Genomic DNA, 45,224 nt, shown 5'->3' with positions numbered 1-45,224 from the left:
GCCTCATCGGCCGCTGCCGCGTACGTCGGTGCCGCTGCTCGCGGGGGCGGTGCAGCCCGCGGCGGTGTTCCAGGGCGCGTCGGTGGTGTCCGTGCCGCTGCGGTGCCTGGTACCGCCGTAGCCCTGGACGCAGGGCAGCGGCGAGAAGAAGGTGACGGCCATGCCGAGGTGGGCGCCCTGCCCGTCGATCGCGGTCGCTCCGGCGGTGACCACGCGCGGGAGCTGCACCAGCAGCTCCTGGACGCCGCGCTGCCGGGTGACCGCGACGTCGGCCGTGGTGAGCATGTTGCCCAGGACCACGCCCAGGTCGGGGCCGACCTGCTGGACCAGCTGGTCGACCTGGGTGGCGGCCAGCGGCGCCGTCGCGATCAGGCGGCGCAGGTCGCCGTCGGAGGCGGCCAGCTGCGCGGCCAACTGCCGGGCGCCGGTGGCGAACTGACGGAGCGCCCCGGCCTCGTCCGACTGGGTGCGCAGCACCGTGGCGCCGTCGCCGATCAGTGCCGTCGTCGCGGGCAGGGCCTGCGTGGCCGCGCCGGTGAACCGGCTGCCGTCGTCCAGCAGCACCTGGAGGTTCTGGCCCTGCCCGGCGAAGGCGTCGCCCAGTTCGGTGACGACGGTGCGCAGCGAGGCGAGCGGCACGGAGGCGGCCAGCGCGTCGACGCTGCCCAGCACGTCCGTCACCGGCCGCGGCACGGTGGCGGCGCTCGCCGGGACCTGGTCGCCGTCGGCGAGGTAGGGGCCCTGGTCGGTGGTCGGCTGCAGGTCCACGTACTCCTCGCCCACCGCGGACAGGTCGGCGACGACGGCCTTGAGGTCCTTGGGGATGCGCGGGCCGCCGTCGCGCAGCCGCAGCTCGGCCTGGACGCCGTCGCCGCCGAGCCGGATCGCTCCCACCCGGCCCACCGAGACGCCCCGGTAGGTGACGTCCGCGTTCGGGAACAGGCCGCCGGTCTCGGGCAGGTCGAGGGTGACGGTGTAGGAGCCGTCCACGCCCAGCCACCGCCCGGCATCCGCGTAGCGCACCCCGAGAAAGCCGAGGACCAGGACGGACAGGGCCACGAAGGCGGAGTTCTTGAGCAGCACCGCACGACGCATCAGCGCTTCCCTCCCGTCGGACGCTGGAGTTGGGACTGGAGCTGGGGCTGGACCAGGGGGACGACGGGCTGCGGGTAGATGCTGTCCTGGGGCAGCAGCGCCGGGATGACCTGGGTGGCGGGCGCGGCGGCCAGGGTCAGGTAGGTGTTGAGGTAGTCGCCCTTCACACCGTTGAGCACCTGGTCGGTGAACGGGTAGGTGAGCAGCACCTGAAGGGACTGCGGCAGCGCCCTCCCGGCGTCGGCGAGGCGCCGCAGGGAGGGCGCCAGCGCCCGCAGGTCGGCCACCATGTCGGCCTGGGAGCGGTTGACCGTGTCCACCGCCACCGTGGACAGGGTGTCCAGCGCCTGAAGCATGGTGACGAGTCGGCCGCGCTGCTGGTCCAGCACCTTCAGGCCGGGGCTGAGCCGGTCCAGGGCGTCGCCGAGCTGCTGGTCGCGCTGGGCCAGGGTGACCGAGAGCCGGTTGACGCCGTCCAGAGCCGCCGTCAGGTCGGCCCGGTGCCCGTCGAGTTGGCCGACCAGGGTGCGCATCCGGCCCAGCAGGTCGCGCACCTCCGGCTCGTTGCCCGCCAGCGCCTCGTTGAGCTCGGTGCTGATGGTCTTCAGCTGCTGCATGCCGCCGCCGTTGAGCAGCAGGCTAAGCGAGCCGAAGACCTCCTCCACCTCGGCGGAGCGGTTGGTACGGGACAGCGGGATGACGTCGTGGTCGGCCAGGACGCCGGTGGCGGACCGCCCGGCGGGCGGCCCGGACAGGGCGACGTACTTCTCGCCGAGCAGGCTCGACTGCTGCAGCGAGGCGTAGGCGTCCGCGGGCAGGCGCACCGACCCGTTGATCTCCATGGTCACGACGGCGTTCCAACTTCCGTCCCCGGTCAGGGAGATGTCGGTGACCCGGCCCACCGCCACATCGTCGACCCGCACGGCGGCCTGCGGGACGAGGCTGAGCACGTCCGCGAACTGTGCCGTGACCTGGTACGGATGGCTGCCGAGGTCCGCGCCGCCGGGCAGCGGCACGTCCTGCAGACCGGCGTAGCCGGAGGAGCAGCCGGCCGCGCCGAGGGCGGTGGCCAGCAGCAGGCAGCAGCTGTGCAGCAGGCGGCGGGTCATCGGCCTCCTCCCGCCAGGCCGAAGGGCACGGGCAGACTGAGCTCGTTGAGGTCGGCGCGACCGCTGATGGCGCCGGTGGCCGGGTTGTAGGCGGCCAGCAGGTTGTCCGCGGCGAGCGGCGCGGTGTCCAGCAGCTCGCCCAGGGACGCGCGCCGGTTCGCCAGGGTCTGCGTGATCGGCAGCAACTGGGCGACAGCGGAGGAGAGTTGGGCCCGGTTGTCGCGGACGAAGTCCTCGACCTGGGCGAGGGCGGTGGCCAACTGGGCGAGGGCGTCGGCCAGGTCCTGCCGGTCGGCGGCGAGGAAGCCGGAGACGGTCGCCAGGCGTTCGGTGGCCGAGCGCACCTGGGTGTCGTGCTGCTTGAGCATGCCGGTGAACGACTGCAACTGGCCGAGCGTGGCGAAGAGCTGGCTGCTGCTGCCGTTGAGGGTCCGGGCGGCCGCGCCGAACTGGGCGATCGAGTCGCCGATCGCGGAGCCGTTGCCCCGGAGGTTCGCGGCCCCGGTGTCCAGTAGCGCGGACAGGGCGCCGTCGGCGTTGGCGCCCTGCGGGCCGAGGGCCTGGGCGAGCTTGCCGAGGGAGGCGTAGAGCTGGTCGATCTCGACTGGGACGGCGGTGCGGGCCTGCGGGATGGTGCCGTGGTCCGGCATCACGGGGCCACCGGTCCAGGCGGGGGTGAGCTGCACGTAGCGGTCCGCGACCAGGCTGGGCGCCACCAGCACGGCGGACGCGTCGGCGGGGACCCTGATCCCCTGATCCACCGTCATGGTGACCGCGACCCGGGTGCCCTGCGGCCGCACCGAGTCCACCGAGCCGACCTTGACGCCGAGGACGCGCAGGTCGGACCCGGCGTAGAGGCCGACCGTGCGGTCGAAGTACGCGGTGATCCGGGTGCCGTGGCCGCCGAAGGGGGACAGGCCGGTACTGCTGCCGCAGCTCACCGCGACCAGCACGGCGGTCCCCAGCGCGGCCAGGGCGCGGGAGGGTCTCACTGCGCACCTCCGAGGCACTTCGTCGGGGACTTGGCCCCGGGCAGGTAGTTCGCCGGGATCACCCCGCACAGGTAGGAGTCGAACCAGCGGCCGTTGCCGAGGGTGTCGTTGACCTGCCGGTAGTAGGGGCCCGCCAGGGCGAGGACCTTGTCCAGCTGCTTCTGGTTCGCGTCCAGCACGGAGGTCACCCGGCCCAGGGCCTGCAGGGTGGGGCCCAGCTGCCGCTGGTCGTCGGCGACCAGACCGCTGAGCTGGACGGAGAGCTGGACGGTGCCGGTGAGCAGGGCGTGGATCGCGTCGCGGCGCCGTTGCACCTCGCCCAGCAGCAGGTCGCCGTCGTCGATCAGGGCGGCCAGCCTGCTGTTCTGCTGCTGGACGGTGGCGGTCAGGCTGTCGCTCGCGGACAGCAGTTTCGCCAGGGCGGCGTCGCGGCTGGAGACCGTCTTGGACAGGGCGGCGAGGCCGGTGGCCGCCTGCCGCACCGAGGGCGGGGTGTCCCTGAAGGCGTCCGAGAGCGCCTGGAAGGACTGCGCCAGCTGCGCAGAGTCGACCGAACCCAGCGTCCGGCCCAGGCCGTTGAGGGCCTGCGTGACGTCGAACGGGGCGGTGGTGCGGCTGCGCGGGATGGTCCGGCGCGGGTCCTGGGCGACGGTGCCGCGCGGGTCGAGGGCGAGGAACTTCGCCCCGAGCAGGGTGCGGATGCCGATGGAGGCGGTGGTGGCGTCGCCGACCCAGGCGTGCTGCACCCGGAAGCCGACCTTGACCTGGGCGCCGTCCAGGGTGACCGAGTCCACCTGGCCGACCCTGACGCCCGCGACGCGGACCTCGTCGCCCGAGCGCAGCCCGGCCGCCTCGCTGAAGTAGGCGCTGTAGGAGGTGCCCTGATCCCCGATCAGCGGCAGCGCGTCGGCGTTGTACCCGGCGATGGCCACCGCCGCGCACAGCGCCAGGCCGACGACGCCGACCGCGGCCTGGTTGCGGCGGCGCAGCGGGGTGAACAGCGGTGGTCTCACGAGCGGCACCTCGCCTCGGTGATCGCGATGCCGGTGGGGGCGGGGCTGCCGTCCGAGGTGGCGACCCCGGTGACGGTGGCCTGGCACAGGTAGAGGTTGAGCCAGGAGCCGTAGGACACGGCGCGGCCCACCGCGGTCATCTTCTGCGGCGTCTTCTGCAGGAAGTTCGTCAGGGCCGGGGTGTCCGCGCCGAGGTTCGCCGACAGCCGGCCCAGCTGGGCGATGTCGTCCTTGAGCGGTTCGCGGCCCTGCTGGAGCAGTCCGGAGGTGGACCGGGTCAGCTGCGCCAGGGAACTGACGGCCTGTCCGATCGGCTCGCGGTCGGCGGCGAAGCCGCTCACCAGCGACTGCAGGGTGGCCACCAGGTCGGTGAAACCCGCCTGGTGGGAGTTGACGGTCTGCAGCACCTGGCTGAGGTTGTCGATGACCGATCCCACCACCTGGTCCTTGGCGGCCAGGGTGGTCGTCAGCTCGCCGAGGTCGTGCACCAGCCCGGTGACGGTGCCGCCCTCGCCCTGGAGCACCTGCACGATCTCCTGGGCGAGCCGGTTGGTCTGGTCCGGGTCCAGTCCCTGGAGCAGCGGCTGGAAGCCGTTGAACAGCCGGGTCAGGTCGAGCGCGGGCTGGGTGCGGTCGACCGGGATGGTGCCGCCGACGGGCAGTCTCTCGTCCACGGGGCCCACGCCGCGGCCGAGGGAGAGGTAGCGCTGGCCCACCATGTTCAGGTATTTCACGGAGGCCGTGGCCGAGGCGGGGAGCGGCTGGTCGCGCAGCACCGAGAAGTGGACGAGCGCCTGGTCGCGGTCCACGACGCGGACACTGTCCACCTCGCCGACGCGGACCCCGGCGATGCGGACGCTCTCCCCGGCCCGCAGCCCGGTGACGTCGGTGAAGCGGGCGTTGTAGCCGACGGTGTCGCCGACGCCGGTGTCCGCGACGGCGAAGGCGAGGGCGGTGGTGGACACGGCGGTGACGGCGATGAAGGCGACCGACTTGAGGACCGGTCCGGTCAGGCTGCGGCGCTTCACCGGAGGTCCACCCCCGCTCCCCGGTACAGCGGCCCGGCCAGCAGGCTGCTCCAGTCGGGCAGTTGGGCGCTGCTGCTGCCGTCCGCCAGCAGTTCGTTGACCAGGGCGTTCTCCTGCGGGGTGTTGGGGTGGCCGGTGTAGGGGGTGGTCGGGCAGCTGGGGCCGCCGCCGGCGGTGAAGCGCGGCGTGTCCGTCCCCGGCCGGTAGCCGCCCCGGGAGGGCTCGGTGGTCACCCGCACGTGCAGCCCGGGGAGGTCCGTGCCCTTGCCGAGCGCCTTGTCCATGACCGGCACGAAGTCGGCCAGGGCCCGGAGCGTGCACGGGAATTCGGGGGAGTAGCGGGCCAGCACGCCGAGCGTGCCCCGGCTGTCCGCGGCGAGCCGGATGACCGTGCCCCGGTTGCGCTGCAGGAAGGCGGTGGTGTCCTCGGCGGTGGTGCTCGCCTCGCCGTAGAGCGCGGCGAGTTGGCTCTGCTGCTGGGCGACGGTGGAGCTGGTGACGGTCAGGTCGGTCAGCGCCTGGAGCACGTCGGGTGCGGCGTCCGCATAGGCGTCGCTCACCTGGACCAGGTCGTGCAGGTCCTGGTTCAGCTGCGGCAGGGAGGGGTTGAGCCGCTTCAGGTAGGTGTCCAACTGCACGAGGGTGCGGCCGAGTTGCCGCCCGCGGCCGCTGAGCGCGGTGGCGACGGCGTTGAGGGTGGCGGACAGCTCGGCCGGGCGGACGTCGTCCAGCAGCGGCAGCAGGTGGTCGAGGACCTGCTCCAGTTCGACGGCGTTCTGCGAACGGTCCTGCGGGATCACCGCGTCGGCCCGCAGCGCGGCTCCTGAGCCGCCGTGCGGCACCAGGGCGACGTAGCGCTGGCCGAACAGGGTGGTCGGCAGCAGTTGCGCGTCCACGTCGGCCGGGATCCGCCCCAGCGTGGCGCGGTTCATGGCCAGGGTCAGCACGGCGCGGTCGCCGTCGGAGTGGATGGCCGACACCCGGCCGACGACCACGCCGTGCAGCTTGACGTCCGCTCCCGGATTCATCTGGTTGCCGACGCTGTCCGTCTGCACGGTCACCGTGGCGTCGTCGCTGAAGTCCTTGTCGTAGACGGCGACGGCGAGCCAGGCCAGCAGCACCGGCACCAGGACGAAGGCGACCCCGGCCGTGCGGCGGCCCGCTGTCCGGCTGCGGGCGCTCATCCGGCCACCCGTACGGTCGTGGTGGCGCCCCAGAGGGCGAGCGAGAGGAAGAAGTCGGTGAGGCTGATCACGACGATGGCGTTGCGGACCGAGCGGCCCACGGCCACGCCCACCCCGGCCGGGCCGCCCTTGGCGTGGAAGCCGTAGTAGCAGTGGGCGAGGATCACCACGACCGAGAAGACCAGCACCTTGAAGGCGGAGAGAAGCACGTCCTGCGGGGCCAGGAAGAGGTTGAAGTAGTGGTCGTAGACGCCCGGCGACTGGCCCTTGACCGAGACGGTGACGAAGCGGGAGGCGAGGTAGGACGAGAGCAGCCCGACACCGTAGAGCGGGACGATGGCGACGACGCCGGCGATGATCCGCGTCGTCACCAGGTAGGGGACACTGCGCACGCCCATGCCCTCCAGGGCGTCCACCTCCTCGTTGATGCGCATGGCGCCGAGCTGCGCGGTGAAGCCCGCGCCGACCGTCGCGGACAGCGCCAACCCGGCCACCAGCGGGGCGATTTCGCGGGTGTTGAAGTAGGCGGAGACGAAGCCGGTGAACGCCGTCGTGCCCAGCTCGTTCATCGCGGCGTAGCCCTGCAGCCCCACCACGGTGCCGGTGGCCAGCGTCATGCCGATCATCACGCCGACGGTGCCGCCGATGACGCCGAGCCCGCCGCTGCCGAAGACCACCTCGGACAGCAGGCGCAGCACCTCGCGCAGGTAGCGGCGGAGCGTGCGCGGGATCCACAGCAGCGCCCCCGCCTGGAAGACGAGGTGGTCGCCGCTCTCGTCGAGCCACCGCAGCGGTCCCTGACGTTCCGTCACGGCCACGGCGTCACGCTCCCTTCTGCGGGACGAGTTGCAGGTAGACGGCGGTCAGCACGACATTGACCAGGAACAGCAGCAGGAAGGTGACGACCACCGACTGGTTCACCGCGTCGCCCACGCCCTTCGGGCCGCCCTTGGGGCTGAGCCCCCGGTGCGCGGCCACCAGCCCCGCCAGGAAGCCGAAGAGCAGCGCCTTGACCTCGCTGATGTAGAGGTCCGGCAGTTGGGCGAGCGCCGAGAAGCTGGACAGGTACGCGCCCGGAGTGCCGTGCTGCAGCATGACGTTGAAGAAGTAGCCGCCCAGTGTGCCGACCACCGACACCAGGCCGTTCAGCAGGACGCTGACCGCTGTCACCGCGAGGACCCGGGGGACGACGAGGCGCTGGACGGGCGAGACGCCCATGACGGCCATGGCGTCCAGCTCCTCGCGGATCTTCCGCGCACCCAGGTCCGCGCAGATCGCCGAGCCGCCGGCCCCGGCGATCAGCAGCGCCACGATGAGCGGGCTGGCCTGCTGGACCACCGCCAGCACGCTGGCGCCGCCGGTGTACGACTGGGCCCCCAACTGGCCTGCCAGTGACCCGACCTGCAGGGCGATGACGGCACCGAAGGGGATCGACACGAGCGCCGCCGGCAGGATGGTCACACTGGCGACGAACCAGAACTGCTCGACCAGCTCCCGCCACTGGAACGGGCGGCGGAGGGTGTCGCGGACGGTGGCCGCCCCGAGCGAGAAGAAGCCGCCGGCGCCCTCGAAGGTCCGGACGACCGGCTTCAGCAGCGAGGTGCTCACGCGACCACCCGCTGCCGGTGCCGTTCCAGTGCCGCGCGGGGCGGCAGGCCGGGGGAGGGCTGCAGCTGCGGCGGGACCGTGGTGGGCGGCGGGGGCAGCAGCTCCCGCTCGGCGTCCAGCTCCGCCTGGTCCTTCTCCTCGGCCATGCCGATGGGCCCGTGCCGCAGGCCGCCGAGGAACTGGCGCACCACCGGGAGGTCCGAGGTGAGCAGCCGCTCGCGGGGCCCGAAGGCGACCAGCTCGCGGCGGAACAGCATGCCGAGGTTGTCCGGGACGGTGGTGGCGATGTCCAGGTTGTGGGTGACGATCAGCATGGTCGCGTCGATCTGCGCGTTGAGGTCGATGAGCAGTTGCGAGATGAAGGAGGTGCGCACCGGGTCGAGGCCGGAGTCGGGCTCGTCGCAGAGGATGATCTGCGGGTCCAGGACGAGGGCGCGGGCCAGTCCGGCGCGCTTGCGCATGCCCCCGGAGATCTCGCCCGGCAGTTTGCCCTCGGAGCCGAGCAGACCCACCAGCTCCATCCGCTCCATGACGATCCGTCGGATCTCGCCCTCCTTCTTGCGGGTGTGCTCGCGCAGCGGGAAGGCGATGTTGTCGAAGAGGTTCATCGAGCCGAACAGCGCGCCGTCCTGGAACATGACGCCGAACAGCTTCCGGGCCTCGTAGATCTCGTGCTCCCGGCCGCCCACCATGTCCACGCCGTTGACCAGGACCCGGCCGCGCTCCGGGCGCAGCAGTCCGATCACCGACTTGAGGAAGACGGTCTTGCCCGTGCCCGAGGGGCCGAGCATGACGCTGACCTCCCCGGCCGGGAGGGTGAGGCTGACGTCCTCCCAGACGGTCTGGCGGCCGAAGGACTTGGTGAGCCCCTCGACGGTCACTTCGATTCCCATGTCACTTCCCGGGGGCGAGGGTGGGGGAGTAGCCCGGCGGCTTGCGGACGGGCAGGGCGGGGACGGGCAGCGGGTAGCAGAACTCGGGGTCCGGGACGTTGCACATGCCGCCCTGGTTGAGGTTGAGCGCGTTGCCCGGCCCGGACACGCTCGCGTCGAGCAGCGCGTCCACGTCCTCGCCGGCGCGGCTGCGGCAGCCGGTGAACTCCGGGATCACCAGGTCGTCCTGGGTGATCGGGCCGCCCGTGGTGAGGTTGTAGTTGGTGTTCGGGTCGTAGCCCTCGGGCAGCTGCGAGCGGTCGTACGCCCTGAGGCGCAGCTGGAGCGGACGCACGGTACGGCAGTCGGGGCCGACGTCGAGCGGGGTGCCGTTGATCCTGACGTCGCTCAACCGCAGGAACTGCCTGCCGGTGATGGTGTAGGTGCTCATCCGGGAGACGCGGGTGTCCTGGACCATGACCATGGTGAGCGGCCCGTCCGGGGTGAGGTGCATGGTGGCGGTCACCGGCACGAACCCGAAGGTGGTGAAGGTGCTGCGGATCGGCGGCAGCGTCATGTTCCCGATCAGGTCCTGCTGGATGTACCAGTCGAAGGAGAGCCCGTCCGGCGAGGACCAGAACTGGAAGGCCGAGCGGATCGGCGCGAAGTCGGCCCGCACGCCTGTCGCGGGGTTCCCCAGCAGGGCGGCCTGCCCCAGCTTGCCGACGTCCGAGTAGCCGACGACCTTGGCGCACTGGGTGCCGTTCGAGTCCACCAGCGGCGGGTCGCTCGGTCCGGGGATCACCATCGCCCCGTCCGGCAGCGGCGAGTACATGCGGGTGTCGATGACGCCCGTGGGCGTGGGGCAGGGGAACACCGGCGTGGGCGTCGGGCTCGGCGAGTCGGTCGGCTGGTCGGTGGGCGTGTCGGTGGGGGTGTCGGTGGGGGTGGCCGTGGGCTGGTCGGTCGGACCGTCCGTCGGGCCGTCGGCCGGGCTTTCGGCTGGGCTGTCCGTCGGCGCGGCACCAGGGCTGCCGCTCCCGCTGTCGCCGCCGCTCGGGGCCGCACTCCCGTCCGCCGTGAAGACGATCGAGCCGAGCGGATCGGGCGTGCCCGCGGGCGTGCACGACAGGTCCAGGGCCGCGCCCAGATGGACCGCCAGCGCTCCGGGCGTCAGCGTCAGCGTGCCCGGATTGCCGCTCGACAGGGACGGCACCGAACCGGTGAAGGTGAGCGGCACGTCACCGTCGGCCGACACCTCCACGGGCGTCAACGTGATGCCGGGCCAGGGCAGTTGCATGGCGACCGGGTCCGCTCCGCCCGCCGTCACGGTGAGGTCGGCGCTGCCCTCCAGGCGGGTGGCCTCCGCGGGGAGCGCGCCGCGCGGCAGCGTGGTCTCCGCGGTCAGCATTCCCGGCTGCACGTCCTGGCCCGCGGTCGCCGTGGTCGGCAGGTCCTGGATCAGGGTGACCGTCAGCTTCGTGGTGCCGGGGCCGCCCTGCCGGGTGCAGTCGTAGTCGGCGGTGACCCGCCCGGTGCGCATGTCGGCCCCCGCCGGACCGCCGACGAGGACCGGGGTGACCACGCCCGCCAGGACGACCACGGCGGTCAGCACCGGTGCCGGGCGCAGACGGCGGACCGTGCGCATGTAAGCCCCCCCTTCGACAGGTCCCGTCCCGTGGCGCAGGACAGTACGAGCAAGTAGCAATCATGGACAAGGAGTTGAGCGTCAGTGCGAGCCCGGACGAGAGGCTCCCCCCGGTTCTTGTCATCGGATGACAAGAACCGGGAGGAGCGGTTGTCATGAAGTGCGTGTCACGGCGAGGTGATCGTCAGCGCGGGGCTGACCGTGTAGACGCCGTTGTAGGTGGCCGCGTCGTTGTTGGCGATCAGGCCGAGGCAGCCGACGACGTTGTAGGCGTGCAGGTTGCCGCCGCTGATGGTGAGTTGGTGGGTGGTGTTGTTGTACGACCCGTTGAGCGTGGCGGTGCTGCCGGCGGTCGCGCCCTGGAAGTCGGCCGAGCACAGCGTGCCGGAGATGTGGGCCTTGACCCCGGTCAGCGTGCCGGTGGTGACCGGGGCGCTGTAGGAGACGGCGTTGAACGCCCACGGCAGACCCTGCGGGGTGACCGTGAAGGTGATGCCGGCCGGCCCGGTGCAGTTGGTCCAGGACACCGAGGACAGCGAGGCGATGCCGGTGCCGGACAGCCCCGTGCCGTTGGCGGCGGTGCCCGAGGCCGCGGACGAGGTGCAGGTCAGCTTGGCGCCCGAGCGGCTGTCCGTCAGGGTGGGGCTGGACGCGCTGCCGGTGAAGCTGGTCCCGCCGCTGACGGTCCAGGTGCCGGCGGCCGACGCGGTGGTGACGCCGACGCCGAGGGCGCAGCCCACGGCGGTGGCGAGGACGGCGGTGGACTTGGAGATCTTGCGCATGGTGCGGCTCTCCCTTGCTCGTTCCGGTCCGGGCGGACCGGGTTGGCGGGCGGGACGTTACGCATGGGTAACCGGGGCGGGCAATGACTTCCGCCGGTCGTCGGCGAACTCGTCTTTTCGACACGCCATTCCTTGTCGCCCAACGAGCAAGCAGCGCAGGCAAGTTGTCGAAAAGTGAGCAATCGGCCGGAAGGTCCGGTGCGGTTACCGGACAGTCGCCGCAATTCCTGTCCGCGTGCTGTGCACATCGCCGCGAGCTGGTCTATGTTGCACGGACCACCACACCTGTACGCACGCGTCCGATCGGGGCAGGGACACCCCGAAGGGGGGCCGCATGGCGGAGCCCAGGCAGGCGGCAGCCAGGCGCAGAGCGGCGCTCGGCGCGATCCCGCGCGAGCTCGCCGCCGTGATGCGCCCGGAACTGCCCAGCCTCTTACGGGAGATGGCGGCGGAGATCGCCGGAGCCATCCCCGAGTACGGCGCATTCATCAACGGCCCGGAGGCACACGTGATCCGGCTGGGCATCGAGCAGAACATCGCCGCCTTCGTCGACCAGATCGCGATGCCCAACAGCGCCACCGAACTGCGCGACGAGATCTGCCGCCGCTTCGGCCGCTTCGAGGCCTACCAGGGCCGCAGCCTCGACGCCCTCCAGGACGCCTACCGCATCGGCTGCCAGGTGGCGCTGCGCCGGGCGGTGGTCGTCGGCCGCCGGTACCGGCTCTCGGCATCGGTGCTGATGGCCTTCGCGGACGCGCTCTTCGCCTACATGGGCGAGATCGCCGAACTGTCCCGCGAGGGCTATCTGCAGGCGATGGCGGAACTGGGCGAGGAACCGGACGGCCGCCGACGCCGGCTGCTGCAACGACTGCTCTCCGGAGCGGGTCTCGCCGACGGCTCCCTGGCCGAACTGGCCGAGCAGGTGGGCTGGCCGCTCCCGGAGACCGTCACGCCGGTCGCCGTCCACCCCGACAGCCGCCCGGAACGGGCGGCGCTCGGCCGCAGCGTCCTCGCGGACCTGAGCGACCCCGAGCCCCACCTGCTCGTCCCCGGCCCGTTCGCCGGACCGGAGGAGGCCCTGCTGACGCAGGCCCTCGCGGACTGCAAGGCGGCCGTCGGCCCCACGGTCCCCCTCGCGGAGGCCGGCGACTCGCTGCGCTGGGCGCGCCACACACTGACCCTGACGGACGCTCCGCTCAGCTACGCCGACGACCACCTGCTGACCCTGTGGCTGCTCGCGGACCAGGCCCTGGCCCGCCAGTTCGCCCGCAGGTACCTGGGCGCGCTGGAGTCCTACACCCCCACGCAGCGCCGGCGGCTGCTGGAGACCCTGCACGTCTGGCTGGCCAGCCGCGGGACCGCGGCGGAACTCGCCGCCCAACTCGGCGTCCACCCGCAGACCTTCCGCTACCGGATGCGGGTCCTGGAACGCGTCTTCGGCAAGCAGCTCACCGACCCCGACCAACGCTTCGCCACGGAAGTCACCCTTCGGGCCCTCGCCCTCCAGGACCGCTGAGCGCCCCTGCGGGGGCCGAGGTCAGTGGGAGAGTTCTTCCACGAGGACCGGGACGTGACTGTGCGTCAGGTCCTTGTTCGCCGTCACCAGGGTCACCGGCCCCTTGGCGACCTCCTCCCGCAGATGGGCCAGCGCCTCCTGCGCGGCGGGAGCCGCCAGCTCCCCCCGGTACCGGTCCGCGAACTCCTCACGTCGCGCGTCCTTGTCCGCGTGGTACCAGCGGCGCAGTTCATTCGACGGAGTGAGGTCCTTGGGCCATTCGTCCACCTCCGCCCGCTCCTTCGTCAGGCCGCGCGGCCACAGGCGGTCCACCAGGACCCGCAGGCCGTCCGCCGCCTCCGGCGGGTCATAGACGCGGCGGACGCGGGGCTGCTGACGGCCCATCAGGCGCGGGACCGTCCGCCGCCGCGGGCCGCCCACAGCGACGCGCCGACGGCGACCAGCGCCACGGCGAAGCCGAGCTGCAGGGCATGCCGGATCCAGTCGACCCCGCTCGTGTGGCGCACGCCCAGCCAGCCCGCGACGCCGTTGCCGAGCCAGGCGCCGCCCATGCCGAGCAGGATGCTCAGCCACCAGGGGATCGCCTGCCTGCCGGGCAGGATCGCCCGCGCCAGCAGGCCGAGCACGAAACCGACGATGACGATCCAGACGATCTGGAACATGCGCGCCGTCCTCCTCGGGAAGCGAAGTCCGTGAACTCATCCTGGTCCAGGTCAGTGCGGCCCGCTCGACCAGTTGGCGATGGCGCGGTCCAGGCCGGTGAGGAACAGCTCCACGCCCACCGCCGCCAGCAGCAGGCCGAGCAGCCGGGACCCCATCTCGAGCGTCGTCGTGTGCACCCGGCGCAGCAGGCCCGTCGTGGCCACCATGCAGATGGCGTCGATCACCGCGACGGCCACGAAGGAGGCGACGACGCTGCTGCGCCAGCCCCAGCCCTCCTTGGTCATCGACTCCACCAGTACCGCCGTCACCGCCAGCGGGCTGACCACGTACGGCAGCAGCAGTTCCCGGAAGCCGGAGATGAGCGGGTGCATCCCGTCCGCCGCCTCCGGACTGTCCGCGCCCACGTGGATGCCGAGGACCAGGCCGACCGCGTACAGGAAGAAGATGATGCCGCCGGCCAGCTCCAGCGACTCCGCGCTGATGTGGAAGAAGTCCGTCACGTAGGGCGCGGTCCACGCGCACAGCGCGCCCAGCAGCGCGGACGCCGCGGACGCGAGCAGGGCGACCCGGCGCGCCTCCAACGTGGTGCGCTCGCGGGCCACATGGGCGAACGTCAGCATCACCTTGGGCGGCCCGACCACGGCGAAGAAGGTGACGAAGGTGCTGGTGACGTTGAGCGGCCCGGTGATCGAGGACATGACCTGATGATCCCTCAGCCCCCTCCGGCTCAGTGCAGCGGCACGATGTCCGGGGCGCCCAGCCGGGCGGCGTCCGCCGTGGCGTCGTCGGGCTGCTGCTGCGCCTCCCGCTCCGCCTCCACCCGCTTGCGGTAGTGCTCGATCTCGTTGGCCTGCTGCTGGGCGTCCCAGGCGAGTTCACGGGCCATCAGCGCCGCGGTGATCTCCGCGGCGGCCACGCCGCGGTCCCAGGACTCGATGGAGGCGCGGGTGCGCCGGGTCAGCACGTCGTCCAGGTGCCGCGCGCCCTCGTGGGTGACGGCGTAGACGACCTCGGCGCGCAGGTAGTCGTCCGAGCCGGGCAGCGGCTCGGCGAGCGACGGGTCGGCGGCGACCAGGTCCAGCACCTCGGAGATCAGCGAGCCGTAGCGGTGCAGCAGGTGCTCGATGCGGACCACGTGCAGGCCCGAGGACTGCGCCAGCCGGTGCCGCGCGTTCCACAGCGCCTGGTAGCCGTCCGCCCCCAGCAGCGGCACGTCCTGGGTGACCGAGGGTCCGACCACGACGCCCTCCAGGGTCCGGACGGCCTCGTCGACGGCGTCCTTCGCCATCACCCGGTAGGTGGTGTACTTGCCGCCCGCGATCACCACCAGGCCCGGCACCGGATGGCCCACCAGGTGCTCGCGGGAGAGCTTGCTGGTCTCCGCCGCGTCCCCGGCCAGCAGCGGGCGCAGACCGGCGTAGACGCCCTCGACGTCGTCCCGGGTCAGCGGGGTGGCCAGCACCGCGTTGACGTGCTCCAGCAGGTAGTCGATGTCGCTGGAGGACACCGCCGGATGGTTCTTGTCCAGGTCCCAGTCGGTGTCGGTGGTGCCGATGACCCAGTGCCGTCCCCAGGGGATGACGAACAGCACGCTCTTCTCGGTGCGCAGGATCAGCCCCGACCTGGCGTTGACCCGGTCCCGGGGCACCAGCACGTGCACCCCCTTGGAGGCGCGGACGTGGAACTGGCCGCGGGTGCCCGCGAGCGCCTGGGTGTCGTCCGTCCACACCCCCGTCGCGTTGATGACCTGCTTGGCGTGCACCTCGAAGCGGCGGCCGGTCTCCAGGTCCTCCACCCGGGCGCCGGTCACCCGTTCGCCCTGGCGCAGGAAGCCCACCACCCGCGCCCGGTTGGCCACCTGGGCGCCGTAGGCGGCGGCGGTCCGCACGACGGTCATGGTGTGCCGGGCGTCGTCCACCTGCGCGTCGTAGTACTGCACGGCCCCCACCAGCGCGTCCTCCCGCAACGCCGGGACCTGGCGCAGCGCCTGACGCCGGGTCAGGTGCCGGTGCCGCGGCAGCCCGCGCGAGGTGCCGGAGGTCAGCCCCAGCGTGTCGTAGAGCAGCACGCCGGCGCCGACGTAGGGGCGCTCCCAGCCCCGGTGGGTGAGCGGGTAGAGGAACGGCACCGGGCGGACCAGGTGCGGCGCCAGCCGCTGGATCAGCAGCCCGCGTTCGCGCAGCGCCTCCTGCACCAGGCGGAAGTCCAGCATCTCCAGGTAGCGCAGGCCGCCGTGGATCAGCTTGCTGGACCGCGAGGAGGTGCCCGAGGCCCAGTCCCTGCTCTCGACCAGGCCCACCGTCAGGCCGCGGGTCACCGCGTCCAGCGCGCAGCCCGCGCCCACCACGCCGCCGCCCACCACCAGCACGTCCAGCTCCCGGCCCGAGCCCAGGGCCGTCAACGCCGCCTCACGGGCCGAAGGTGACAGAGCGACAGGTTTCACGGCGCACTCCTCGCGATCGCGGTCGTGGTCCAGCATGACCCAGCATCAAGCAGGGATGCGGGACGGGCACTTCGGGGAAGATGCTGGAGTCCGTACGCGCTTGAACCTGAGCACCATCCGTCCCGGGCGAGACAGGAGCCGACCTCCGATGCGCATCCACCTGACCGACACCAACTCCAGCAAGGTCAACGCCGCCATCATCGAGGCCCGCCGGGCGGCGGGCGCGTCGGCCGTCGGGATGGTGCTCACCCTGGTGATCGTCACCGACGAGGGCGGCGCCTACGACGCGCACCGGGCCGCCAGCGAGGCCTCCATGGAGCACCCCTGCCGGATCGTCACCGTGGTCCGGCGCCCCGGCCGCTCCCCGCGCGCCCGGGCCGAGGCCCGGCTCGACGCCGAGGTGATCGTAGGTGCGGAGACCGGCTCGGGCGAGTCGGTGGTGCTGCGGCTGCACGGGGAACTGGCCGGGAAGGCCGAGTCGGTGGTGCTGCCGCTGCTGCTGCCGGACGCGCCGGTCGTCGTGTGGTGGCCCGACGAGGCCCCGGACGACCCGGCCGGCGACCCACTGGGCAAGCTGGCGCAGCGCAGGATCACCGACTCCTACAACGCGGCCGACCCGCTCGCCTTCCTCGCCGTCCACGCCGAGAGCTACGCCCCCGGCGACACCGACCTGGCCTGGACCCGGCTCACCCTGTGGCGGTCGCTGCTGTCCGCCGCGCTCGACCAGTCGCGCGCCACCGTGACCGGTGCCACCGTCGAGTGCGAGCGCGACAACGCGAGCGCGGAGCTGCTGGCCAGCTGGCTCGGGCAGCGCCTCGGCGTCCCGGTCAGCCGGGTCACCACGGAGGGCCCGCTGATCACCCGGGTCAGCCTGGCCACCGAGAACGGCGACATCAGCATCGACCGGCCCGAGGGCCCGGTCGCCAACTTCGCCATGCCCGGCCAGACCGACCGTGTCGTCGCGCTGAAGATCCGGCCCACCTCGGAGCTGATCGCCGAGGAACTGCGCCGGCTCGACCCGGACACCGCCTACGCCGAGGCGCTGCGTGGCACCCGGCTGATTCCGGCGCGCGCCGCCGGGTAAGCGCTGCTGTCAGGGGTACGGGCAGCAGCATGAGCATCGCTACCGTGAACCCCGCCACCGGCGAGACCGTACGCACCTTCGAGGAGCTCGGCCCCGAGGAGCTCGACCGCCGCCTGGAGCTGGCCCGCCTTGCCCACCTCTCCTACCGCTTCACCGGCTTCGCCGAGCGTCGGCGCCTGCTGCATCGCGCGGCCGACCTGCTGGAGGAGGACCTGGACGAGATCTCACGGACCGTCACCCTGGAGATGGGCAAGCCGGTCAGCCAGGCGCGGGCCGAGGCCGCCAAGTGCGTCCGCTCCATGCGCTGGTACGCCGACCGGGCCGAGGGCCTGCTGGCCGACGAGTACCCGGACGAGGCCGACGTGAAGGACAGCGGCGCCTCCCGCGCATACGTCCGCTACCGGCCGCTCGGCCCGGTGCTCGCCGTGATGCCGTGGAACTTCCCGCTGTGGCAGGTGATCCGCTTCGCCGCGCCCGCGCTGATGGCGGGGAACACCGGCCTGCTGAAGCACGCCTCCAACGTTCCGCAGACCGCCCTCTACCTGGAGTCGCTGTTCCAGCGCGCGGGTTACCCCGAGGGCTGCTTCCAGACGCTGCTCATCGGCTCCCGCGCGGTCGAGGGCGTGCTGCGCGACCCGCGGGTCGCCGCCGCCACCCTCACCGGCAGCGAGCCGGCCGGCCGGTCGGTGGCGTCCATCGCGGGTGACGAGATCAAGAAGACGGTCCTCGAACTCGGCGGCAGCGACCCGTTCCTGGTGCTGCCCTCCGCGGACGTCGCCGAGGCCGCCCGGGTCGCGGTGACCGCGAGGGTGCAGAACAACGGCCAGTCGTGCATCGCCGCCAAGCGGTTCATCGTCCACGAGGCCGTGTACGAGGAGTTCACCGCCGCGTTCGTGCAGCGGATGCGCGCGCTCAGGGTCGGCGACCCGATGGACGAGGACACCCAGGTCGGCCCGCTCAGCAGTGAGAGCGGCCGCGCCGACCTGGAGTCCCTGGTCGAGGACGCCCTCGCCCGCGGCGCGGACCTGCTCTGCGGCGGCCACCGGCCGGAGGGCCTGGGCGGCGGCTGGTTCTACGAGCCCACGGTGCTCGCCGGGATCACGCCGGAGATGCGCATCCACCAGGAGGAGACCTTCGGACCGGTCGCCACCCTGTACCGGGTGCCCGACCTGGACTCGGCGCTGGCGATGGCGAACGACTCGCCCTTCGGGCTCAGCTCCAACGTGTGGACCCAGGACCCGGAGGAGACCGAGCGCTGTGTCGCCGAACTCGAGGCCGGGGCCGTGTACTTCAACGGCATGACCGCCTCGCACGCCGCCTTCCCCTTCGGCGGCGTCAAGCGCAGCGGCTACGGGCGCGAGCTCTCCGGCCACGGCATCCGCGAGTTCTGCAACATCACCACGGTGTGGTCGGCCTGAGCCCCCCGAGCCCAGGCCGCGACGGGCTCAGTGCTCGCCCCAACCACCGTGGTAGACCGTCTCCTTGAGCGGGCGCCGGGCACGGGCCGCCGTCTCCCGGGCGTGCAGCTCCGGGGGCAGGCGGTCCGCCGGGGCGAGGCGGCCGACGGCGACGACCGTGAGCGGCAGGAAGCCCTCCGGGACGCCGAACGCCGCCCGCACCCGCTCCGGGTGGAAGCCGCCCATCTGGTGCACGTGCAGGCCCTCGGCGTGGGCCTGCGCCGACAGGTGCGCCACCGCCTGGCCCAGGTCGTAGGCCGCGGAGGGGTTGGCCCGGCCGTCCTCCAGGCGCTCCTCGACCACGGCGCCGATCAGCGCCGAGGCGTCGCCCGCCCACTCCTGATTGGCCGTCATCAGCGCCTCGAACAGCCCCTTGAACGTCGCGTCGCCCCGGTGTCCGACCAGGAACCGCCAGGGCTGCACGTTGCGCGCCGACGGCGCCCAGCGCGCCGCCTCCAGCAGCGCGGTCTCCTGAGCCTGCGTCAGCCGGTGCTCCGGATCGAAGGACCGGGGACTCCAGCGCTCGGCGAGCAGCGGATGCAGCGGGGCGGCGGTGACGGCCTGACGACTCATGCCGCCACCCTGCCAGCCGCCCCCGACCTGCGGCAACGCCCTCCGACGAACCGTCACACCACCGCAGCGGGACGACACACGGCCGTCATGTCACGGGACCCGGCCGACCCCCGGCCAGTCCAGCGCCAGCTGCTCCCGCCGCGGCAGCTTCGCCACCACCAGGTCGTAGGAGTCCTCCACCAGCTCCCGGACCAGGTCGTCCGGCAGCGTGCCGTCCAGGCTGACCGTGTTCCAGTGCCGCTTGTCCATGTGCCAACCGGGCACGATCGCCGGATACGCCTTGCGCAACTCCACCGCCCGGTCGGGCTCGCACTTCAGGTTCACCTGCAACCGCCCCGGATCCAGCGCGCTGAGCGCGAACATCTTCCCCCCGACCTTGAACACCGCCGTGTCCGGCCCGAACGGAAACGTCTCCTCGGCCCCGTTGAACTCCAGGCACAGCGCACGCAGCTCCTCAGGTGTCATGACGGCAGCATGCCAGCTCCCTGGTCGGCTCGGGACGCCCGCGCCTCGATGCCGGTGAGGAGGTACGCGAGGCCGAGGGAGAAGCCGCGGTCGTCGAGGTCGGTCGGGGCGGTGTCGCCGGCAGTCGCCGCGCCGAGGGCGGTGGCCAGGGAGGGGAACCGGGGGGCGTACTCGGCCGGGGGGCGGGTGAAGCCGGCGGTGAAGGTCTCCAGGGCGGAGCCGAGGACCAGGTAGTCCAGGACCGCGGCCACCTCGGCGGCGTGCTCCGGGGCGAGGCCCGCGCGGGCGAGCAGGGCGAGGACGGCGTCGTAGCCGGCCAGCGCGCGCTCCGCGGCGACGCGGCGGCGGGCGAGGAGGGCGATCGTGTTGGGGTGGCGGAGGAAGACCGCCCGGTAGCCGTGGGCGTAGGCGGTGAGCCCGCGGCTCCAGTCGGAGTCCTCCAGTGGGGCCAGGTCGATCTCGTCGTTCACCAACTCCGAGAGCAGGTCCAGGAGTTGGTCCTTGCCCTGGACGTGCCCGTAGAGCGAGGCCGCCTTCACCCCGAGGCGTTCGGCCAGGGCGCGCATGGTCAGCCCCTCCGGCCCGTGCTCGTCGACGAGGGCCAGCGCCGCCGCGCCGATCCGCTCGCGGCTCAGCAGTGCCTGTCCCCTGGCTGGTCGGCCCACGATCCGAACTCCCCTCTTCCGCTGCCGGTGGTCAGCGGCTATGGTCCCACCCATCGCGTCAGCCTAACAAAGTTAGTTTTCTTCTCCGGGAGGCCGCCCATGTCCGACAGCGAACGACTCGCCGCGCTCGGCTACCGCCAGGAGCTACGCCGCAGCCTCAGCATCCTCGGCAACATCTCCATGGGCTTCGCCGTCGTCTCCCCGGTCGTCGGCCTCTACGCCGCGGCGCAGGTCGGCATGAGCGTGGCCGGGGGCGCGTGGATCTGGGCGCTGCCCGTCTGCCTGCTCGGCCAGAGCCTGGTCGTCGCCGTCTACTCGGAGCTGGCCTCGCAGTGGCCGCTGGCGGGCGGGGCCTACCAGTGGAGCAGACGCCTGGCCGGGCCGAGGACGGCCTGGCTGAGCGGCTGGGTCTGGCAGTTCGCCGTGATGTTCGGCAACACCACCGTCGCCTACCTCGCCGCGCCCTGGGCCTTCGCGCTCTTCGGCGCGGTCCCGACGCCGAGTCGACTCGTCCTCACCGCCGTCGGGTTCATGCTGCTCTGCACCCTGGTCAACGCCTACGGCATCAACCTGCTGCGCTGGTTCGTCAGTCTCGGCATCGCCGCGGAGGCGGTCGCCTCCGTCCTGGTCGGGCTGTCGCTGCTGCTGGTGTTCCGCAAGCACGGCTTCTCGCTCGTGTTCGACACCCTGGGAGCCCCGCACGCTCTCGGCATCGGCACCGGGTCGGCGCTGCTGGCCGTGCTCGCCGTCGGCGGCTGGGCGTTCATCGGCTTCGACGCCTGCGTGTCCACCGCCGAGGAGACCAGGGACGCCGGACGCCAGGTGCCGCGCGCGATGTGGTGGGCGCTGCTCAGTGTCGGCCTGGTGGTGATCCTCAACGCCGTCTCCGTGGAACTGGCCCACCCCAGCCCCGCTGACGTCGTGTCGGGCAAGGATCTGGACCCGGTGACCACCGCCGTCGTCTCCGGCTTCGGCGGCTGGGCGGAGAAGCCCTTCGTGCTCGTGGTGCTGGTGAGTTTCACCGCCTGCCTGATGGCCTCGCAGGGCGGAGCCGCCCGCGGGCTCTACTCGCTCGCGCGCGACGGCGTCTTCCCGTTCTCCCGGCAGGTGCGCAAGGTCAATCGGCACCAGGCGCCGATCGGCGGGCTGGTCGCGGCCACCCTGGTCAGCTGCGCCGCGCTGCCGCTGGGCCTGAGCACGGCCGCCATGGGCAGCCTGATCACCTTCGGCAGCGCGGCCACCTTCGTGCCGTTCTTCCTGCTCTGCGCCATCGCGCTGACCGCCCGGCTGCGCGGCCGCTGGCAGCCCGCCGGCGAGATCCGGTACGGCCGCTGGGGGACGGCGCTGAACCTGCTGGCCGTGCTGTGGACCGGCTTCGAGGTCGTCGACATCTGCTGGCCCAGAGCCGTCCTCGCGCCGCCGGGTGCGCCCTGGTACCAGGTGTGGGGTGCGGTCCTCGGCGTCGGCGCCGTCGCCGCCACGGGCGTCGCCTACCTGTTGGCGCGCCGGCCGCACTCCCGGCTGGCCGAGCCGGTCACGGACGGTCCGGCAGCGGCGGGAGCGGGAGCGGCAGCCCCGGCAGGCCGTCCAGGCTGACCGCGACGTGTTCCTTCTTGTGGAAGTAGGCGTCCAGCGACTCGTCCGTCTCCCGCTCGAAGCGCGAGCCGTGCAGCGGGCGGTCCCCGTCGTAGGTCATGAACGGGACGGCGTAGCCGCAGGTGTCACGGATGTGATGGGCCGTCACCACGATGACCGCCCGCAGCCCGTGCCGGGTCGGGTCGATGCCCGGGAAGTGGGCCAGCAGTTCCGCCCAGCGCGGGTCGTCGCGGAACACGGGCTCACCGCGGCCGTGGACGCGGACGATGTTCGGCGGCCCGTCGAAGGCGCACCACATCAGCGTGATGCGGCCGTTCTCGCGCAGGTGGGCGATGGTCTCCGCGTTGCTGCCGGCGAAGTCCAGATAGGCCACGGTGCGCTCGTCGAGGACGGCGAAGGAGCCGGTCAGCCCCTTGGGGGAGAGGTTGACCGTGCCCTCGCCGTCGAGCGGAGCGGTGGCGGTGAAGAAGACGTGCTGCGCCTCGATGAAGGCGCGCAACCGACCGTCGATCCTCTCGTAGTCCTTCCCCATGCCCGCAATCTACAGCCCTTCGGCGGCCGCCTTGGCGAAGTTCGCGAGAACCGTCGGCCAGCCCCGGCCCATGCCCTCGTAGGCCTGGCGGCCCAGCGGGGAGTCCGGGTCCAGGCCCGCGTGCTCCAGGAAGAGCCGGGTGCCGTGGCCCTCGGGTTCGAGCCGCCAGGTCAGCGTCGAGTCGAGGGAACCCTCGGCGAAGCTGTAGCGCAGCAGCCGCTCGGGCACGACCTCCAGCACCTCGCAGGGCTGCCGGCCCCAGGGGCCCATGTCGAGGGTGAACCGGTGGCCGACCACGGGGCGGACGTCCCCGGCGGCCCACCAACGGGCCAGCAGTTCGGGCTCGGTGAGGGCCCGCCAGACGACGTCAGGTGGCTGGGGCAGGAACTGGTCGCAGTGGATCGCGGCGGGCTCGGTCATGGGGCGGGGTGCTCCTCGTTCAGCAGGGCGCCCAGGTCACGCAGGCGGGCGCGCCAGTAGCGCTCGAAGGGGTGCAGCCAGTCGCTCACCTCGGCGAGGGGCGCGGGCTCCAGGTGGTAGTAGCGGTGGCGTCCGCGCGGCTCCTCGCGGACCAGCCGCGCGTTCCGCAGCACCGCCAGGTGCTCGGAGACCGCGGGGCGGCTCAGCTCGAAGTCCGCGGCCAGTTCCCCGGCCGCGCGCGGGCCCTGCCGGAGCGACTCCAGCAGCCTGCGGCGGACGGGGTTGGCCAGGGCGTGGAACACGTCGGTCTCTGCCACGCCCCTACAATGCGTCGGAACCTTCCGACATGTCAACCCGCCGGGGCGGTCACCGCGGCGCGTAACGCGCCCGCAGCTCCCGCTTCAGCACCTTGTGACTCGGGCCCAGCGGGAGGGCGTCCACGAACTCCACGCGGCGCGGGTACTTGTGCTTGGCCAGGTGCTCGCGGGACCAGGCGACGACGTCCTCGGCCGTGGGCCGCGGGTCGGCGTCCGGGGCCGGCACCAGCACCGCGCAGATCTCCTCGCCGTGGACCGGGTCCGGAATGCCGATGACCGCGGCCTCGGCCACCGCCGGGTGCCGCAGCAGCACCTCCTCCACCTCGCGCGGATAGACGTTGAAGCCGCCGCGGATGACCACGTCCTTCTTCCGGTCCACGATCGAGACGAAGCCGTCCGCGTCCTTGGTGCCCAGGTCCCCGGTCCGGAACCAGCCGTCGACCAGCGCCTCCGCGGTGGCCTCGGGCAGGCCCAGGTAGCCGAGGAAGACGTTGTGGCCGCGGACCACGACCTCGCCCAGCTCGCCGGCCGGCAGCAGCTCGATCCGCTCGTCGATCTCCGGGCGGGCGATCTCCACGTCCACGCCCCAGATCGGGTGGCCCACCGTCCCGGCCCTGGTGCCGAAGTCCGGCTGGTTCACCGCGGCCGTCGGCGAGGTCTCGGACAGGCCGTAGCCCTCGTAGATCCGGGCGCCGAAGCGGGACTCGAACCGCTCCAGCACCGGCAGCGGCAGCGACGCGCCGCCGCTGATGCACAGCCGCAGCCGGGGCAGTTCCGCAGCCGTCCGCGCCGCCTCCAGCAGCCCGAGGTACATCTGCGGCACGCCGTGGAAGGTGTTGACGCCCTCGCGGACCATCAGCTCCACCGCCGCCGTGGCGTCGAAGCGCGGCAGCAGCACGACGGTCGCGCCCGCGCGCCACGTGGAGTTCATGCTCACGGTCTGGCCGAAGGTGTGGAACAGGGGCAGCGCGCCCAGGGCCACGTCGTCCGGTCGGACGTCGTTGGCGTCGAAGGCGTTGACGGTCGCGTTCATCACCATGCTGAGGTGGCTGAGCAGCGCGCCCTTGGGCCGGCCGGTGGTGCCCGAGGTGTAGAACACCACGGCGGGGTCCTCGGCCTGACGGGTGGTCAGCTGGGCCAGCGGCGCGTCCGCCTTGGGCAGCTCGGGCGCGAAGGAGCCGCCGCCCAGCGCGTACACCGGGACCGAGGCCAGCTCCCCGGCCCGCACCGCCGCCTCCGCCACCGCGCTGTGGGCGAGCAGCAGCCTCGCGCCGCTGTCGCGCAGTACGAAGGCTGCCTCCTCGGCGGTGAGCAGCAGGTGGACCGGCACGACCACGCCGCCCGCCGCGAGGATCGCGTAGTAGGCGCGGGGGAAGTCGGCCACGTTCGGGGCCATCAGGGCGACCGGGTCGCCGGGGCGCACCCCCGCCTGGACCAGGGCGGCGGCCTCGTCCAGCACCTGCTGCCACAACTCGCCGAACGTGAGCCGCACCTGACCCTCCACCAGGGCCAGCTTCCCGGGCCGCCGCCGGGCGTTCTCGTGCAGGACCGAGGCGAGGGAGAGCACCGTCACCGGGCACCGCCGTTGATGTAGAGGGTCTGGCCGCTGACGTAGGAGGCGTCCTCGGAGGCGAGGAACGCGACGACGGAGGCCACCTCCTCGGGCCGGCCCACCCGGCGCAGCGGTGTGCGCTCCGCGGCGAGCCGCTGGTGCTCCTCGGCGGTGGCGCCGACCCGCTCCGCCGTGGCGGCGGTCATCGCGGTGGCGATGTAGCCGGGGGCGACCGCGTTCACGTTGATGTTGTACGGGCCCAACTCGATGGCGAGCGTGGCGGTCAGACCCTGGATGCCGGCCTTGGCGGCGGCGTAGTTGGCCTGGCCGCGGTTGCCCAGCGCCGAGCGGGAGCTGAGCGAGACGATCTTGCCGTACTTCTGCCGCACCATGTACTTCTGCGCGGCCTGGGCGCAGTTGAAGGCGCTGGTCAGGTTGACGGTGAGGACCAGGTCCCAGTCGGCCCTGGGCATCTTGAAGAAGAGGTTGTCCCGGGTGATGCCGGCGTTGTTGACCAGGATGTGCAGCGCGCCGAAGTCCTCGACGACGGCGGCGAAGGCGGCCTCGACGGCGTCCAGGTCGGAGACGTCGGCGCCGTAGGCCTTCGCCGTCCCGCCCTTCTGGGTGATGGCGTCCACGGTGGCCTGCGCCCGCTCGGCGGTGAGGTCGACCACGGCGACGGCGGCGCCCTCCTCGGCGAGGCGCAGCGCGGTGGCGGCGCCGATGCCCTGCGCGGCGCCGGTGACGACGGCGACCCTTCCGGTGAAGCGGCTCATGGATACTCCTGCAGCGGTGGGGGAGTGACGGACGGTCAGAAGGCGCTGACGCCGGTGAGGGCGCGGCCGATGACGAGTTTCTGGATCTGGGAGGTGCCCTCGTAGAGGGTCATCACGCGGGCGTCGCGGACGTACTTGCCCACGGGGTACTCGTCGATGAAGCCGTAGCCGCCGAAGACCTGGAGGGCCGTGTTGGCGGCCTTGACGGCGGCCTCGGAGGCGTAGAGCTTGGCGACGGACGACTCGGTCTGGAACGGCAGCCCGCGCTCGATCAGGTCGGCGACCCGCCACACCAGCAGCCGCGCGGCGTCCAGCTCCACCTTGATGTCGGCCAGCATCTCCTGCACCAGCTGGTGCCCGGCGATGGGCCTGCCGAACTGCTCGCGGGTGGCGGCGTGGGCGAGTGCGGCGTCCAGCGAGGCCTGGACGATGCCGACGCAGCCGGCCGCGACCGACATGCGGCCCTTGGCCAGCGCGGACATGGCGACCGAGAAGCCCTTGCCCTCGGGCCCGAGCATGGCGGAGGCGGGCACCCGCACGTCCTCGAAGGCCAGTTCGGCGGTCGGCTGGCCGCGCAGGCCCAGCTTGCCGTGGATGGTGGTGCGGGTCAGTCCCGGGGTGCCGGTGGGGACGAGGAAGGCGCTGACCCCGCGGTGCCCCGGCTCCCCGGTGCGGGCGAAGACGAGCGCGACCTCGGCCCAGGTGCCGTTGGTGATGAACATCTTGGCGCCGTTGATGACGAAGTCGTCGCCGTCGCGCACCGCACGGGTCGTCAGGCTGCCCGCGTCGGAACCGGTTCCCGGCTCGGTGAGCGCGAAACAGCCGAGCGCGTCGCCCGCGCACAGGCGCGGAAGCCACGCCTGCTTCTGCTCCTCGCTGCCCCAGTGCGCGATCGACTTGGCCACCAGGCCGAGGGAGACCGAGAGCAGCCCGCGCACGGAGGAGTCGCCTCGGCCCAGCTCCTCGGTGACCAGCACGTAGGAGAGGTGGTCCCCGCCGGAGCCGCCGTACTCCTCGGGGATGGTCAGCCCCAGGAAGCCGAGGTCGCCGAGCTTCCTCACGATGCCGCGGTCCACCTGCTCCGCGCGGTCCCAGGCGGCGGCGTGCGGCACGATCTCGCGGTTGACGAAGTCGGCGGCCAGCTTGCGCACGGCCTCCTGCTCCTCGGTGAGCTCAAGATTCACGGCTACCCCAGCGGTCCGGAAAGCAAGAAAACTAGCGGTGCAAGTTTTATGCTCGGACCATAGCACCACCGGAGGCGTAGGAGAATGCAGGGCCTGCCCCCGATCGCACCGCAAGGAGCCGCCCCGTGGCCCGACCCCGCAACCCGCTGCTCAGCCACGAGCGGATCGTCGCGGCCGCGCTGCGCGTGATCGACGAGGAGGGGCTGGCCGCGCTGTCCACCCGGCGGCTCGCGGCCGAACTCGGCGTCAGCGGACCCTCGCTCTACAACCACTTCGCGACGAAGGACGAACTCCTGGACGCCGTCGTGGACTCCGTGGTCGGCGAGGTGGACCTGTCCATGCTGGGCCGCGACCCGTGGCCCGAGGCGCTGCGCGCCTGGGCCCGCTCCTACCGCGCCGCGCTGGTCGCCCACCCCCGGCTGGTCCCGGTGCTGGCCAGCGGCCCCGGGCGGCGGCCGCACGCCCTCCGCCTCGCCGACGCGGTCTTCGGGGCGCTGGTGGACGCGGGCTGGTCCCCCGGGGAGGCGACCCGGATCGGCGCGCTGATGCGCTACCTCGTGCTCGGCTCCGCCCTCGGCTCCTTCGCCGGCGGCTTCCCGCAGGACGCCGCCGCCTACGGCGACGCGTACCCGCACCTGGGCCAGGCCCACCTGCTGGCGGAGCGTCAGCAGCAGGTCGACGAGGGGGCGTTCGAGACCGCGCTGGACGCGCTGCTGATCGGCCTGCGGGCCAAGTTCCCGGCCGGGGCGCGCACTCAGGACCAGGGGTCCGCCCGGCGCAGGAAGGCCGGGCGCAGCGCCTCGTCCGGCGCGTCGTAGTAGCGGTGGAACACCGCCGTGGACCCGCTCGACAGCGGCGGCACGATCCAGGACCAGTCGGTCGGCACCGGGCGGCCGTGACGCGCCTCGCGCTCGATGTGGGCGAGGAAGCGTTGCGACTCGGTGTGGTGGTCCGCCATGGTCACCCCGGCCTCGGCGAAGGAGTGCAGCACCGCCAGGTTCAGTTCGACCAGCGCCCGGTCCTTCCACAGCGTCCGCGGGTGCGCGGTGTCCAGCCCGAACAGCTCGGCGACGGCGGCCAGCCGGTCGTAGCGGTCGGCGTCGGCCAGGTTGCGCGAGCCGATCTCGGTGCCCATGTACCAGCCGTTGAAGGGGGCCGTCGGATAGCGGACGCCGCCGATCTCCAGGGTCATGTCGCTGACCGCGGGGACCGCGTACCAGCGCAGCCCCAGTGAGCCGAAGCCGGGATGCCGAGGGTGCGTCAGCGGGACCTCCAGCACCGCGTCGTCCGGCAGTTCGTAGCACTCCGGAGCGGTGTCCGGGGTGCGCTGGACCAGCAGCGGCAGCACCTCGAAGGGGCCCTCGCCGCCCTTCCAGCCGTGCGCGCGGGCGAGTTCGGCGGTGCGGGCGACCCGCGGGTCGTCGGCGTAGCGGACCAGCTGCTCGTTGAGCAGGCGCGGCGCGTCCGGCGCGAAGACGCTGACGACCGGTCGCAGCCGGCCGCCGTTGGTGGCCAGCCGCAGGTGTTCGAAGCACTGGTCGGCGATGTCGTCGGGGTGGCGGAACTGGCGCAGGTCGCGGACGATCAGGCTGTTCCAGTACAGCCGCCCGATGCAGCGGGCCGCGTTGCGCCAGGCGACCCGGGCCCCGAAGGCCAGTTCGTCCGGCGTGTGCGTGTAGCTGCCGGTCCGGTCGATCTCGGCGCGCACCGCCCGCAGCCGCGCGGCCGGGTCGGGCGCGGCCGGGACCTCTCGGGCGTACTGCTCGAGGAAGTCCTGCGCTGCCGCAAGGATCCCGCTGCGGGCGGGGACGGCGGCGTGGGCGGTGGCGGTGGTGGTGGCCGGCTGGCGGCGACGGGTGAAAAGCAAGGACGACTCCCTCCCGCCCCATGCCTATCGCGGCCGCTCACCCGTGCGGGCGATCTGCCGCAATGTCCGGACAGCGACCGGAAGTTCCGACTACAGTCCGCCTCCCGGGACGGCCTCAGCCGTCGCCGTCGTCGTAGCCCGCCTGCTCCAGGTCGAGGTTGCGCTGGAGTTTGCGCCGGATCGTGTCGGTGACGGCGCGGGACTCGTAGAGCCGGGTCAGCTCGGCCTCCTCGGCCTGCAGCAGGTCCGCGCGCAGGTCCTGATAGGCCGTCATCAGCGTGCCGCTGGGGTCCTGGGTGTCGTCCAGCACCGCGTCCGCGTGGTCGCGTTTGGCGGACAGGTCGCGGCGCAGCTGGTCCAGGACCGGCTGCGGGGCGGCCTCCAGCGCCGCCAGCTCGTCCAGGCGTCGCAGCCCCGCCAGCGCCAGGCTGCGTTCCGCCTCGGCCTCCTGACGGGCCGTGTGCTCCGGCTCCAGGGCGATGCCTGAGTACTTCACGACCGGGGCGAGCGTGAAGCCCTGCAGCACCAGGGTCAGCACCACCACGCCGGTCGTCAGCACGAGCACCAGGGAGCGGTGCGGCAGCGGCGTGCCGTCGTCGGCCAGGACCGGGATGGAGAGCGCGGCCGCGAGCGGCATCACCCCGCGCGTGCCCGCCCAGGTGACCACCGCCGGCAGCCGCCAGGACACCGGCCGGGCCGGGGCGCGGTACTGCACGACGAGGGACAGCGGGAAGATCCAGAGCATCCGGCAGGCGATCAGGGTCACCGAGACGGCGAGCACGCCCAGCGGCCAGGTGCGCTCGCCGGGCGACAACTGGTGGATCAGGCTGGGCAGTTCCAGGCCGATCACCGCGAACACGACGCTCTCCAGCAGGAAGACCACGGTCCGGTAGACCGCGTGCACCTGGAGCCGGATGCGCGCGTCGGTCAGCCGGTGGCCGGTGCCGCCGAGGATGACCCCGGCGACCACCACCGCCGTCACGCCCGAGGTGTGCGCGTCCTCCGCGAGGACGTAGGCGGCGTACGGGGTGACCAGTGCGATGACCGTCTCCAGTACCGGGTCCCCGGTGCGCCGCCGCAGCAGCGTCACCGCGCCCGCGACGAGCGCGCCGACGGCCGCGCCGCCCCCGCCGAGCAGCAGGAACTCCCCGGCGGCGGCCGGGATCGAGACCGCGCTCGCCGCCACCGCCGTGCCGACCGCGACCTTGAACAGGACCAGGCTCGTCGCGTCGTTGAACAGGCTCTCCGCCTGCACCATGGTCTGGACCCGCGGCGGCAGCGACAGCCGGCGCCCGAGCGCGGTCACCGCCACCGGGTCGGTGCTGGCCAGCACCGCGCCCAGGACGAAGGCCATGGCGGGGGAGAGCGGGGTGACCAGTCCGGCGACGAAGCCCACCGCGGCGGCGGACGCCAGCACCAGGCCGAGTGCCAGGGTCGTCACCGGCCGCCACACCAGCCGCAGTTCGCGGACCGGGATCTCCTCGGCGGAGGCGTAGAGCAGCGGCGGCAGCACCCCGACGCTGATCGCCTGCGGCGGGACGTGCAGGTCCGGGGTGAACGGGAGCAGGCCGATCGCGACACCGGCCACCACGAGCAGCGAGGGCGCCGGCAGGGACCACCGCCGCGCGCCGGTGGCGACGAGCGTCGCCAGTGCGACGAGCAGCAGGACGGCGGTCAGATCGGTCATCGGGGGCGCTTTCTGGGGGAACGGCGGATCGCGTTGCCGACCAGACTTCCCGGCGCACCTCGAGACTCCGGGCGATCCTATCCTCTCGGCACGCGGGCCCGGCCGCCGGTTCCCCGGGCGCCGGGCCCGCCCTGCGCCGTCGCGACCCTAGTGCCCCAGGTCCCGGTGGACCGCGGCGGCCACGCGTTCGATGGTGGTGACGCCGTAGTCCATGGTGCTCTGGTTGTCCGTCAGCACCGCGAAGCGGTAGTCCTTCCTCGCGCTGGTGAAGACGCCGATGCTGTTCACCCGCCAGCCCCGGGAGGCCCGCGGCAGCCAGCCGTTCTTGACGTGCCAGGTGACCCCGGCCGGCGTGCCGTAGGGGGTTCCCCAGCGCTGCGACGGGATCACCTGGTGCATCAGGCTCAGCGCGTAGGCGCGCCAGGTGCCGTTCAGCACGCTGTGGTTGTCGGTGAAGGTGTCCAGCAGCCGCACCTCGTCGCGGGCGGTGATCTGGGTCAGGCCCCAGTAACCGCCGGAGCCGAGCACGGTGTTGCTCATCCCGGCCAGCCGCAGGTAGCCGCGCAGGCGGGTGCGGCCGACGCTCGCCCACAGGTTGCTGGCCGCGGTGTTGTCCGAGCGGGTGATCATCTGCCGCAGGTTGCTCACCTCCCAGGAGCTGAGCCCGCGGTGCTGTTCCTGGGCCCGGCGCAGCACGGTGGCCATGATGGTCGCCTTGACGACGCTGGCCGAGTCGAAGTGCCGGGCGGAGTTGAGCCCGCAGTACAGGCCCGTCCTGGCGTCCCAGACCGAGAGCCCGTAGGTGTCCTGACGGCCCTTCAGGGCCGTCCTGATGTCGGCCGACAGCTTGCGGGCCAGAGCCGGGTGCGAGGCGGAGGTGCAGATCGAGGTCGTGGCCGCGTGTGCGGGCGCGGCCAGTCCGAGCGGCAGCAGCAGTCCGAGCGCCGTGGCGCCGACCGTGCCGACCGCAGCACGGCGCGTGGCGCGCCGTGGGAGTGGAGGCATGGACAGGTCCTTCCGTTGACGGATCGTCAACGTAGTAACAGACCTGACGGTGCGTCACGTAGGCATGACCGCTTCGGGACAGAGGCTTTATGCAAACGTTGCCGGGAAGCGGGCCGCGGTCACTCCGGAGGGAGCCGGTCCATGTACTTCATGGCGTGCATGACGTCCTCGACCGTGAGGCTGTCGGCCGGTCCGACCGGGGCCCACACGTGGACCGTGCCCGACTCGGCGAAGCTGAGGTCGAGTTGGATGGTGTCGTGCAGCTTGGGCACCCGCTTGAGCTGGGTGAGCGCGATCCGGTAGCCGCCCGGCCTCAGGTCCACCGAGCCGTCGGCGGGCACCGTGATCCAGGGCTGCGCCACGCCCTTGGCGTCCTGCAGCGAGACGGACCCGGCCCACGGGGTGCTGACGCTGACCAGCCGGTCGGCGGTGCCGCCGCTGTTGCGGATGGTGACGTAGGCGTAGACCGGGCCGGCGGTCGAGCCGCTCGCCGGCGGGGTCAGGTACGGGTCGCGCATGCCCACCTTGGCGGGGGCCGCGGCGCCGGCCTCGCTCGGCGCGCTCCGGCCCCAGAGGAGGAGCACGAGGGCGAGGAGCAGCAGCAGCGGCGCCTGGAGCAGCAGCAGCCGCCGCCGCGTCAGCACCCGCGCACGGGGCGCGGGCGCGGCGGCCAGCGCCTCCAGTTCGGCGAGCTCGCGCTCCTCGTCCTCGGGCCCGTGCCCCTCCGCTGACGCCATGTCAGTAGCCGCTGGGCCAGGTGAAGTTCTTGAAGGCGACGTCCTGGCCGACGTCCAGCTGGACGTCCTCCTTGTTCTTCAGCTGGATGTCCCGGGGGTCGCCGGTGTACTTCTTGCCGTCCACGTAGACCGTGACGGCGCCCTTGTCCGGGCCCACCTGGGAGCCGCTGAGCGGCTGCTTCCAGACGTCGAAGAAGTTGCCCAGGGTGTAGATGTGCTCGTTGGGCGACTCGACGTGGAGGATGCCGGACTCGTCGTGGGTGTGCAGGTAGTAGAAGGCGCTGCCGCCGCCGACGAAGGAGCTGCCGTCGTCCGCGCTCTGCAGGCTGTACGGGGGCACGATGCCGACGCCGTAGGGGATCTTCTTCTCCACGCCGTTCACGAAGACCGTGAGGTGCGTGTGGATGTGGTAGTCCGTCTTCTCCATGGAGTTGGACTTGACCACGCCGTCGACGTCCTCGCCGGTGGCCTGGTAGGCGGTGGTGGCCAGCAGGTCCTTGCTCTTGTCGATCGAGGAGTCGCTCGCCTGCGCCTTGACCTTGTCGGCGTGCTTCTGGTCGTTCATGCTGCCGATGGCGAAGACGGCGGCGGTCGCCGCGCCGCCGATGAGCACCACGCCGCCGACGACCATGGCGATCGTGACGGTGCGCTGGCGGCGGGCCTCGGCCGCACGCTGGGCCGCGATCTTCTCCTGCGCTATGCGGCGGCGTTCGGCGTTCGACGGCTTGTTCTGGCTCATGGGTCCTCGTAGCTCCGGGCGGCATGCTGCGCCGGTCACGTTATCGGGTGATCGGCTAAGCCTTCCGTAAGTGTGCGGAGCCGATGTGAGAGCCGCCTTAACGTTGTCAAGCTTTGTCCTGGTTTGGCAGGTCACAGATTGGTCACGGCTGTTGCCGGTGAATCCTGCCGTGGGACTCCGCGCAGTGCGGGTCGCCTGCGGCGCGGCCGAGTTGGAGGGTCTCCGGCGCGGCGTGGTCCACTTGCAGGGTGGTGTGCTCGATGCCGTGGTGCTCCCGCAGGTCCTGTTCCAGGCGCAGCCGGATCGCGTGGCAGTCCTGGTCGGGGTCGACCAGCACGTGCGCGGACAGGGCGGGGTAGCCGGAGGTGATGGTCCAGATGTGCAGGTCGTGGATCTCCTGGACGCCCGGGAAGCCCACCAGCTCCCGGCCGATGGCGTCCGGATCGGTCCCCGCCGGGGCGGCCTCCAGGAAGATCCGCCAGCTCGCGCTCACCAGGCCGTAGCCGGCCTTGAGCATGAGCGCCGCGACGACCAGGGTGGCCACGGCGTCGGCGCGGTCGAAACCGGTGAGCAGGACGGCGAGTCCGGCCGCGGCGGTGGCGAGGAAGGCCCAGGCGTCGTTGAGGATGTGCTGGTAGGTCCCCTCGACATTGAGGCTGCTGCGGTTCGCCCGGGAGATCAGCCAGGCGGCCGTGATGTTGACGAGGATGCCCGCCAGTGCGGTGGCGAGCACGACCCCGCCCTGCACCTCGGGCGGGGACAGCAGTCGGCGGACCGCCTCGAAGACGAAGATCGCGGCGAGGGCGAGCAGGGTGATCCCGTTGGCCTGGGCGGAGAGGATCTCCGCCCGCTTGAAGCCGTAGGTGAGTGAGCCCTTGGCCGGCCGTGAGGCCAGGCGCATGGCGAACAGCGCGAGCACGATCGAGGCGGCGTCGGTCAGCATGTGGCCGGCGTCGGAGACGAGGGCCAGGGAGTGGGCGAGCAGGCCCACGACCACCTCGGCCACCATGAAGCCGAGGATGAGCGCCAGGGCGCCCCGCAGGAAGCGCCGGTCCGCGTCCGCGGCGACACCGTGGCTGTGGCCTTCGTGGCCGTGGCCGTGGCCATGGGCGCTGGCGTGGGCGTGGGCGTGGTCGTGCGAGTGGTCGTGGGCCATGTCTCCACGGTAGCCGATATATGAACGGTCCTTCATGCAATCCGGTGGCGGATCCGCTCCCGCTACAGGTCCAGCGTCAGCTCGCCGTCCCGGGCCCGGGACACGCAGATCAGCATTGAGTGCTCCCGCTCCCGCTCCGTCAGGATCTCGTCGCGGTGGTCGGGGACGCCGGCTAGCACCCGGACCCGGCAGGTGCCGCAGAAGCCCTGCTCGCAGGAGTAGGCGACGTCCGGCAGTTCCTCGCGCACGGCCTCCAGTACCGTCCGGTCGGCGGGCACGGTGAGCCGCTTCCCGCTCCGGCGCAGCTCCACCGTCACCTCCTCGCCCGCCGCATGCACCGTCGAGGGGTGGAACCGCTCCAGCCGCGCGTCCGGACGCACCGTCAGCACCGCGTCCATCAGCGGCTCCGGCCCGCAGACGTACACCTCGCCGTCCGCCGGCAGCAGCGCGGCCAGATCCGGCACGCCCTCGGTGTCCGTGCGCACCAGCGTCACCCGCGGGTCGTCCGCCAACTCGGCCAGGAACGGCATGCTCGCGTCCGAACGGCCGATGTAGAGCAGCCGCGCGTCGTCGCCGGAGGCCCGCAGCATCGGCAGGATCGGCGTGATCCCGATGCCGCCCGCCACGAAGAACCGGGCCGCGCCCGCGTCCCCGGACAGGGGGAAGCGGTTGCGCGGCCGGTGCGCCCGGAAGGGGACGCCCGGCTGCAGCGTCTCGTGCACCTCGCGCGAGCCGCCGCGCGAGTCCCGGGTCAGCCGGACCGCGATCCGGTACCGGTCGCGGTCCGCCGGGTCCCCGCACAGCGAGTACTGCCGCACCCGCCCCGAGGGCAGCAGCAGGTCCAGGTGCGCGCCCGGCGCCCAGGCCGGCAGTCGCGCGCCGTCCGGTGCCGCGAGCACCAACTCGGCCACGTCCTCGGCCGGTTGGCGGCGCTCGGCGACCACCAGGTGCAGCGCCTCGGTCTCCTCGGCGGCCGCCCGTGCCGCGGGGGAGGAGGCCAGGTAGGCAAGCGCCTTCGCCGTCGAGCCCTCCTGGGTCGGGTGGTAGCGGCGGCTCACGTAGCGGGGCACGGCCGAGAAGATCGCCTTCGGCGGCGGCACCAGGTCCTGCTTCGCGGCCCGGAACCAGTCCGCCCACCGGGGCTCGAGTTCCTTGCGCTGCGCGGGAGTCAGCGAGGGGTCGTGCGCGATGAAGAACTTCACCCCGCGCACCCACAGCCAGAACATGGTGGGGAACACGATCGTCATGGTGCGCAGCCGGCGGCCGAAGCCGCCGTCCAGGTGCTGGAAGACGTCGAAGGCCACCGAGCGGTGCTCGACCTCCTCCGCGCCGTGCCAGCGCAGCAGGTCCACCATGACCGGGTCCGCGCCGAAGGTCTCGAAGCCCCGGGCGTCCAGCACCCACTTGCCGAGCACCGCCGTGTAGTGCTCGATGGCGGCGATGATGGCCACCCGCTCGATCAGCCACCACTTCCTCGCCAGCGGCGGCACGGTGTCGTTCCCGAGCAGGTGCTCGAAGAACCAGTCCATCTGTTCCGTGTAGCCGGTCGGGTCCATGCCCTGGCTCAGCATGTGGTCCAGGACGGTGGAGTGCGCCTGCGAGTGCACCGCCTCCTGGCCGATGAAGCCGATGACGTCCTGGCGCAGCCGCTCGTCCCGGATCAGCGGCAGGATCTGCTTGTAGACGTCGACGAACCAGCGCTCGCCGGCCGGCAGCAGCAGGTGCAGCACGTTGATCATGTGGGTGGAGAAGGGGTCGTTCGGCACCCAGTGCAGCGGCGTGTCGCTCCAGTCGAAGCTGACCCGACGCGGCTGCAGCGGGGCGTGCTCGGTGCTGACCGTGTAGGCCACGGGGAACTCCTCGGGAACAGGCAGGAACTAACGGGGGGTCAGGTCGCGCCGCGCGATGCGGCGCAGCAGGCCGGGGGCGTAACGGCTCAGCGCCAGCCCGATCCGCGCCTCGGCGGCGACCGGGACGACCGGCCGGTCCTCGCGCACCGCGCGCAGCACCGCGTCGGCCACCCTCTCGGGCGGGAAGTTGCGCCGCCGGTAGGCGCGCTGGGCGTTCGCGGCGTAGCGCGCCTGCTCCTCGGCCGTCGCGCCCGCGTAGCGGGTGGAGCCGGCGATGTTGGTGTTGACGAAGCCGGGGCACACCGCGCTCACGCCGATGCCCTCCCCGGCCAGCTCGCCGCGCAGGCACTCGCTCAGCATCAGCACCGCCGACTTGCTCGACGCGTACGCCGACAGCGTCCGGCTGGGCAGATACGCCGCCGCCGAAGCGATGTTGACGAGGTGTCCGCCCTCACCGCGCTGCTTCATCTGCTCCCCGAACAGCCGGCAGCCGTGCACCACGCCCATCAGGTTGACGCCGAGCACCCGCTCCCAGTCCGCGGTGGTGTGGTCCAGGAACGCGCCGCCGAGGCCGATCCCGGCGTTGTTCACCACGACGTCGGGGACGCCGTGCGCCGCCTGCACCTCCTTGGCGAAGGCCTCCATCGCGGCCGCGTCCGACACGTCCACCGCGTAGGGGTACGCCTGCGGCCCGAACAGCGACGCCAACTCCGCCGTGCGTGCCGCCGACCCGCCGTCCACGTCCGCCGCCACCACGTTCGCGCCGCGCTCGGCGAACGCCAGCGCCGTGGCCCGGCCGATGCCCGAGCCCGCCCCGGTCACCACGACCAGCGTGGACGCGAACTCGGGCCGCTGCGCCTGCGCCGCCGCGTCCCGCACCTGCGCCCGTTCCAGCCCCGGCGCGGCCGGGCCGCCGTCCACGTGGGCGACGAACTCCCGTACCCAGCGCGCCAGGACGCCCTCGTGGGTCAGCGGCGCCCAGTGGCCCGCTCGCAGCTGACGCTGCCACAGGTGCGGCACGAACGGGCGTGGCGCCTGCCCGGCCAGGGCCGGCGTCACGTACAGGTCCTTCTGCGGGACCACCAGCTGCACCGGGACGTCCGTCGGCCGCTGCCGCGGACGCGACAGCCGGGGCAGCATGTTCGCCCGGTACAGCAGCATGCCGCGTACCGCGTCCGTGGGCAGTGTCGGCGACGCCTCGCCGCGCGGCACGCCCTCGACGGCCTCCAGCAGCGCCGGCCAGCTCTTGGCCAGCGCCGTCCGCCACAGCAGCGGCGGCAGCAGCGGCAGGTGGAACCAGCCGATGTACCAGGAGTGCAGCTGCTGCCGGGTCAGCTGGACCAGCCCGCGCGGGGTGGGATGGCGCAGTTTGCTGCGGAACCAGTGCCCCACGTGGTCCAGGCAGGGCCCGGACACCGAGGTGAAGGAGGCGATGCGGCCCTGCAGCGCCGTGCCGGTGACGGACTCCCAGGTCTGGATCGACCCCCAGTCGTGGGCCACCAGGTGCACCGGCCGGTCCGCCGGCGCGGCCGCGTCCAGCACCGCTCCGAGGTCGGCCTCCAGCTTGGCCAGCGTGTAGGCGGCGGTCCGCCGCGGCTTGTCCGACGCGCCGGCGCCGCGCACGTCGTACGCCACCACGTGGTGGTCCTCCGCGAGCAGTCGCGCGATCGGCCGCCAGACGGCATGGGTGTCCGGATACCCGTGCACCAGCACCACCGTCGGCCGGTCCGGAGCCGGCACGCCCCACTCGAACACCGCCAGGCGCACCCCGTCCGGTGCCGTGGCCCAGCTCTGACGCTCCGTCATGCCGCCTGCTCCCTCGTCGCCTTCGCTGCGGTCTGCATGGCCTCGTGTGCCGGTACCGCCAGCCGCCGCGCGGCCTGACGTTCCGTCACCCCGGGCTCCGGTTCGGCCGCCGCGGCCTCTGCGCACCGGCAGACGAGCCGTTGCACCACGCGGAAGCGCTTGATGTCTGCCGGGGCCCCGGGCGGGCGCTTGTGAGACATGTTGTCAACATACTGGCGAGTACGGCGGCGGCAACAGCCCCGTGCGCCGTCTTTTACAGGCTCTTGGGAGAGCCGTCGGCAGCCTCCTCACGACCGGACGATCTTTGGCAGGATGACCCCATGCCCCGCTACCTGTCCTACGACGGCGCCGAGTTGAGCTACCGCGAAGCCGGCCCCGCCGATGCCCCTGCTCTCGTGTGCCTCCCCGGCGGCCCCGGCGCGGACGTCCGCTACCTCGGCACCCTGGGCGGCCTCGACGCCTTCCTGCGCCTGGTTCTCGTCGACCAGCGGGCGACCGGCGGGTCCCCGGTCCCCGACGACCGCGCCGCCTGCGCCTTCACCGCCCAGGCCCGGGATCTGGAGGCGCTCCGCGGGCACCTGGGGGCCGAGCGGCTCGACCTCCTCGCCCACTCCGCCGGCTGCCTCACCGCCCTCGAGTACGCCGCCGCCCACCCGGACCGGGTGCGCCGCCTGATCCTGGTCACCCCGGCCGGACGCTTCGCCCGAGAGGCCGACGAGGACGAGGTCGCCGCCATCAAGGCGAGCCGGGCCGACGAGCCCTGGTACGCCGACGCGCGCGCCGCGGAAGCCGAGCTGGCCGGTCCCGACGCCGAGCGGCTGACCCCGGAGCAGCGGGGCGCAGTCCTGCTGCGCACCGTTCCCTTCGCCTGGGGCACCTGGAACGAGTCCGCCCGAGCCCTGTACCTGCAGCCCCTGACCAACGCCCCGGACTGGTACCGGGACGCCTTCTACGCCGCCGCTCCCGAGCCCGACCAGGTCCCGGCCCGACTCGCCCGCCTGGCCGCGAGCGGCGCCCGCCCCCTCGTCGTGGCCGGCGGCCTCGACGGCCTGATCGGCACCGCCCCGGCCCGCCTGGTCGCCGATCTGCTGCCGGGCAGCCGGCTGGAGGTCTTCGAGAAGGCCGGCCACCGGCTCTTCGCGGAGGAACCCGAACGCTTCGCCGCGCTGGTGCGCGACTTCCTGCAGGGCGGAGACTGACCCGCATGAGTCCCGAGCCGTCGTCCCAGCCCAGCCTCGCCGCGAAGCTCCGCATCAAGCCCGGCAGCACGCTGACCCTCCGTCACGCCCCGGACGGTTGGCGGATCCCCGGCCTCCCGGGGGACGTCGCCTCCATCTCCACCGTGGCGGAGGCGGACGTCGTCCTCGCCTTCTTCCGCGACGCGGCCACCCTGCGCCTGGAGGCTCCCGTCCTCGCGAGCGAACTCGCCGACGGCGCCTGGCTGTGGACCGCCTGGCCGCGCAAGGCGGCCGGCCACGTCTCCGACCTCGACGAGCACCTGATGCGCGAAGTCCTGCTCCCGCAGGGGCTGGTGGACATCAAGGTGGCCATGCTGGACGTGGACTGGTCGGGCCTGGCGTTCACGCGGAGGAAGGAACTCCGGGCAGGACGGAAGGACTGAGCGCGCCCGGGACGCCGCCGGTCGGCGGCCAACGCTCCGCCGTCGTCCGCGATCCCCGACTTCCTTGACCTGGAGTGCACTCCGGGTGCCAGAGTCGTCCGCATGACGGAGACGCTCCCTCCCGCCGAAGTCGTCCGGCGGTCGGGCTTCAGCCTGGACACCCTGCGCTACTACGAGCGGGTCGGCCTGCTCCACGGCATCAGCCGCAGCGCGAGCGGTCACCGCCGTTTCAGCGAGGCGGACCTGGAATGGCTGGGCGTGCTGCGCTGCCTGCGCGACACCGGAATGCCCATCGCCGAGATGTGCCGCTACGCCGCGAGCGCGCGTGAGGGCGACCGCACCCTGGCCGAGCGGCTGGCGCTGCTCACCGCGCACGAGGAGCGCGTGGAGCGGCACATCGCCGAACTCCGGGCGCAGCAGGAGCACTTGCGGGAGAAGATCGCCTGGTACCAGGAACAGCTCCGTCGTTCGGGATCCGACACGGCACCGGAAGGTGGGTCATCCGCATGACAGGACCAGGAGCAGCAACAGGAGCACGGACAGGTACCCGCACCCTGGGCCGCAGCGGCATCGAGGTGAGCGCGGTCGGAGTGGGCTGCTGGGCGATCGGCGGACCGCTGCACGCGGGCGCCGAGGAGTGGGGGTGGGGACAGGTCGACGACCAGGAGTCCATCGCCGCACTGCGGCGGGCGTTCGACCTCGGGGCGACGTTCTTCGACACCGCGAGCAACTACGGGGCCGGCCACAGCGAGGTGGTGCTGGGCCGTGCGCTGGCCGGTCACCGCCAGGAGGTGGTGATCGCTTCGAAGTGGGGCTGGACCTTCGACGAGACGACCCGTCAGGGCGGCCCCGCGGACGACAGCGCGGCCTACCTGCGCTCCTGCCTCGACGGCAGCCTGCGCCGCCTGGGCACCGACTACATCGACCTCTACCAGTTCCATGTCGGTGACGCGCCGGTGCCCGTCGCCCTCGACCTGATCGGCACCCTCGACGAACTGGTCGCGGCGGGCAAGATCAGGTCGTACGGCTGGAGCACCGACGACCCCGAGCGCGCGGAGGCGTTCGCCAAGGCCGGCGCAGGGTGCACTGCGATCCAGCACGACCACTCCGTGCTGCACGACGCGGCGGAGCTGGTGGCGGTGTGCGAGGCGCAGGGGCTCGCGAGCATCGCGCGTGGGCCGCTCGCGATGGGGCTGCTGTCCGGCAAGTACGCCGACGGCCGGCGCGTCGGGGAGCTGGACGTCCGCGGGCACGCGATCGGCGAGGGCCCGGCGTGGATGACGTACTTCGCGGGGGGAACCGGGAGTTCCCGGTGGCTCGCTCAGGTGGACGCCGTCCGCGACGTCCTCACCTCGGGCGGTCGGACCCTCGCCCAGGGAGCGCTTGCCTGGCTCCTCGCCCGCAGCCCCGCGGGCATCCCCATCCCCGGCTGCCGCACGGTGGCTCAGGTCGAGGAGAACCTGGGCGTCCTCGCCAGCGGCCCGCTGACCCCCCAGGAGTTCGCTCAGGTCGAAGCGGCCCTGCGCGGGTAGCCGGTCCCGCGGAACCCGTAAGGGCGGAGCCGCGGGACACGGCCGGGGCCCCAGCAGACTCCCTCTGGTGCGACCGGGGCGCGACCGGTCATGATCGCCCCATGCTGCTGACCACCCGAGTCCGCCGATGGTGGCGCTGGCCGGTCGCACCGCCGCCGACGGTGCCGCCTTCGGCGCCACCGACCTTCCGCTGCCCGGGCTGTGGGCGGGAAAGCCGGTCAGACGCGAGGACCTGTCCCACGTGCGACCGCCGACTCGAATGACGGGCAGGCTGCCCGCACAACCAGCGGGGGCAGGCAGCTCGCCCGCCGGGTCTTCCGGGACGTGGCCGGTCCGGCCCGGCCGCCCGCTGGGCCGGCTTCCGCGTCCCGGCGAGGGCGAGCAGCGGGGCCACGGGCGGCGATGGCGCGCAGAGCGAGCGCGGTGCAGCTTCGTGGTGGGTGATGGTGCGTGGTCGATCGAGGTGGGCGCCGCCGCCCTGACTTCTTCCAGGAGTTGAAGGCACGTCACCTCCCCATCCGTCGCTTGCCTCCATCCCATTGACGCAGTCGTCCTGACGGTGTTTCACTCCCTTCGCGAGAGCGCTCTCTGCACTCCTCGCGTCACGCGTCCTCTCACCCGCCACCCTGGGAGAGTCATGTCTGTCGCACCCAACCGCCGTGCCGTTCTTCGGAGTTCTGCCGCGCTGGCCGCTGCCGTCCCGCTCGCCGGGGCCGCCGGGGCGCTGTCCGCGGGAACGGCCGTCGCGGAGCCGTCCTCCGCCGCCGGCCGCCCGGCGTCCGGCGGCGCCGATCTCGGTCCGCAGGTCCTCGTCTTCGACCCGTCCATGGGGGACGCGGCGATCCAGGCCCAGGTGGACGCCGTCTTCCGGATCCAGGAGTCCAACCAGTTCGGCACCGAGCGCTACGCGCTCGCCTTCCGTCCCGGGACGTACAACGTCGACATCAACGTCGGCTTCTACACCCACGTGCTCGGGCTCGGCGACTCGCCCGACGACGTCGTGATCAACGGTCATGTCACCGTCGACGCCCAGTGGTTGGGCGGCAACGGCACCCAGAACTTCTGGCGTGCGGCGGAGAACCTGTGCATCGTGCCGCCGGACGGATGGGAACGCTGGGCGGTGGCCCAGGCGGGGCCGATGCGGCGGGCGCACATCAAGGGCAACATGACGCTGTGGCCGAGCCCGCCCGGCAACCGCTGGTCCTCCGGCGGCTTCCTGGCCGACAGCGTCGTCGACGGCCAGGTCGAGTCCGGGTCGCAGCAGCAGTGGCTGTCGCGCAACGACCGCTTCGGCAGCTGGACCGGCTCGAACTGGAACATGGTCTTCGTCGGCACTGAGGGCGCGCCCACGCAGCACTTCCCCAACCCGGCCTGGACGGTGGTCGACCGGACGCCGGTCGTCCGGGAGAAGCCCTTCCTCACCGTGGACGACGAGGGCGGCTACCGGGTCTTCGTGCCCTCCCTGCGTGCCGACTCCTCCGGGCCGACCTGGACGTCGGGCCGGGCGGCCGGCCACTCGCTCCCGCTGTCGCGCTTCCATGTCGCCCGGCCGGGGGACAGCGCCGAGACGATCAACCGCGCCCTGGCGCGCGGGCAGCACCTGCTGCTGACGCCGGGCGTCTACCCCCTGTCGCAGCCGCTTCGGGTGGACCGGCCCGGGACGGTGGTCCTCGGGCTCGGCCTGGCCACCCTCCAGGCCACGGACGGCAATTCGCTGGTCGAGGTGGCCGACGTGGACGGGGTGACCGTTGCCGGCGTGCTGCTCGAGGCGGCCTCCGCGGGCTCGCGTGAGCTGCTGCGCGTGGGGCGCGGACGCAGCCGGAAGAACCACGCGGCCGATCCCACCTGCCTGTTCGACGTCTACGTCCGCATCGGCGGCGCGGTGCCCGGCGGCGCCGAGGTGAGCCTGCGCATCGACAGCAACGACGTCGTCTGCGACAACCTCTGGCTTTGGCGTGCCGACCACGGCGCGGACGGGTCCGTCGGCTGGTCGGTCAACCCGGCGGGCGTCGGCTTCCTGGTGGACGGCGACCGGGTGACCGCGTACGGGCTGGCGGTGGAGCACTACCAGAACTACGAGGTGCTCTGGCGGGGCGACCACGGCCGGACCTACTTCTTCCAGAACGAGCACCCCTACGACGTGCCGACCCAGTCCGCCTGGGGGCACGGCAGCACGAAGGGGTACGCCGCGTACAAGGTCGCCGACTCGGTGACCGAGCACCACGCCTGGGGCCTGGGTAGCTACTGCTTCTTCGACCTCAACGCCGACATCTACACCGACCGGGCGTACGAGGTGCCGGACACCCCCGGGGTCGTCTTCACCGACCTGATGACGGTCTGCCTGAACGGGCCGGGCGGCGGCGGCATCCTGCACTGCATCAACGACAGCGGCGATCCGGTGCAGAACGGCTTCGGCACCTTCTACCTCGGCGGCTACAGCAACGGGGTGGCGACGCCGGGGGACCGTTGACGCCCGGGAAGCCGACCGCTAGCGTCGTTTCAACAAAGTGTTGAAGCGGTGCCGGTGGCTGATGGGGCGGGTGGTGCGTGATGGCGGAGCGGTTGACCTTCTCCGAGCGGATGCGGGCTGGGCTTGACGAGCAACTGGCCGGTGTCGACCAGGAGTTGGCCCGACGCTACCCGGGTGAGCGCGCCACCCGCCAGCCGGTGCACACGGTGTACGTGCCGGCGGACGCCTTCGACGAGGCCGCCGGTCCCGCCGGGATCGGCGCGCTGGTGGGCGACTGGGGCCGCCGGGCGCTCGCGCTGATGGACGAGCACGGCTTCCTGCCCGGCGTCGATCCGGAGGTCGAGCGCCGGGTCCGGGCCAAGCTGGAACGCGAGCCGGTCGAGGACCTGCGGATCGACTTCGAGGACGGCTACGGCCGCCGGTCCGATGCCGAGGAGGACGCCGCCGCGGTGCGCGCCGCCCGGCTGGTCGCCGCCGGGGGCACGCCGCCGTTCGTGGGCGTCCGGATCAAGTGCATGGAGGCGGCGGTCCGGGCGCGCGGGGTGCGCACCCTCGACCTCTTCCTGAGCACGCTCGCGGACTCGGGCGGCCTGCCCGACGGTCTCGTGCTCACGCTGCCCAAGGTGACCTACCCTCAGCAGGTCGCCGCCATGGCCGCGTTGCTGGCCGAGTTCGAGCGGGTGCACGGGCTGCCCGAGGGCCGGCTCGGCTTCGAGATCCAGATCGAGACTCCGCAGTCCATCCTGGGCCCGGACGGTACGGCCACGGTCGCCCGCATGATCGACGCCGCGGCGGGCCGGGCCACGGCGCTGCACTACGGCACCTTCGACTACAGCGCCTCGGTCGGCGTCAGCGCGGCGTACCAGAGTCTGGAGCATCCGGCGGCGGACCACGCCAAGGCGGTGATGCAGGTGGCCGCGGCCGGCACCGGCGTGCGGCTGTCGGACGGCTCCACCAACGTGCTGCCCGTCGGCTCGGCCCAACAGGTGCACGCCGCCTGGGAGTTGCACCACCGGCTGGTGCGGCGCTCGCTGGAGCGCGCCTACTACCAGGGCTGGGACATGCACCCCGGCCACCTGCCCACCCGGTATGCGGCGGTCTACGCCTTCTACCGCGAGGGCCTGGAGCCCGCCGCGGCCCGGCTGGCAGCCTATGTCGCCCGCCAGGAGGGCGACGTGATGGACGAGCCGGCCACCGCGAAGGCGCTCAGCGGCTACCTGCTGCGCGGGCTGGACTGCGGTGCGGTGGACCCGGAGGAGATCACCAAGGCCTCCGGCCTGGACCGGGCCGCGCTGGAGCGGCTGGCCTGACCCGGGGGACACGGCACTAGCAACCGCAGTCACAGCCGCAGTCGCAGCAATCGCAGCCGTCACAACCGTCGCAGCACTCGCAGGCCTCGCAGCAGTCGCAGTCGCAGGCGTCGCAGCAGTCCAGGTCGCTGCAGGGGCCCTGGCGGCGGCGGCCGGTGCACGGGTCCTGGTAGTCCTCGCGGCAGCAGGCCTGGCAGGTGCAGCAGAGGACGGTCCACAGGGCGCAGCCCTTGAGCGGGTGCGGGCGCTTGAAGGGCTCCGGGAAGGTCGGGACGCCTGCACCCGGGACGCCTCCGCCCGGCGCGGTGGCGTGCGCGAAGACGCGGCGGACCGCCGCGTCGGTCTCGTGCGCGAGCAGGCGGTGGACCAGGGCCCGGTCGCCGAACTCCGCGTCGGCCAGGGCGAGTCGGATGCCGTGGACCGCGTCGCGGCAGAGCCGCTCCGCCTCCGCCAGGGAGGTGCCGGTGGCGACCAGCGGGTTCCACGCGCCCGTGGCGCGGTCCTCCGCCAGGTCCTCCACGGCGTCGAGGAGGTGGGCGAGCCGCCCGAAGAGGCGGCCCACCTCGGCGAGCGGCGCCTGGTTGCCGGGGCGTCCCGCCAGGACCGCGGTGTGGGCGAGAGCGAGGGCCGTCGCCTCCTCGGTCGGGGCGGTGACCAGCAGCACGGAGGAGCCGGCGGTCGCGGCGCGCTCCAACTCGCCCTGCCGGTCCAGCAGTTCGAAGAGCAGTCCGGTGTCGAAGCCCAGCCTCTCGCCGCCCGCGCGGCTCTGCGCGCCCCAGCGGTCCGCCATCCGCCCGGCGGCGAGCGCGACGGGGCGGCGGGCGAAGGGGCCGTCGCCGTCCGCGACGTGGTCGCGCATCTTGGCCGAGG

Annotated in this window: 44 protein-coding genes and 2 pseudogenes; 11 read left to right on the top strand and 35 right to left on the bottom strand. The window is 72.8% G+C overall.

Annotation, left to right across the window (positions count from 1 at the left end; translation table 11 throughout):
• Window positions 1–3 precede the first annotated feature (3 nt).
• The 11 genes and pseudogenes from ACFP3V_RS26435 to ACFP3V_RS26385 form a co-directional block, all read right to left on the bottom strand.
• Window positions 4–1,098 (bottom strand): MCE family protein, encoded by a 1,095-nt coding sequence (locus ACFP3V_RS26435; RefSeq protein ID WP_380588450.1) that lies wholly within the window; start codon window positions 1,096–1,098, stop codon window positions 4–6.
• A complete protein-coding gene (locus tag ACFP3V_RS26430; protein ID WP_380588421.1) occupies window positions 1,095–2,204 on the bottom strand; it encodes an MCE family protein in 1,110 nt (369 codons plus the stop codon). The genes ACFP3V_RS26435 and ACFP3V_RS26430 overlap by 4 nt, the downstream gene beginning before the upstream one ends.
• A complete protein-coding gene (locus ACFP3V_RS26425) occupies window positions 2,201–3,196 on the bottom strand; it encodes an MCE family protein (protein WP_380588418.1) in 996 nt (331 codons plus the stop codon). Before ACFP3V_RS26425 ends, ACFP3V_RS26430 begins: the two co-directional genes overlap by 4 nt.
• A complete protein-coding gene (locus tag ACFP3V_RS26420) occupies window positions 3,193–4,209 on the bottom strand; it encodes an MCE family protein (protein WP_380588416.1) in 1,017 nt (338 codons plus the stop codon). The genes ACFP3V_RS26425 and ACFP3V_RS26420 overlap by 4 nt, the downstream gene beginning before the upstream one ends.
• Complete coding sequence (locus ACFP3V_RS26415; RefSeq protein WP_380588413.1) at window positions 4,206–5,237, bottom strand: MCE family protein; 1,032 nt, start codon at window positions 5,235–5,237, stop codon at window positions 4,206–4,208. The genes ACFP3V_RS26420 and ACFP3V_RS26415 overlap by 4 nt, the downstream gene beginning before the upstream one ends.
• Window positions 5,234–6,421, bottom strand: a complete 1,188-nt coding sequence (locus ACFP3V_RS26410) for an MCE family protein (protein ID WP_380588410.1) — start codon at window positions 6,419–6,421, stop codon at window positions 5,234–5,236. The genes ACFP3V_RS26415 and ACFP3V_RS26410 overlap by 4 nt, the downstream gene beginning before the upstream one ends.
• Window positions 6,418–7,233, bottom strand: coding sequence for an MlaE family ABC transporter permease (locus tag ACFP3V_RS26405; RefSeq protein ID WP_380588447.1), 816 nt, complete (start codon window positions 7,231–7,233; stop codon window positions 6,418–6,420). The genes ACFP3V_RS26410 and ACFP3V_RS26405 overlap by 4 nt, the downstream gene beginning before the upstream one ends.
• 10 nt (window positions 7,234–7,243) lie before the next feature.
• Window positions 7,244–8,029, bottom strand: a complete 786-nt coding sequence (locus tag ACFP3V_RS26400; RefSeq protein ID WP_380588407.1) for an MlaE family ABC transporter permease — start codon at window positions 8,027–8,029, stop codon at window positions 7,244–7,246.
• A pseudogene (locus ACFP3V_RS26395) lies at window positions 8,029–8,922 on the bottom strand (ABC transporter ATP-binding protein); the annotation flags it as partial. The pseudogene ACFP3V_RS26395 and the gene ACFP3V_RS26400, both read right to left, overlap by 1 nt.
• Before the next feature lies 1 nt (window position 8,923).
• Complete coding sequence (locus ACFP3V_RS26390; protein ID WP_380588404.1) at window positions 8,924–10,549, bottom strand: DUF6801 domain-containing protein; 1,626 nt, start codon at window positions 10,547–10,549, stop codon at window positions 8,924–8,926.
• Window positions 10,550–10,716: 167 nt separating this feature from the next.
• The gene (locus ACFP3V_RS26385) at window positions 10,717–11,331 is read right to left on the bottom strand and encodes a hypothetical protein (RefSeq protein ID WP_380588401.1); all 615 of its coding nucleotides are present in this window, start codon (window positions 11,329–11,331) and stop codon (window positions 10,717–10,719) included.
• A gap of 334 nt (window positions 11,332–11,665) precedes the next feature.
• Here ACFP3V_RS26385 and ACFP3V_RS26380 point away from each other — a divergent pair, with 334 nt between their 5' ends.
• Complete coding sequence (locus ACFP3V_RS26380) at window positions 11,666–12,847, top strand: PucR family transcriptional regulator (RefSeq protein WP_380588398.1); 1,182 nt, start codon at window positions 11,666–11,668, stop codon at window positions 12,845–12,847.
• 21 nt (window positions 12,848–12,868) lie between these two features.
• Here ACFP3V_RS26380 and ACFP3V_RS26375 read toward each other — a convergent pair whose 3' ends face one another.
• From ACFP3V_RS26375 to ACFP3V_RS26360, 4 genes are read right to left on the bottom strand one after another with little or no spacing between them, the layout of a single operon-like run.
• Window positions 12,869–13,231, bottom strand: a complete 363-nt coding sequence (locus ACFP3V_RS26375; RefSeq protein WP_380588395.1) for a DUF488 domain-containing protein — start codon at window positions 13,229–13,231, stop codon at window positions 12,869–12,871.
• Window positions 13,231–13,509 carry a GlsB/YeaQ/YmgE family stress response membrane protein gene (locus tag ACFP3V_RS26370; protein WP_380588393.1) on the bottom strand — a complete coding sequence of 93 codons (279 nt, stop codon included), beginning with the start codon at window positions 13,507–13,509 and terminating at the stop codon, window positions 13,231–13,233. Before ACFP3V_RS26370 ends, ACFP3V_RS26375 begins: the two co-directional genes overlap by 1 nt.
• Before the next feature lie 51 nt (window positions 13,510–13,560).
• Complete coding sequence (locus tag ACFP3V_RS26365) at window positions 13,561–14,208, bottom strand: MarC family protein (protein WP_380588391.1); 648 nt, start codon at window positions 14,206–14,208, stop codon at window positions 13,561–13,563.
• Between the two features lie 29 nt (window positions 14,209–14,237).
• Window positions 14,238–15,989 carry a glycerol-3-phosphate dehydrogenase/oxidase gene (locus tag ACFP3V_RS26360; protein ID WP_380588388.1) on the bottom strand — a complete coding sequence of 584 codons (1,752 nt, stop codon included), beginning with the start codon at window positions 15,987–15,989 and terminating at the stop codon, window positions 14,238–14,240.
• 112 nt (window positions 15,990–16,101) lie between these two features.
• On the opposite strand from ACFP3V_RS26360, the gene opcA reads away from it, so the two are divergent.
• On the top strand, window positions 16,102–17,037 hold the full coding sequence (gene opcA / locus ACFP3V_RS26355; protein ID WP_380588384.1) for a glucose-6-phosphate dehydrogenase assembly protein OpcA: 936 nt from the start codon (window positions 16,102–16,104) through the stop codon (window positions 17,035–17,037).
• Window positions 17,038–17,066: 29 nt separating this feature from the next.
• Window positions 17,067–18,455, top strand: a complete 1,389-nt coding sequence (locus ACFP3V_RS26350) for an NADP-dependent succinic semialdehyde dehydrogenase (RefSeq protein WP_380588381.1) — start codon at window positions 17,067–17,069, stop codon at window positions 18,453–18,455.
• A gap of 27 nt (window positions 18,456–18,482) precedes the next feature.
• Here the strand turns inward: ACFP3V_RS26350 and ACFP3V_RS26345 are convergent, their stop codons facing one another.
• The 3 genes from ACFP3V_RS26345 to ACFP3V_RS26335 all read right to left on the bottom strand — a co-directional run bounded on the left by ACFP3V_RS26345 (window position 18,483) and on the right by ACFP3V_RS26335 (window position 20,197).
• On the bottom strand, window positions 18,483–19,067 hold the full coding sequence (locus ACFP3V_RS26345; protein ID WP_380588378.1) for a nitroreductase family protein: 585 nt from the start codon (window positions 19,065–19,067) through the stop codon (window positions 18,483–18,485).
• Between the two features lie 90 nt (window positions 19,068–19,157).
• Entirely contained in the window at window positions 19,158–19,532 is a 375-nt protein-coding gene (locus tag ACFP3V_RS26340) for an MmcQ/YjbR family DNA-binding protein (RefSeq protein ID WP_380588375.1), read from the bottom strand.
• Complete coding sequence (locus tag ACFP3V_RS26335) at window positions 19,529–20,197, bottom strand: TetR/AcrR family transcriptional regulator C-terminal domain-containing protein (RefSeq protein WP_380588372.1); 669 nt, start codon at window positions 20,195–20,197, stop codon at window positions 19,529–19,531. The genes ACFP3V_RS26340 and ACFP3V_RS26335 overlap by 4 nt, the downstream gene beginning before the upstream one ends.
• A 99-nt stretch (window positions 20,198–20,296) precedes the next feature.
• On the opposite strand from ACFP3V_RS26335, the gene ACFP3V_RS26330 reads away from it, so the two are divergent.
• A complete protein-coding gene (locus ACFP3V_RS26330) occupies window positions 20,297–21,793 on the top strand; it encodes an APC family permease (RefSeq protein ID WP_380588369.1) in 1,497 nt (498 codons plus the stop codon).
• Here ACFP3V_RS26330 and ACFP3V_RS26325 read toward each other — a convergent pair.
• From ACFP3V_RS26325 to ACFP3V_RS26300, 6 genes are read right to left on the bottom strand one after another with little or no spacing between them, the layout of a single operon-like run.
• Complete coding sequence (locus ACFP3V_RS26325; protein ID WP_380588366.1) at window positions 21,732–22,325, bottom strand: pyridoxamine 5'-phosphate oxidase family protein; 594 nt, start codon at window positions 22,323–22,325, stop codon at window positions 21,732–21,734. The genes ACFP3V_RS26330 and ACFP3V_RS26325 overlap by 62 nt on opposite strands.
• A gap of 9 nt (window positions 22,326–22,334) precedes the next feature.
• Window positions 22,335–22,745 carry an SRPBCC family protein gene (locus tag ACFP3V_RS26320; RefSeq protein WP_380588363.1) on the bottom strand — a complete coding sequence of 137 codons (411 nt, stop codon included), beginning with the start codon at window positions 22,743–22,745 and terminating at the stop codon, window positions 22,335–22,337.
• Window positions 22,742–23,062 (bottom strand): ArsR/SmtB family transcription factor, encoded by a 321-nt coding sequence (locus tag ACFP3V_RS26315; RefSeq protein ID WP_380588360.1) that lies wholly within the window; start codon window positions 23,060–23,062, stop codon window positions 22,742–22,744. Before ACFP3V_RS26315 ends, ACFP3V_RS26320 begins: the two co-directional genes overlap by 4 nt.
• Window positions 23,063–23,111: 49 nt before the next feature.
• The gene (locus ACFP3V_RS26310) at window positions 23,112–24,635 is read right to left on the bottom strand and encodes a long-chain-fatty-acid--CoA ligase (protein ID WP_380588357.1); all 1,524 of its coding nucleotides are present in this window, start codon (window positions 24,633–24,635) and stop codon (window positions 23,112–23,114) included.
• Window positions 24,632–25,390 (bottom strand): 3-oxoacyl-ACP reductase FabG, encoded by a 759-nt coding sequence (gene fabG / locus ACFP3V_RS26305; RefSeq protein WP_380588354.1) that lies wholly within the window; start codon window positions 25,388–25,390, stop codon window positions 24,632–24,634. The genes ACFP3V_RS26310 and fabG overlap by 4 nt, the downstream gene beginning before the upstream one ends.
• A gap of 35 nt (window positions 25,391–25,425) precedes the next feature.
• Window positions 25,426–26,574 carry an acyl-CoA dehydrogenase family protein gene (locus ACFP3V_RS26300; protein ID WP_380588351.1) on the bottom strand — a complete coding sequence of 383 codons (1,149 nt, stop codon included), beginning with the start codon at window positions 26,572–26,574 and terminating at the stop codon, window positions 25,426–25,428.
• 125 nt (window positions 26,575–26,699) lie between these two features.
• On the opposite strand from ACFP3V_RS26300, the gene ACFP3V_RS26295 reads away from it, so the two are divergent.
• Entirely contained in the window at window positions 26,700–27,392 is a 693-nt protein-coding gene (locus ACFP3V_RS26295; protein WP_380588349.1) for a TetR/AcrR family transcriptional regulator, read from the top strand.
• On the opposite strand, the gene ACFP3V_RS26290 is transcribed toward ACFP3V_RS26295, so the two are convergent.
• The 10 genes and pseudogenes from ACFP3V_RS26290 to ACFP3V_RS26245 all read right to left on the bottom strand — a co-directional run bounded on the left by ACFP3V_RS26290 (window position 27,329) and on the right by ACFP3V_RS26245 (window position 37,621).
• The gene (locus tag ACFP3V_RS26290; protein WP_380588346.1) at window positions 27,329–28,441 is read right to left on the bottom strand and encodes a nitric oxide synthase oxygenase; all 1,113 of its coding nucleotides are present in this window, start codon (window positions 28,439–28,441) and stop codon (window positions 27,329–27,331) included. The two genes, ACFP3V_RS26295 and ACFP3V_RS26290, sit on opposite strands and share 64 nt — an antisense overlap.
• Before the next feature lie 115 nt (window positions 28,442–28,556).
• Window positions 28,557–30,128 (bottom strand): Na+/H+ antiporter, encoded by a 1,572-nt coding sequence (locus ACFP3V_RS26285; protein WP_380588343.1) that lies wholly within the window; start codon window positions 30,126–30,128, stop codon window positions 28,557–28,559.
• A gap of 147 nt (window positions 30,129–30,275) precedes the next feature.
• Window positions 30,276–31,133: a serine hydrolase gene (locus tag ACFP3V_RS26280; RefSeq protein WP_380588340.1), complete on the bottom strand. Its 858-nt coding sequence runs from the start codon at window positions 31,131–31,133 to the stop codon at window positions 30,276–30,278.
• Between the two features lie 119 nt (window positions 31,134–31,252).
• Window positions 31,253–31,870, bottom strand: coding sequence for a copper chaperone PCu(A)C (locus ACFP3V_RS26275; RefSeq protein WP_380588337.1), 618 nt, complete (start codon window positions 31,868–31,870; stop codon window positions 31,253–31,255).
• Between the two features lies 1 nt (window position 31,871).
• Window positions 31,872–32,609: a hypothetical protein gene (locus ACFP3V_RS26270; RefSeq protein WP_380588335.1), complete on the bottom strand. Its 738-nt coding sequence runs from the start codon at window positions 32,607–32,609 to the stop codon at window positions 31,872–31,874.
• A gap of 142 nt (window positions 32,610–32,751) precedes the next feature.
• Entirely contained in the window at window positions 32,752–33,765 is a 1,014-nt protein-coding gene (locus tag ACFP3V_RS26265; protein WP_380588332.1) for a cation diffusion facilitator family transporter, read from the bottom strand.
• A 62-nt stretch (window positions 33,766–33,827) separates the two neighbouring features.
• Complete coding sequence (locus ACFP3V_RS26260) at window positions 33,828–34,163, bottom strand: 2Fe-2S iron-sulfur cluster-binding protein (RefSeq protein ID WP_380588444.1); 336 nt, start codon at window positions 34,161–34,163, stop codon at window positions 33,828–33,830.
• A 561-nt stretch (window positions 34,164–34,724) separates the two neighbouring features.
• Window positions 34,725–35,615: pseudogene (locus ACFP3V_RS26255) on the bottom strand (metal-dependent hydrolase); the annotation flags it as partial.
• 27 nt (window positions 35,616–35,642) lie between these two features.
• Window positions 35,643–37,421 carry an SDR family oxidoreductase gene (locus tag ACFP3V_RS26250; protein WP_380588329.1) on the bottom strand — a complete coding sequence of 593 codons (1,779 nt, stop codon included), beginning with the start codon at window positions 37,419–37,421 and terminating at the stop codon, window positions 35,643–35,645.
• Entirely contained in the window at window positions 37,418–37,621 is a 204-nt protein-coding gene (locus tag ACFP3V_RS26245; protein WP_380588326.1) for a hypothetical protein, read from the bottom strand. Before ACFP3V_RS26245 ends, ACFP3V_RS26250 begins: the two co-directional genes overlap by 4 nt.
• 120 nt (window positions 37,622–37,741) lie before the next feature.
• Here ACFP3V_RS26245 and ACFP3V_RS26240 point away from each other — a divergent pair, with 120 nt between their 5' ends.
• The 6 genes from ACFP3V_RS26240 to ACFP3V_RS26215 all read left to right on the top strand — a co-directional run bounded on the left by ACFP3V_RS26240 (window position 37,742) and on the right by ACFP3V_RS26215 (window position 44,354).
• On the top strand, window positions 37,742–38,620 hold the full coding sequence (locus ACFP3V_RS26240; RefSeq protein WP_380588323.1) for an alpha/beta fold hydrolase: 879 nt from the start codon (window positions 37,742–37,744) through the stop codon (window positions 38,618–38,620).
• Window positions 38,621–38,625: 5 nt separating this feature from the next.
• Window positions 38,626–39,042 (top strand): DUF3052 domain-containing protein, encoded by a 417-nt coding sequence (locus ACFP3V_RS26235; RefSeq protein WP_380588320.1) that lies wholly within the window; start codon window positions 38,626–38,628, stop codon window positions 39,040–39,042.
• A 102-nt stretch (window positions 39,043–39,144) separates the two neighbouring features.
• Window positions 39,145–39,552: a MerR family transcriptional regulator gene (locus ACFP3V_RS26230; RefSeq protein ID WP_380588317.1), complete on the top strand. Its 408-nt coding sequence runs from the start codon at window positions 39,145–39,147 to the stop codon at window positions 39,550–39,552.
• Window positions 39,549–40,574, top strand: coding sequence for an aldo/keto reductase (locus ACFP3V_RS26225; RefSeq protein WP_380588315.1), 1,026 nt, complete (start codon window positions 39,549–39,551; stop codon window positions 40,572–40,574). Before ACFP3V_RS26230 ends, ACFP3V_RS26225 begins: the two co-directional genes overlap by 4 nt.
• 637 nt (window positions 40,575–41,211) lie before the next feature.
• Entirely contained in the window at window positions 41,212–43,044 is a 1,833-nt protein-coding gene (locus ACFP3V_RS26220) for an adenylyl cyclase (protein WP_380588312.1), read from the top strand.
• 80 nt (window positions 43,045–43,124) lie between these two features.
• Window positions 43,125–44,354, top strand: a complete 1,230-nt coding sequence (locus tag ACFP3V_RS26215; RefSeq protein WP_380588309.1) for a DUF6986 family protein — start codon at window positions 43,125–43,127, stop codon at window positions 44,352–44,354.
• A 16-nt stretch (window positions 44,355–44,370) separates the two neighbouring features.
• Here the strand turns inward: ACFP3V_RS26215 and ACFP3V_RS26210 are convergent.
• A partial coding sequence (locus tag ACFP3V_RS26210) for a hypothetical protein (RefSeq protein WP_380588306.1) occupies window positions 44,371–45,224 on the bottom strand: 854 nt, incomplete at its 5' end.

This window comes from Streptacidiphilus monticola, from assembly GCF_042658505.1.
GTDB lineage: Bacteria > Actinomycetota > Actinomycetes > Streptomycetales > Streptomycetaceae > Streptacidiphilus > Streptacidiphilus monticola.
The sequence above is the reverse complement of the archived record's forward strand: the minus strand, read 5'-3'. Positions and strand labels throughout refer to the sequence as shown.

Bases quoted from the DNA above. Each gene is read 5' to 3' on its own strand.
- ACFP3V_RS26430 (WP_380588421.1), bottom strand. From the start codon at position 2,204: ATGACCCGCCGCCTGCTGCACAGCTGCTGCCTGCTGCTGGCCACCGCC.
- ACFP3V_RS26410 (WP_380588410.1), bottom strand. From the start codon at position 6,421: ATGAGCGCCCGCAGCCGGACAGCGGGCCGCCGCACGGCCGGGGTCGCC.
- ACFP3V_RS26390 (WP_380588404.1), bottom strand. From the start codon at position 10,549: ATGCGCACGGTCCGCCGTCTGCGCCCGGCACCGGTGCTGACCGCCGTG.
- ACFP3V_RS26385 (WP_380588401.1), bottom strand. From the start codon at position 11,331: ATGCGCAAGATCTCCAAGTCCACCGCCGTCCTCGCCACCGCCGTGGGC.
- ACFP3V_RS26380 (WP_380588398.1), top strand. From the start codon at position 11,666: ATGGCGGAGCCCAGGCAGGCGGCAGCCAGGCGCAGAGCGGCGCTCGGC.
- ACFP3V_RS26375 (WP_380588395.1), bottom strand. From the start codon at position 13,231: ATGGGCCGTCAGCAGCCCCGCGTCCGCCGCGTCTATGACCCGCCGGAG.
- ACFP3V_RS26370 (WP_380588393.1), bottom strand. From the start codon at position 13,509: ATGTTCCAGATCGTCTGGATCGTCATCGTCGGTTTCGTGCTCGGCCTG.
- ACFP3V_RS26365 (WP_380588391.1), bottom strand. From the start codon at position 14,208: ATGTCCTCGATCACCGGGCCGCTCAACGTCACCAGCACCTTCGTCACC.
- ACFP3V_RS26360 (WP_380588388.1), bottom strand. From the start codon at position 15,989: ATGCTGGACCACGACCGCGATCGCGAGGAGTGCGCCGTGAAACCTGTC.
- opcA (WP_380588384.1), top strand. From the start codon at position 16,102: ATGCGCATCCACCTGACCGACACCAACTCCAGCAAGGTCAACGCCGCC.
- ACFP3V_RS26350 (WP_380588381.1), top strand. From the start codon at position 17,067: ATGAGCATCGCTACCGTGAACCCCGCCACCGGCGAGACCGTACGCACC.
- ACFP3V_RS26345 (WP_380588378.1), bottom strand. From the start codon at position 19,067: ATGAGTCGTCAGGCCGTCACCGCCGCCCCGCTGCATCCGCTGCTCGCC.
- ACFP3V_RS26340 (WP_380588375.1), bottom strand. From the start codon at position 19,532: ATGACACCTGAGGAGCTGCGTGCGCTGTGCCTGGAGTTCAACGGGGCC.
- ACFP3V_RS26330 (WP_380588369.1), top strand. From the start codon at position 20,297: ATGTCCGACAGCGAACGACTCGCCGCGCTCGGCTACCGCCAGGAGCTA.
- ACFP3V_RS26325 (WP_380588366.1), bottom strand. From the start codon at position 22,325: ATGGGGAAGGACTACGAGAGGATCGACGGTCGGTTGCGCGCCTTCATC.
- ACFP3V_RS26320 (WP_380588363.1), bottom strand. From the start codon at position 22,745: ATGACCGAGCCCGCCGCGATCCACTGCGACCAGTTCCTGCCCCAGCCA.
- fabG (WP_380588354.1), bottom strand. From the start codon at position 25,390: ATGAGCCGCTTCACCGGAAGGGTCGCCGTCGTCACCGGCGCCGCGCAG.
- ACFP3V_RS26285 (WP_380588343.1), bottom strand. From the start codon at position 30,128: ATGACCGATCTGACCGCCGTCCTGCTGCTCGTCGCACTGGCGACGCTC.
- ACFP3V_RS26280 (WP_380588340.1), bottom strand. From the start codon at position 31,133: ATGCCTCCACTCCCACGGCGCGCCACGCGCCGTGCTGCGGTCGGCACG.
- ACFP3V_RS26275 (WP_380588337.1), bottom strand. From the start codon at position 31,870: ATGGCGTCAGCGGAGGGGCACGGGCCCGAGGACGAGGAGCGCGAGCTC.
- ACFP3V_RS26270 (WP_380588335.1), bottom strand. From the start codon at position 32,609: ATGAGCCAGAACAAGCCGTCGAACGCCGAACGCCGCCGCATAGCGCAG.
- ACFP3V_RS26265 (WP_380588332.1), bottom strand. From the start codon at position 33,765: ATGGCCCACGACCACTCGCACGACCACGCCCACGCCCACGCCAGCGCC.
- ACFP3V_RS26260 (WP_380588444.1), bottom strand. From the start codon at position 34,163: ATGGACGCGGTGCTGACGGTGCGTCCGGACGCGCGGCTGGAGCGGTTC.
- ACFP3V_RS26250 (WP_380588329.1), bottom strand. From the start codon at position 37,421: ATGACGGAGCGTCAGAGCTGGGCCACGGCACCGGACGGGGTGCGCCTG.
- ACFP3V_RS26245 (WP_380588326.1), bottom strand. From the start codon at position 37,621: ATGTCTCACAAGCGCCCGCCCGGGGCCCCGGCAGACATCAAGCGCTTC.
- ACFP3V_RS26240 (WP_380588323.1), top strand. From the start codon at position 37,742: ATGCCCCGCTACCTGTCCTACGACGGCGCCGAGTTGAGCTACCGCGAA.
- ACFP3V_RS26235 (WP_380588320.1), top strand. From the start codon at position 38,626: ATGAGTCCCGAGCCGTCGTCCCAGCCCAGCCTCGCCGCGAAGCTCCGC.
- ACFP3V_RS26230 (WP_380588317.1), top strand. From the start codon at position 39,145: ATGACGGAGACGCTCCCTCCCGCCGAAGTCGTCCGGCGGTCGGGCTTC.
- ACFP3V_RS26225 (WP_380588315.1), top strand. From the start codon at position 39,549: ATGACAGGACCAGGAGCAGCAACAGGAGCACGGACAGGTACCCGCACC.
- ACFP3V_RS26220 (WP_380588312.1), top strand. From the start codon at position 41,212: ATGTCTGTCGCACCCAACCGCCGTGCCGTTCTTCGGAGTTCTGCCGCG.
- ACFP3V_RS26215 (WP_380588309.1), top strand. From the start codon at position 43,125: ATGGCGGAGCGGTTGACCTTCTCCGAGCGGATGCGGGCTGGGCTTGAC.